Source organism: Streptomyces sp. NPDC043726, assembly GCF_056436565.1.
This window is the reverse complement of sequence record NZ_JBWKCI010000020.1, coordinates 1-56226: the sequence shown is the minus strand read 5'-3', so window position 1 is coordinate 56226 and position 56226 is coordinate 1. Positions and strand designations below refer to the sequence as shown.

At 73.1% G+C, this 56226-nt stretch carries 50 protein-coding genes and 3 pseudogenes (1 of these 53 only partly in view); 33 read left to right on the top strand and 20 right to left on the bottom strand.

The window, feature by feature from the left end:
* Positions 1-1210: the 3' end of a BREX system ATP-binding domain-containing protein gene (locus tag AC068Z_RS38875; protein ID WP_478567277.1), read on the top strand. Its footprint begins 1502 nt before the window's first position; only the last 1210 of its 2712 coding nucleotides appear in the window; the start codon falls outside the window, past its left edge; its stop codon occupies positions 1208-1210.
* Here the strand turns inward: AC068Z_RS38875 and AC068Z_RS38870 are convergent.
* Positions 1128-3806: an AAA family ATPase gene (locus AC068Z_RS38870; RefSeq protein ID WP_478567274.1), complete on the bottom strand. Its 2679-nt coding sequence runs from the start codon at positions 3804-3806 to the stop codon at positions 1128-1130. The genes AC068Z_RS38875 and AC068Z_RS38870 overlap by 83 nt on opposite strands.
* Before the next feature lie 241 nt (positions 3807-4047).
* Between AC068Z_RS38870 and AC068Z_RS38865 the strand changes: the two genes are divergently transcribed.
* Together AC068Z_RS38865 and AC068Z_RS38860 are read left to right on the top strand one after the other, a co-directional pair.
* Positions 4048-5019, top strand: a complete 972-nt coding sequence (locus AC068Z_RS38865) for an alpha/beta hydrolase (protein WP_478567271.1) — start codon at positions 4048-4050, stop codon at positions 5017-5019.
* Between the two features lie 31 nt (positions 5020-5050).
* Positions 5051-5773 carry an alpha/beta fold hydrolase gene (locus AC068Z_RS38860; protein WP_478567268.1) on the top strand — a complete coding sequence of 241 codons (723 nt, stop codon included), beginning with the start codon at positions 5051-5053 and terminating at the stop codon, positions 5771-5773.
* Between the two features lie 117 nt (positions 5774-5890).
* Here AC068Z_RS38860 and argG read toward each other — a convergent pair whose 3' ends face one another.
* The gene (gene argG / locus AC068Z_RS38855; protein ID WP_478567265.1) at positions 5891-7330 is read right to left on the bottom strand and encodes an argininosuccinate synthase; all 1440 of its coding nucleotides are present in this window, start codon (positions 7328-7330) and stop codon (positions 5891-5893) included.
* Between the two features lie 153 nt (positions 7331-7483).
* On the opposite strand from argG, the gene AC068Z_RS38850 reads away from it, so the two are divergent.
* From AC068Z_RS38850 to AC068Z_RS38840, 3 genes are all read left to right on the top strand, one after another.
* Positions 7484-8311 carry an MHYT domain-containing protein gene (locus AC068Z_RS38850; protein WP_478567262.1) on the top strand — a complete coding sequence of 276 codons (828 nt, stop codon included), beginning with the start codon at positions 7484-7486 and terminating at the stop codon, positions 8309-8311.
* 20 nt (positions 8312-8331) lie between these two features.
* The gene (locus AC068Z_RS38845; protein ID WP_478567259.1) at positions 8332-9834 is read left to right on the top strand and encodes a metallophosphoesterase family protein; all 1503 of its coding nucleotides are present in this window, start codon (positions 8332-8334) and stop codon (positions 9832-9834) included.
* Positions 9835-9917: 83 nt separating this feature from the next.
* Positions 9918-10946, top strand: coding sequence for an LLM class flavin-dependent oxidoreductase (locus tag AC068Z_RS38840; RefSeq protein WP_478567256.1), 1029 nt, complete (start codon positions 9918-9920; stop codon positions 10944-10946).
* A 13-nt stretch (positions 10947-10959) separates the two neighbouring features.
* Here AC068Z_RS38840 and AC068Z_RS38835 read toward each other — a convergent pair whose 3' ends face one another.
* Complete coding sequence (locus AC068Z_RS38835; RefSeq protein WP_478567511.1) at positions 10960-12882, bottom strand: glycoside hydrolase family 15 protein; 1923 nt, start codon at positions 12880-12882, stop codon at positions 10960-10962.
* On the bottom strand, positions 12854-12988 hold the full coding sequence (locus tag AC068Z_RS38830; protein WP_478567253.1) for a hypothetical protein: 135 nt from the start codon (positions 12986-12988) through the stop codon (positions 12854-12856). The genes AC068Z_RS38835 and AC068Z_RS38830 overlap by 29 nt, the downstream gene beginning before the upstream one ends.
* A gap of 292 nt (positions 12989-13280) precedes the next feature.
* Between AC068Z_RS38830 and AC068Z_RS38825 the strand changes: the two genes are divergently transcribed.
* Positions 13281-14117 (top strand): YhjD/YihY/BrkB family envelope integrity protein, encoded by an 837-nt coding sequence (locus AC068Z_RS38825; protein ID WP_478567250.1) that lies wholly within the window; start codon positions 13281-13283, stop codon positions 14115-14117.
* Here AC068Z_RS38825 and AC068Z_RS38820 read toward each other — a convergent pair.
* Complete coding sequence (locus AC068Z_RS38820; RefSeq protein ID WP_478567247.1) at positions 14035-15237, bottom strand: hypothetical protein; 1203 nt, start codon at positions 15235-15237, stop codon at positions 14035-14037. The two genes, AC068Z_RS38825 and AC068Z_RS38820, sit on opposite strands and share 83 nt — an antisense overlap.
* A 133-nt stretch (positions 15238-15370) precedes the next feature.
* Between AC068Z_RS38820 and AC068Z_RS38815 the strand changes: the two genes are divergently transcribed.
* Entirely contained in the window at positions 15371-15775 is a 405-nt protein-coding gene (locus AC068Z_RS38815) for an AMP-binding enzyme (protein ID WP_478567244.1), read from the top strand.
* A gap of 7 nt (positions 15776-15782) precedes the next feature.
* Here the strand turns inward: AC068Z_RS38815 and AC068Z_RS38810 are convergent, their stop codons facing one another.
* Positions 15783-16757 carry a TauD/TfdA dioxygenase family protein gene (locus AC068Z_RS38810; protein WP_478567241.1) on the bottom strand — a complete coding sequence of 325 codons (975 nt, stop codon included), beginning with the start codon at positions 16755-16757 and terminating at the stop codon, positions 15783-15785.
* 131 nt (positions 16758-16888) lie between these two features.
* Here AC068Z_RS38810 and AC068Z_RS38805 point away from each other — a divergent pair, with 131 nt between their 5' ends.
* Positions 16889-17818 (top strand): phosphotransferase family protein, encoded by a 930-nt coding sequence (locus AC068Z_RS38805; protein WP_478567239.1) that lies wholly within the window; start codon positions 16889-16891, stop codon positions 17816-17818.
* Here the strand turns inward: AC068Z_RS38805 and AC068Z_RS38800 are convergent.
* Both AC068Z_RS38800 and AC068Z_RS38795 read right to left on the bottom strand, forming a co-directional pair.
* Positions 17808-18092 (bottom strand): annotated as a pseudogene (locus AC068Z_RS38800) (glycoside hydrolase family 32 protein); the annotation flags it as partial. The gene AC068Z_RS38805 and the pseudogene AC068Z_RS38800 sit on opposite strands and share 11 nt — an antisense overlap.
* Positions 18093-18244, bottom strand: a pseudogene (locus AC068Z_RS38795) (LacI family DNA-binding transcriptional regulator); the annotation flags it as partial. It abuts the pseudogene before it with no gap.
* A gap of 94 nt (positions 18245-18338) precedes the next feature.
* Between AC068Z_RS38795 and AC068Z_RS38790 the strand changes: the two are divergent.
* Together AC068Z_RS38790 and AC068Z_RS38785 are read left to right on the top strand one after the other, a co-directional pair.
* Entirely contained in the window at positions 18339-18950 is a 612-nt protein-coding gene (locus AC068Z_RS38790; RefSeq protein ID WP_478567236.1) for a DNA polymerase ligase N-terminal domain-containing protein, read from the top strand.
* 137 nt (positions 18951-19087) lie between these two features.
* A complete protein-coding gene (locus AC068Z_RS38785; protein WP_478567233.1) occupies positions 19088-19528 on the top strand; it encodes a cupin domain-containing protein in 441 nt (146 codons plus the stop codon).
* Here the strand turns inward: AC068Z_RS38785 and AC068Z_RS38780 are convergent, their stop codons facing one another.
* From AC068Z_RS38780 to AC068Z_RS38760, 5 genes are all read right to left on the bottom strand, one after another.
* Positions 19529-21871 carry a SpoIIE family protein phosphatase gene (locus AC068Z_RS38780; protein WP_478567230.1) on the bottom strand — a complete coding sequence of 781 codons (2343 nt, stop codon included), beginning with the start codon at positions 21869-21871 and terminating at the stop codon, positions 19529-19531. It lies immediately after the preceding gene.
* Positions 21872-21938: 67 nt separating this feature from the next.
* Entirely contained in the window at positions 21939-22340 is a 402-nt protein-coding gene (locus AC068Z_RS38775; RefSeq protein WP_478567508.1) for a peroxiredoxin, read from the bottom strand.
* 184 nt (positions 22341-22524) lie between these two features.
* Complete coding sequence (locus AC068Z_RS38770; RefSeq protein WP_478567227.1) at positions 22525-23031, bottom strand: MarR family winged helix-turn-helix transcriptional regulator; 507 nt, start codon at positions 23029-23031, stop codon at positions 22525-22527.
* Positions 23032-23108: 77 nt separating this feature from the next.
* Positions 23109-24164, bottom strand: a complete 1056-nt coding sequence (locus AC068Z_RS38765; RefSeq protein WP_478567224.1) for a FecCD family ABC transporter permease — start codon at positions 24162-24164, stop codon at positions 23109-23111.
* On the bottom strand, positions 24161-25168 hold the full coding sequence (locus AC068Z_RS38760) for a FecCD family ABC transporter permease (protein WP_478567221.1): 1008 nt from the start codon (positions 25166-25168) through the stop codon (positions 24161-24163). The genes AC068Z_RS38765 and AC068Z_RS38760 overlap by 4 nt, the downstream gene beginning before the upstream one ends.
* Positions 25169-25290: 122 nt before the next feature.
* Here AC068Z_RS38760 and fes (AC068Z_RS38755) point away from each other — a divergent pair, with 122 nt between their 5' ends.
* The 10 genes and pseudogenes from fes (AC068Z_RS38755) (at position 25291) to AC068Z_RS38710 (ending at position 36886) form a co-directional block, all read left to right on the top strand.
* Positions 25291-26598: an enterochelin esterase gene (gene fes / locus AC068Z_RS38755; RefSeq protein ID WP_478567218.1), complete on the top strand. Its 1308-nt coding sequence runs from the start codon at positions 25291-25293 to the stop codon at positions 26596-26598.
* A gap of 32 nt (positions 26599-26630) precedes the next feature.
* Positions 26631-27596, top strand: coding sequence for an ABC transporter substrate-binding protein (locus AC068Z_RS38750; protein ID WP_478567215.1), 966 nt, complete (start codon positions 26631-26633; stop codon positions 27594-27596).
* On the top strand, positions 27593-28375 hold the full coding sequence (locus tag AC068Z_RS38745) for a 2,3-dihydro-2,3-dihydroxybenzoate dehydrogenase (protein ID WP_478567212.1): 783 nt from the start codon (positions 27593-27595) through the stop codon (positions 28373-28375). Before AC068Z_RS38750 ends, AC068Z_RS38745 begins: the two co-directional genes overlap by 4 nt.
* Before the next feature lie 46 nt (positions 28376-28421).
* Entirely contained in the window at positions 28422-29615 is a 1194-nt protein-coding gene (locus AC068Z_RS38740; protein ID WP_478567209.1) for an isochorismate synthase, read from the top strand.
* Positions 29612-31240 (top strand): (2,3-dihydroxybenzoyl)adenylate synthase, encoded by a 1629-nt coding sequence (locus tag AC068Z_RS38735; protein ID WP_478567207.1) that lies wholly within the window; start codon positions 29612-29614, stop codon positions 31238-31240. The genes AC068Z_RS38740 and AC068Z_RS38735 overlap by 4 nt, the downstream gene beginning before the upstream one ends.
* A 15-nt stretch (positions 31241-31255) precedes the next feature.
* Positions 31256-31879: pseudogene (locus tag AC068Z_RS38730) on the top strand (isochorismatase family protein); the annotation flags it as partial.
* Positions 31853-32104: a phosphopantetheine-binding protein gene (locus AC068Z_RS38725; RefSeq protein WP_478567505.1), complete on the top strand. Its 252-nt coding sequence runs from the start codon at positions 31853-31855 to the stop codon at positions 32102-32104. The pseudogene AC068Z_RS38730 and the gene AC068Z_RS38725, both read left to right, overlap by 27 nt.
* Positions 32101-35952, top strand: a complete 3852-nt coding sequence (locus tag AC068Z_RS38720; protein ID WP_478567204.1) for an amino acid adenylation domain-containing protein — start codon at positions 32101-32103, stop codon at positions 35950-35952. Before AC068Z_RS38725 ends, AC068Z_RS38720 begins: the two co-directional genes overlap by 4 nt.
* The gene (locus AC068Z_RS38715) at positions 35949-36128 is read left to right on the top strand and encodes an MbtH family NRPS accessory protein (protein WP_478567201.1); all 180 of its coding nucleotides are present in this window, start codon (positions 35949-35951) and stop codon (positions 36126-36128) included. Before AC068Z_RS38720 ends, AC068Z_RS38715 begins: the two co-directional genes overlap by 4 nt.
* On the top strand, positions 36125-36886 hold the full coding sequence (locus tag AC068Z_RS38710) for a 4'-phosphopantetheinyl transferase family protein (RefSeq protein ID WP_478567198.1): 762 nt from the start codon (positions 36125-36127) through the stop codon (positions 36884-36886). The genes AC068Z_RS38715 and AC068Z_RS38710 overlap by 4 nt, the downstream gene beginning before the upstream one ends.
* Here AC068Z_RS38710 and fes (AC068Z_RS38705) read toward each other — a convergent pair.
* Positions 36813-38090, bottom strand: a complete 1278-nt coding sequence (gene fes / locus AC068Z_RS38705) for an enterochelin esterase (RefSeq protein ID WP_478567195.1) — start codon at positions 38088-38090, stop codon at positions 36813-36815. The genes AC068Z_RS38710 and fes (AC068Z_RS38705) overlap by 74 nt on opposite strands.
* A gap of 94 nt (positions 38091-38184) precedes the next feature.
* Between fes (AC068Z_RS38705) and AC068Z_RS38700 the strand changes: the two genes are divergently transcribed.
* On the top strand, positions 38185-39888 hold the full coding sequence (locus AC068Z_RS38700; RefSeq protein ID WP_478567192.1) for a hypothetical protein: 1704 nt from the start codon (positions 38185-38187) through the stop codon (positions 39886-39888).
* Positions 39889-39937: 49 nt separating this feature from the next.
* Positions 39938-40981 carry a YncE family protein gene (locus AC068Z_RS38695; protein WP_478567189.1) on the top strand — a complete coding sequence of 348 codons (1044 nt, stop codon included), beginning with the start codon at positions 39938-39940 and terminating at the stop codon, positions 40979-40981.
* 55 nt (positions 40982-41036) lie between these two features.
* Here the strand turns inward: AC068Z_RS38695 and AC068Z_RS38690 are convergent, their stop codons facing one another.
* Positions 41037-41687, bottom strand: a complete 651-nt coding sequence (locus AC068Z_RS38690; protein WP_478567186.1) for a TetR/AcrR family transcriptional regulator — start codon at positions 41685-41687, stop codon at positions 41037-41039.
* A 171-nt stretch (positions 41688-41858) separates the two neighbouring features.
* Between AC068Z_RS38690 and AC068Z_RS38685 the strand changes: the two genes are divergently transcribed.
* From AC068Z_RS38685 to AC068Z_RS38675, 3 genes are all read left to right on the top strand, one after another.
* Positions 41859-42839 (top strand): ATP-dependent DNA ligase, encoded by a 981-nt coding sequence (locus tag AC068Z_RS38685; RefSeq protein WP_478567183.1) that lies wholly within the window; start codon positions 41859-41861, stop codon positions 42837-42839.
* Between the two features lie 151 nt (positions 42840-42990).
* Positions 42991-43767, top strand: coding sequence for an NPP1 family protein (locus AC068Z_RS38680; RefSeq protein WP_478567180.1), 777 nt, complete (start codon positions 42991-42993; stop codon positions 43765-43767).
* 103 nt (positions 43768-43870) lie between these two features.
* Positions 43871-44890 carry a questin oxidase family protein gene (locus AC068Z_RS38675; protein WP_478567177.1) on the top strand — a complete coding sequence of 340 codons (1020 nt, stop codon included), beginning with the start codon at positions 43871-43873 and terminating at the stop codon, positions 44888-44890.
* On the opposite strand, the gene AC068Z_RS38670 is transcribed toward AC068Z_RS38675, so the two are convergent.
* Positions 44868-45866: an ArsR/SmtB family transcription factor gene (locus tag AC068Z_RS38670; RefSeq protein WP_478567174.1), complete on the bottom strand. Its 999-nt coding sequence runs from the start codon at positions 45864-45866 to the stop codon at positions 44868-44870. The two genes, AC068Z_RS38675 and AC068Z_RS38670, sit on opposite strands and share 23 nt — an antisense overlap.
* A gap of 156 nt (positions 45867-46022) precedes the next feature.
* Here AC068Z_RS38670 and AC068Z_RS38665 point away from each other — a divergent pair, with 156 nt between their 5' ends.
* The 3 genes from AC068Z_RS38665 to hemC are packed head-to-tail and all read left to right on the top strand — an operon-like array spanning position 46023 to position 49011.
* Positions 46023-47129, top strand: a complete 1107-nt coding sequence (locus AC068Z_RS38665) for an MFS transporter (protein ID WP_478567502.1) — start codon at positions 46023-46025, stop codon at positions 47127-47129.
* 41 nt (positions 47130-47170) lie between these two features.
* On the top strand, positions 47171-48016 hold the full coding sequence (locus tag AC068Z_RS38660; RefSeq protein ID WP_478567171.1) for a hypothetical protein: 846 nt from the start codon (positions 47171-47173) through the stop codon (positions 48014-48016).
* 59 nt (positions 48017-48075) lie between these two features.
* Positions 48076-49011: a hydroxymethylbilane synthase gene (gene hemC / locus AC068Z_RS38655; RefSeq protein WP_478567168.1), complete on the top strand. Its 936-nt coding sequence runs from the start codon at positions 48076-48078 to the stop codon at positions 49009-49011.
* 99 nt (positions 49012-49110) lie between these two features.
* On the opposite strand, the gene AC068Z_RS38650 is transcribed toward hemC, so the two are convergent.
* Complete coding sequence (locus AC068Z_RS38650) at positions 49111-49626, bottom strand: hypothetical protein (protein WP_478567165.1); 516 nt, start codon at positions 49624-49626, stop codon at positions 49111-49113.
* 428 nt (positions 49627-50054) lie between these two features.
* Between AC068Z_RS38650 and AC068Z_RS38645 the strand changes: the two genes are divergently transcribed.
* The gene (locus AC068Z_RS38645; RefSeq protein WP_478567162.1) at positions 50055-50846 is read left to right on the top strand and encodes a SigB/SigF/SigG family RNA polymerase sigma factor; all 792 of its coding nucleotides are present in this window, start codon (positions 50055-50057) and stop codon (positions 50844-50846) included.
* Here AC068Z_RS38645 and AC068Z_RS38640 read toward each other — a convergent pair.
* Positions 50843-51178 (bottom strand): ANTAR domain-containing protein, encoded by a 336-nt coding sequence (locus AC068Z_RS38640; RefSeq protein ID WP_478567159.1) that lies wholly within the window; start codon positions 51176-51178, stop codon positions 50843-50845. The two genes, AC068Z_RS38645 and AC068Z_RS38640, sit on opposite strands and share 4 nt — an antisense overlap.
* Positions 51179-51348: 170 nt before the next feature.
* On the opposite strand from AC068Z_RS38640, the gene AC068Z_RS38635 reads away from it, so the two are divergent.
* Positions 51349-52152, top strand: a complete 804-nt coding sequence (locus tag AC068Z_RS38635) for a VOC family protein (protein ID WP_478567156.1) — start codon at positions 51349-51351, stop codon at positions 52150-52152.
* Between the two features lie 68 nt (positions 52153-52220).
* On the opposite strand, the gene glgX is transcribed toward AC068Z_RS38635, so the two are convergent.
* Together glgX and AC068Z_RS38625 are read right to left on the bottom strand one after the other, a co-directional pair.
* Positions 52221-54365: a glycogen debranching protein GlgX gene (gene glgX / locus AC068Z_RS38630; RefSeq protein WP_478567153.1), complete on the bottom strand. Its 2145-nt coding sequence runs from the start codon at positions 54363-54365 to the stop codon at positions 52221-52223.
* The gene (locus AC068Z_RS38625) at positions 54362-54874 is read right to left on the bottom strand and encodes a pep a2 (protein WP_478567150.1); all 513 of its coding nucleotides are present in this window, start codon (positions 54872-54874) and stop codon (positions 54362-54364) included. The genes glgX and AC068Z_RS38625 overlap by 4 nt, the downstream gene beginning before the upstream one ends.
* 294 nt (positions 54875-55168) lie before the next feature.
* Between AC068Z_RS38625 and AC068Z_RS38620 the strand changes: the two genes are divergently transcribed.
* Together AC068Z_RS38620 and AC068Z_RS38615 are read left to right on the top strand one after the other, a co-directional pair.
* On the top strand, positions 55169-55468 hold the full coding sequence (locus AC068Z_RS38620) for a DUF5133 domain-containing protein (RefSeq protein ID WP_451732287.1): 300 nt from the start codon (positions 55169-55171) through the stop codon (positions 55466-55468).
* A gap of 75 nt (positions 55469-55543) precedes the next feature.
* Positions 55544-56226 (top strand): maltotransferase domain-containing protein (locus AC068Z_RS38615; RefSeq protein WP_478567147.1); only part of this gene is annotated, 683 nt, incomplete at its 3' end.

Sequence of the window (56226 nt, the reverse complement as noted above, 5' to 3'; positions counted from 1 at the left end):
CGGCCGGCGGGCCCTCGAACGGCACCGGGAGAGCCTGTCCCCCGCCGCCCGGCTGTGCCACCGGGCCTGGGCGGACCCGCCGCGCACGGCCCACGGCGCGGAGGCGGAACTACGGGCACTGGCGGCCCGTACGGCCGCCGGGGGCGAGGCCGGGAAGGCGTGGCTGCTGCTGTGGACGGCGACCGCGGTGGACGCGGCCGACGCGGACCTGCGCCGCCCCTTCGCCCAGGACCACGCCTACGCCACCCAGGGTTCGGTGGCGAAGGCCCGCTGCTACCAGGCGTTCCTGCGCGGCGACTGGAACACCGCCGAGGAGTGTCTGCGCGAGGCGGACACCGCCGACGAGCTCGGGTACCACTGCAACGCCCTGCTGTTCCGGCACTACCACGCCCACTTCCTGGCCGGACGCGGTGACGAGCGGGGGCTGCGCGCGGCACGGGCGCGGATCGAGCCCTTGGCGGCGCGGGCCCGGATGCGGTTCGTCACGGACCATCTCCAGCGGCTCGACGCCCTCGCCGCGCTGGCGCACGGACGGTACGAGGAGGCGTACGACCGGCTGCGCGGCCTGCTGGAACCGGGCGCGCTGCCCGACGGAGTCGCCTGGTTCCATCTGCCGTTCTTCGACTTCGTCGTGGCGAGCCTCGGCTGCGGCCGGCCGGCGGAGGCACGGGCACAGGTCGCGGCCGGGCGGGCGGCCCGGATGGACGAGATCAGCGCGCACCACGCCTTCCTGTTGGCCGCGGCGGCCGCACTGACGGCTGCCGACGAGGAGGCGGACGCGGCCTATGCGGCGGCCTACGCGGTGCCTGGTTCCGGTCAGTGGGTCTTCGACCTGGCGCGGCTGCGCCTGGGGCACGGCGCCTGGCTGAGCCGGCAGGGGCGCCGGGCCGAGGCGGACGACGTGCTGCGCGCCGCGGCCCGCACCTTCCAGGAGCTGGGGGCCGTTCCCTGGGTCGAGCGGTGCGAGGACGAACTGCGCGCGGAGGACGGCGTGCTGACGGCTCAGGAACTGCGGATCGCCCGGCTGGTCGCGACCGGGCTCACGAACAAGGAGGTCGGCGCCGAGTTGCGGCTCTCCCCGCGCACGATCTCGGCGCATCTGTACCGGATCTTCCCCAAGCTCGGTATCACCTCGCGGGCGGCTCTGGCGCGGGCGCTGCCGAGCGGCGGCTCTCCTGAAGCGCGCGAGCGACTCCGGCCCGGGTGGTGACGCCCAGCTTGGGAAAGATCCGGTAGAGATGGGCGCCGATGGTGCGCGGGGACAGGCCCAGCCGCTCCCCTATTTGACGGTTCGTCAGCCCCTCAGCGGCGAGTTCGGCGATCCGCGACTCCTGGGCGGTCAGCCGGGCGTCGCTTCCGGCCGCCGCCAGCTCCAGGTCCCGACGGGCCTGTCGGGCCCAGGGCGTGGCGCCGAGGCGGGTGAAGATGCGCTGGGCTTCCCTGCTGTGCGCGGCCGCCTGTTCGGGGTGGCCGCGGCGGCGGAGCAGACGGGCGTGCGCGAGGTGGGCGCGGGCGAGCGGGAAGGGCCAACTCCCGGCGCCTGGAAGGGCGTACACGGCGGCGAAGTGTTCCTCGTCCTGTGCCGCCAGCGCCTCGGCCACGGCCACCAGAAAGGCGTGATGCGGCGAGGCGGCGGCGAGCCCCGCCTCCCGGACGGCGCGCAGTCGCTCCCGCGCCTCGTCCTGCCGCCCGCTGTCCACGGCCGCCTGCACCCAGTCCACGAGCGCCAGGTGGGACCAAGGCGTGTCGGCCGCCGGAAGCGCCCGCGCGTGGTGCCAGGCCTCCTGCGTCCGCCCGTGGCCGAGGGCGCCCAGCACCTTGAGCGCCTGGAAACGCTCGGCGACGAGGCGCAGCTGACGCTCCCGGGCCGCCGTGCCGAGGACGGGCTCCAGCTCGGCCAGGCCGGTGAGGTCTCCGCGAGCGGCGAGGATCTGCGCGGTGTTCAGCAGGAACATGGTCTCGTTGAGGGCGTGCCGGTAGGCGGCGGAGGTCCCGGCGCCCTGGCGGGAGACGGCGAGGGACTCCTCCCAACGGCCGTGCAGGAAGTCGTCGTGGGCGCGGAGTCCGGCGACGAAGGCCTGGGGCGCGTAGGCGCGGCTGCGGGCGAGACAGCCGCGCAGGGCGTCGTGCTCACCGACGGCGTCGACGGCGGCGGCCGACCACAGCAGGATCCAGGCGGCGGCGGTCTCCCGCTCCCGGGGCAACTCCCGGACGGCCCGGCCCAGTTCGCCGTACGGACCGGGATGCGGGCCGGTCCACGTCCGCAGGCACAGCGCGGCCGGCCCGCCGGTGTCCGCGGTGTGCCGTTCGACGGCGGCCCGGGCCCGTGTGTCGCCGGTGTGGACGGCGGCGAGAAGAAGCAACAGCAGCATGGCGTCGCGCAGTTCGGCCGTCTCGTCCAGCAGCCCGGGCAGCAGCTCGACCGTGGGCATGGGGTCGCCGTCGAGCTGGAAGCGGGTGCAGGCGAGGGCGTAGGCGTACGCGGCGCGGGGCTCGGGTCGTCCGGGGCGGGCCTCGGTCTCCGCCTCGGTGAGGAGTTCCGCCGCGAGGCGCATCCGGCCGCCTCGGGTGGCCATGACCGCGGCGGCGACCAGGCGTGCGGCCCGGGTCGCCGGGTCCGGGCTGAGCCCGGCCGCTCTGCCCATCAGGCGTGCCGCCGCCGCGTCCTCGCCTTCGGCGGCGGTTCGGTCGGCCTCCTGGTGGACCAGGTCGGCCAGTTCGGCGTCGGTGCCGACGGCGGCGGCCGCCCGGTGCACGATCCGGTGCGGGCTCGTCGCGGGCAGGGAGTCCGCGAGGAGCCGGTGGGCGGCCCGGCGTTCGGCGGGGGTGGCCAGGTGGATCAGGCCCGCGCGGACCAAGGGGTGGCGGAATGCGAGGTGTTCCCCGTCGAGGTGGGCGAGCCCGGAGGCCTCGACGCTCTGCCGGGTGCGTGAGTCCATGTTCCGCACCGGGGCGGCGTGCTGGGCGGGCGGGCCGCCGAGGGCCACCGCCAGCAGCAGGTGCCGGGCCGTCGCCGGGAGGGCGCCCAGGCTGTCCTCGTAGAGCCGTCCGAGTCGTTCACCGAGGGGCAGTTCGTCGAAGAGGTCGGGAATTCCCGCCGCTCGGGGGCCCGCGAGGTAGGCGGGGTGGTCGGTGGCCGCCTTGCGGAGGCGTGCCGGGAGCTCGTGCAGGGCGAGGGGGTTGCCGTCGGCCGCCCGCAGCACGCGCTCGCGCGCTCCCTCGGGGAGCCAGGGATGCAGGGCGCGCAGCAGCCGTTCGGACTCCTGCTCGGTCAGCGGAGGCAGGTCGATCGCGCCCTCGGCCGCCGGATCCCGGGTCGCGCCGACGAGCACCAGGGGCAGTGACGCCGTACGGCCGCGCAGTCGTCGGAAGACGCCGAGGCTCGCCGGGTCGGCCCACTGGAGGTCGTCCTGGAGGACGACGACGGGCCGGTCAGCGGCGGCGCGGGCGAGCAGGGCACGGGCGGCGTCGGCCACGGCCTCGGGGTGGGGAGCGGCGCCGTCGTGGATGCCCAACGCGCTCTCCAGGGCGGCGCGTTGTCCTGCCGGGAGGGCCGGTACGTGCTCCAGCAGCGGCCAGAGCACCTGGTGGAGGGCGGCGTAGGCGAGCGAGGACTCCGCCGCCGCGCCGGTCATCCGCAGGACGCGCAGTCCGGCGCCGAGGGCGGCCGTCCCGGCCTCCTCCAGCAGCGCGGTCTTGCCCATGCCGGGGTCGCCGCGCAGCAGCAGGGACGTTCCCGCTCTCCTGATGCCCGCGAGAGCCGCGCGGATCACGGTGAGCTGCGCGTCGCGTCCGGCCGGCGTCATGCGGTGCCCCTACCCCCTACCCCTCCCGCTGACCTGCCGACGAGCGGGAGAGACCACGATACCCAGCGGTGGCGGACCGGTACGGCTCCCCGCACTGTGGGGAGGGCGTCACCGCGCACGTCCATGCACTGTCGGGAGGGTGGCGGTGCACTCAGGGACAATTCCCGCGGCCCTCCCGTCCTTAGCGTGGTGACGCCCCGCCGGAGAGACCGGCGGAGCCTGCACAACCCGGGAGAGTCACATGTCCGACGCCGTCGAGCCGGTCCAGCCGGTGCTGGAGCCCGCGGCCACCGCTTTCGCCGAGGCCACCGCGAACCCGCCGTACCTCTTCGAGCTGCCGCCCGCCGACGGCCGCAAGGCGGTCGACGAGGTGCAGTCCGGTCAGATCGACAAGCCCGCGATCGACGAGGAGTGGGTCACCGTCTCCGGTGGTCCGACGGGCAGCGTCCGGGCCCGGATCGTCCGGCCCGCCGGGGCCGAGGGCACCCTGCCGGTGATCCTCTACATCCATGGCGCGGGCTGGGTGTTCGGCAACGCCCACACCCACGACCGGCTGGTGCGGGAGCTGGCTGTCGGGGCGAACGCGGCCGTGGTCTTCCCCGAGTACGACCTGTCCCCCGAGGTCCGCTACCCGGTGGCGATCGAGCAGAACTACGCGGTGGCGCGGTGGGTCGTGGCCGAGGGCGCGGCCCAGGGTCTCGACGCGTCCCGGATGGCCGTGGCCGGTGACTCGGTCGGCGGCAACATGACCGCGGCGCTGACGCTGATGGCCAAGCAGCGCGGGGACGTTCCGCTGGTGCAGCAGGTGCTGTTCTACCCGGTGACCGACGCGAACTTCGACACGCCGTCCTACCGGCAGTTCGCCACCGGGTACTTCCTGCGCCGGGACGGCATGCAGTGGTTCTGGGACCAGTACACGACCGACGAGGCCGAGCGCGCCCAGATCACCGCCTCCCCGCTGCGCGCCACCACCGAACAGCTCACCGGGCTGCCCCCGGCCCTGGTGATCACCGGTGAGGCCGATGTCCTGCGCGACGAGGGCGAGGCGTACGCCAACAAGCTGCGGGAGGCCGGGGTCGCCGTCACCGCCGTGCGCTTCCAGGGCATCATCCACGACTTCGTGATGCTCAACGCCCTGCGCGAGACCCACGCCGCCGAGGCCGCGATCACCCTCGCGGTCGGCACGCTGCGCACCGCCCTGCATGCCGGCTGACCGACCCCGACCTACGGAAGTGAGCACCACCATGACCGCACGCCCCGCCCCGACCGTCGTCCTCGTGCACGGCGCCTTCGCCGACGCCGCCTCCTGGTCCGGCGTCGTCGCGGAGCTGCAGAGCCACGGCATCCCCGTAATCGCCCCGCCCAACCCGCTGCGCGGCCTGGCCTCCGATGCCGCGTACGTGGCCTCCGTGGCCGCCCGGATCGACGGCCCCGTGGTGCTCGTCGGGCACTCCTACGGCGGTGCGCTGATCTCCGTGGCGGGCGCCGCCGACAACGTCGTCGGGCTGGTCTACGTCGCGGCCTATGTGACCGACGAGGGCGAGAGCCTCGGTGAGCTTCAGGGGCGTTTCCCGCTCTCGCCGCTGGTCAGCAATCTGCGGGAGGCCACGTATCCGGTGCCGGGCGGTGAGCCGGCGGTCGAGGTCACCATCGCGGCCGAGGCGTTCCCGGAGATCTTCGCCGCCGACGTCCCGTCCTCGGTCACCGAGGTGCTGGCGGTGTCGCAGCGTCCGCTGGCCGCCGGGGCCTTCACGGAGACCGCGTCGGTCGCGGCCTGGCGGACCAAGCCGTCCTGGGCCCTGATCGCCGCCGCCGACCAGGCCATCAACCCCGAGGTCCAGCGGTTCGGCGCCAAGCGCGCCGGGGCGACGGTCGTGGAGCTGGAGGGCGCCTCGCACGCGGTGGCGGTGTCGCGGCCCACGGAGGTCGCGGACCTGATCCGCGAGGCGGTACGCGCCACGCGCTGAGGGCGCGGCTCGTACGGAGGTGACACCACGTGCCCCAGGCAGCGCGCAGCGGGCATGACGCGTGGGCGGGTCCCGTACCGATTCCGGTACGGGACCCGCCCACGCGTGTTCGCGCCGTCAGTCGGTGCCGAACTCCATCGCCGCGTTGTCGAGCAGCTCGTCGCTGTCGGGGCCCTTGCCGCCGGAGGCGATGGCCTCGGCGCCACCCTCGGTCAGGGCGCCGATCAGGCTGGTCGCGCCGGCCTCGACGGCCGCCGACTGCGGGGCGCCGACCATGCCGAGCCCGGCGTACAGCTCCAGCTTGGTGCGGGAGTCGGCGATGTCGAGGTTGCGCATGGTGAGCTGGCCGATCCGGTCCACCGGGCCGAAGGCCGCGTCCTCGGTGCGCTCCATGGACAGTTTGTCCGGGTGGTAGCTGAAGGTCGGGCCCGTGGTGTCGAGGATCGAGTAGTCCTCGCCGCGCCGCAGCCGCAGCGTCACCTCGCCGGTGACGGCCTGGCCGACCCAGCGCTGCAGCGACTCGCGGATCATCAGCGCCTGCGGGTCAAGCCAGCGGCCCTCGTACATCAGCCGGCCGAGGCGACGGCCCTCGTTGTGGTACTGGGCGAGGGTGTCCTCGTTGTGGATCGCGTTGACGAGCCGCTCGTAGGCCGCGTGCAGCAGGGCCATGCCGGGCGCCTCGTAGATGCCGCGGCTCTTGGCCTCGATGATCCGGTTCTCGATCTGGTCGGACATGCCGAGGCCGTGCCGGCCGCCGATGGCGTTGGCCTCCATCACCAGGTCGACGGCGGAGTGGAACTCCTTGCCGTTGATGGTGGTCGGGCGGCCCTGCTCGAAGCCGATGGTCACGTCCTCGGCGGCGATCTCGACCTCGGGGTCCCAGAACCGCACGCCCATGATCGGCTGCACGGTCTCCAGGCTGGTGTCCAGGTGCTCCAGGGTCTTGGCCTCGTGCGTGGCGCCCCAGATGTTGGCGTCGGTGGAGTACGCCTTCTCGGTCGAGTCCCGGTAGGGCAGGTCGTGGGCGACCAGCCACTCCGACATCTCCTTGCGGCCGCCCAGCTCGGTGACGAAGTCCGCGTCGAGCCAGGGCTTGTAGATCCGCAGGTGCGGGTTGGCGAGCAGGCCGTAGCGGTAGAACCGCTCGATGTCGTTGCCCTTGAAGGTCGAGCCGTCGCCCCAGATCTGGACGTCGTCCTCCATCATCGCGCGGACCAGCATGGTGCCGGTGACCGCGCGGCCGAGGGGGGTGGTGTTGAAGTACGCCCGCCCGCCCGAGCGGATGTGGAACGCACCGCAGGTCAGCGCCGCCAGCCCCTCCTCGACCAGCGCCGCGCGGCAGTCGACCAGGCGCGCGATCTCGGCGCCGTAGGTCTTCGCGCGGCCGGGCACCGACGCGATGTCGGGCTCGTCGTACTGGCCGATGTCGGCGGTGTACGTGCAGGGCACGGCACCCTTGTCGCGCATCCAGGCGACCGCCACGGAGGTGTCGAGGCCACCGGAGAAGGCGATCCCGACGCGCGAGCCGACGGGGAGGGAGGTAAGCACTTTGGACATAGCAGAAGTATGCACGACGTCGCATGAACATGCAACGCCCACCCGGGTGGGCCGCCCAGAAGGCACCGCAGGATCGCGAAGGCTTGCTTCACAGGGCTCCCACCCCGTAAACCTTGCACCACAAGCAGCCATGGCTCTGGGGGGAGTTGGCGCATGGAAGGCACGGTCGACGGGTTCCGCTACGGAGCGGTGACCCCGGTGGCGGCCTACTTGATGGCCTGCCTGGGAGGGGCGCTGGGACTGCGCTGCATCGTCCGGTCCCTGATCAACGAACAGTCCTGGAAGCCGGGCTGGCTGGCACTGGGCGCCACCTCGATCGGCTGCGGCATCTGGACCATGCACTTCATCGCGATGATCGGCTTCCAGGTCGAGGAGACCCGGATCCGCTACGACACGGCACTCACGGTGCTCAGCCTGATAGTGGCGATCCTGGTGACCGGCGTCGGCGTCTTCCTCGTGGGCTACCGGGGCGCCGGGGCAGCCTCACTCACCCTGGCCGGCATCGTCACCGGTCTCGGTGTCGCGGTCATGCACTACCTCGGAATGGCGGCGCTGCGGCTCAACGGGGACATCGGCTACGACGCGCCCACCGTCGGCCTCTCGGTGCTGATCGCCATCGGCGCCGCCACCGCCGCGCTGTGGGCGGCGGTGTCCGTGCGTGGCTTCCTCATGAGCCTCGCGGCCAGCCTGGTGATGGGGGTGGCCGTCTCGGGCATGCACTACACCGGCATGGCGGCCGTGCACGTCCATCTCGACAGCTCGGCCGGCGCCTGGGCGGGCGACTCGCCCACCTCGCTGCTGCTGCCCATGCTGCTCGGGCCGATCGTGTTCCTGCTGCTGGCGGGTGTCGTGGTGATGTTCGATCCGCTGCTGGTCCTCGGCGAGGGCGACTGGAACCGGCGCGCGGAACAGGCGACCGCACGCCGGGAGAGCACGACCTGGGGAACCGTCAAAGGCGGTCCCCCGCAGGCCCGTTCGTAGATCGTTGTTACGGTTCACCGGTGTCTGACTCTTCACGCGATACCGCCGAAGGCGCCGGCTGGGGAACCGCGGAACGCGGTACGTACCAGCGGCTGATGCCCACCGAGGTCCAGAAGATCTCCTGGCTCGACCCGAGAATGCTGTGGGCGGCCCGCAACGGCGTGCTGGCCTCCTGGTTCGGGGACCCGAGCGGGCGGACCCGCGGCCGCTGGGTCGCTCAGCGCGCCGCGGCCGGGGCCCCCGCCGACAAGGTGATCCGGCGCACGGACCCCGACCGCTTCTCGTTCCTCGTGATCGGGGACACCGGCGAGGGCGACGATCCCCAGTACGCCGTGGTGCCGGGGCTGCTGAAGGCCGGCGCGGACACCGCCTTCGCGGTGCTCGCCAGTGACGTGATCTACCCGGTGGGCAGCGCCGACGACTACGACGGCAAGTTCTTCCGCCCGTACCAGGACTACCGGGCGCCGATCTACGCGATACCCGGCAACCACGACTGGTACGAGGACCTCGGCGCCTTCATGCGCGTCTTCTGCGGCGACGCCCCCGCCCTGCCGCCCGAGCCGAGGCCGCGTCCGCTCAGCCGGGCCTGGCTGCGCTCGCTGCTGTGGCACCGGCCGCGCGCGCGGGACGGCGCCCGCCTCGACGAGGCACGCAAGCTGCGCTCGGACCCGGCCCAGGAGGCGGTCCAGCCCGGCCCGTACTGGGCGATCGACGCCGGGCCGGTACGCATCATCGGCATCGACACGGGCCTGCTCGGCACCCTCGACGCCGAACAGGGCGCCTGGCTGCGCGAGGTCTCCCGCGACCCGCGCCCCAAGATCCTGGTCACGGGCTCGCCGCTGTACGTGGACGGCGAGCACCATCCCTGCGCCATAGAGGGCGGCGGCACGGTCGACGACATCGTCCGCGACCCGGCGCACCGCTATGTGGCGGCGATCGGCGGCGACATCCACAACTACCAGCGCTACCCGGTCAAGGTGGGCGACCGCACCATCCAGTACGTGGTCTCGGGCGGCGGCGGCGCGTTCATGCACGCCACGCACACCATCCCGCGCGTCGACGTGGGCCAGGTGACCGAGGCGGACTTCCGCTGCTACCCCCTGCGCGGCGACTCCCTCGCCTTCTACAGCAGGCTCTACGGCCGTCGGCTGCGCCTGCGCCGCTTCTTCACGCTCACCGAGGCAGAGGCGGCGGCGGTGGTCGCCGAGCGACTCGGCATCCCGCTGACCCGGTCCCAGCAGGCGACGGTACGGATCACCCGGCGCACCCGGCTGGTGGCGAGCCTGCTCGGCGCGGGCCGCCGCCCGGACCGCAGCGCGCGCTTCCGCCTCCCGGTGCGCAAGATCTACACCTCCCTGTTCTCGCCCAGCTCGGCCACCTACAGCCCGCCGTTCTTCAAGTGCTTCCTGCGCGTGGACGTCACACCCGAGGCGATCCGGCTGCGCTGCTACGCGGCGACGGGCAACCGGGCCCAGGAGATCGAGCCACCGATCGAGGACGAGGTCACGATCCCCCTCGTCTAGAGAGGGCTCTCTCGCGGCCGAGGGAACACGGTCGGCGGGCACGCGGTTGACACCGAGGAACTTGTTGAACTTTGGAGGATTCCATGGCGTCCGCCTCACGACCGCTGCGCAAGCTGGGCTTCCTGACCATCGGGCTGTTCGACGAGCGGGACCCCCGCACGGGCCACGAGTCCACGCTCGACCTCATCGCACTGGGCGAGCGGCTCGGCTTCGACAGCGCCTGGGTCCGCCACCGGCACCTCCAGTACGGCGTCTCCTCCCCCGTGGCCCTGCTGGCGGCGGCGACCCAGCGCACCCGGCGCATCGAACTGGGCACCGCGGTCATCCCCCTGGGCTGGGAGAACCCGCTGCGCCTGGCCGAGGACCTGGCGACCGTCGACGTCCTGTCCGGCGGCCGCCTCAACCCGGGCGTCAGCGTGGGCCCGCCGATGCACTACGACCGGGTCAGGGAGGCGCTCTACCCGGACACCGCCGACCACGAGGACTTCAGCTACGAACGGGTGCGCCGGCTGCTGGACCTCGTACGCGGCGAACCGGCCACGGGGTTCAAGGGCACCGAGGGCTTCGAGGTCTTCTCCGACCGGGTGCAGCCGCACTCCCCCGGCCTCGGCGGGCGCCTGTGGTACGGCGGCGGCAGCCTCGGCTCGGCCCGGTGGGCGGGCGAGCACGGCATGAACCTGCTGACCAGCAGCGTGGTGAAGGCGGAGGAGTCGGAGGAGCCGCAGGACTTCGCGCGGATCCAGCTTTCCCACATCCGCGCCTTCCGGGACGCCCACCCGGACGGCGACCGGGCCCGCGTCTCGCAGGGCCTGGTGGTCGTCCCCACCGACTCCGCGACGCCTGCGCAGCGCGCCAGGTACGAGGAGTACGCGGCCCGGCGCACCCCGCGCACCACCTCACCGCAGGGCCCGGCCCGGCTGATGTTCGCCCCCGACATCGTCGGCACGAGCGCGGAGATCGCCGAACGCCTCGACGCGCACGCGGCGTTCCGCGAGGTGGACGAGGTCGCGTTCGCGCTCCCCTTCACCTTCGAGCACGAGGACTACGTCCAGATCCTCACGGACATGGCCACCAAGCTGGGTCCGGAGCTGGGGTGGCGATCCGCCGCCTGAGCATCGGCCGGGGTCAGTACCGTCTCCGGTCGAGACCCTCGTCCAGGCTCAGGGCCGCCGTGATGAGGGCGAGGTGGGTGAACGCCTGCGGGAAGTTGCCCAGTTGCTCACCGGTCGGGCCGATCTCCTCGCCGAACAGGCCGACATGGTTGGCGTACGTGAGCATCTTGTCGAAGGCGTAGCGGGCCTGGTCGATCCGGCCGGAGCGGGCGAGGGCGTCGACGTAGAGGAAGCTGCACAGCGAGAACGTGCCCTCGCTGCCGCGCAGGCCGTCCGGCGAGGCGGCGGGGTCGTAGCGGTAGACCAGACTGTCGGAGACCAGTTCGCCGTCCATGGCGTCGAGCGTGGACAGCCAGCGCGGGTCCCGGGACGTGATGAAGCCGACCGACGGCATGAGCAGCAGGGAGGCGTCGAGCACCTCGCTGCCGTAGTGCTGGACGAACGCCTGCCGGCGCGGGCTCCAGCCCCGCTCCATGATCTGCGCGAGTACGGCGTCCCGGGCGGTGGTCCAGCCGACCAGGTCCGCGGGGCGGGCCAGCGCCCGGGCGACGCGGATACCGCGGTCGAAGGCGGTCCAGCACATCAGACGGCTGTAGGTGAAGTCCTTCCGGCCCCCGCGCGTCTCCCAGATGCCCTCGTCCGGGCGGTCCCAGTTGTCCACCAGCCAGTCGAGCAGCCGGGCCACACCACGCCAGCCGTCGTAGTGCAGGTGGTTCGCGAGGTCATGGCTGGCGGTGAGGGCATAGATCGCCTCGCCGTAGATGTCGAGCTGGAGTTGGTCGGCGGCGCCGTTGCCGATCCGGACCGGCGCGGAGCCGCGGTAGCCCTCCAGGTGGTCGAGGGTCTCCTCGCCGAGGTGCGGGTCGCCGTCGATGCGGTACATGATCTGCAACGGCTCACCGGTCACCGTACGGCGCTCGCGTAGCCGGTCGGCGATCCAGAGGCGGAACGCGTGGGCCTCCTCCTCGAAGCCGAGACCGATCAGGGCACGCAGCGACAGCGAGGCGTCCCGCACCCAGGTGTAGCGGTAGTCCCAGTTGCGCTCCCCGCCGACCTGCTCGGGCAGACCCGCGGTCGCGGCCGCGACGGGGGCGCCGGTGGGGGCGTAGGTGAGCAGCTTGAGCGTGATCGCCGACCGGTTGACCGTCTCCGTCCAGCGGCCGCGGTACTGGCTGCGCGCCACCCAGCGGTACCAGAAGCGGCACGTCTCCTCGAACTCCGCGCGCAGACTGTCGTACGCCGGTGCCGGCGGCCGCTCGCCGCCGGTGGCGCACACCGTCAGCACCACGCCCGCCATCCGCCCCTGCTCCAGGTCCACGGTGGCCACGACGTCCTCGCCGTCCCGTTCCAGGACCACGGCCCCCGCGGGCTGGAGGTGGAGGTCGGTGCCCGGCCCGCTGAAGTGAGCGGTGCCGTCGAGGAGTTCGAGGTGATGGCCGGCGCGGGCGTAGTCGAAGCGGGGGCGGCAGGAGAGGGAGAAGCGGATCCGGCCGCGGGTGACCCGCATCGCCCGCACCAGGCGATGCCGGTCCGTGGCCGTCTCCGGGCGGTTCACGGGCATGAAGTCGACCACCTCACCGACCCCGTCGGGGGTGAGGAAGCGGGTGATGAGCACGGCGGTGTCGGCCAGATACAACTGCCGTGTGGTCACGTCCGCGCCCTCCACGGTGATCGCGAAATGGCCGCCGCGATCGTGGTCGAGCAGCGCCGCGAACAGGCTGGGCGAGTCGAACCGCGGCGCGCAGAACCAGTTGATCACGCCGTCGGACGAGACGAGCGCCGCGGTCTGGAGGTCGCCGACCATTCCGTGGTCCTCGATGGGCGGGTAGCGCCGCATGACGATCGATTCCTTCCGGTCACGGCCGCCTGTGGGGATTCCGGGAAACGGATGCGATGAGCGGCCGCGCTCACGGAGTGACGACGGCGAAGTCCGGATCCCATGCGTCCAAGTGGCCGAGCGGCTCGGGAAGTTCACCGGCGTCGCCGGTGGCCTTCTGGGCGACGTCCGGCCGCGCCCCCTTGGCCTCGTTGTTCTCGGGCATGCCGCTCTCCCTTGCTGACCACGCCGGCGCCCGTCGACCCGGCGGACCCGGTCAGTGCCACCCTGACCCGGACCGGCCGGCGCCACGACCGGTGTCGGCCGTACGAGGGAACGGCGGCCGGCGGGCCGGCCCACGACCGCCCCCGCCCCCACCCCGGCCGCGGCGGACACGACGTTCCTGTACCCACCCGCCCGTCCTCGATCGGCCCAGCACCGCTCGCCCCGGCGGTCCTGGAGAGCCTTGACTGGCAGATGGGTGTCGTGGGCGGCATGGCGTTCGAGCGGGAGGCGGCATGGCGTGGACGACGCGGCTGGCACGCTGGCGCGCCGGTGCGGAACGGCGCTTCCCCGTCCTGACCGAGCTGACCGGCCGGTTGCTCTCGGTGAACCTGCTGGACTCCGCGACCAGGCTCGCGGCGCAGGCGTTCCTGGCCGCGGTGCCGCTGCTGTTCACCCTCGCCGCCTTCGCCCCGCTCAGCGTCCGCGACCAGCTCCGGGACTCCCTGCGCGCCATGTTCGGCCTGACCGGCCGGGCGAACGCGGAGCTGGATCAGGTGCTGAACCAGTCCGACGACGAGTTCGTGCGGGAGACCAGCGGCGTCGTCGGCCTGTTGGTGGCCCTGATCTCCGCCACCAGCTTCAGCCGCGTCATGACCCGGATCTGCGAGCGTGCCTGGCGGCTGCCGAGGGCGGGCACCAGGATCGCCGCCTGGCGCTGGCTGGTGTGGCTCGTCGTCATGGTGCTGGTCGTCCTCCTTCAGGGCCCGGTCCGCACCGGCTTCGGCGTCGGCCTGTGGCTCGGCACCGTCCTGTTCTTCCTGGTCAGCACCGGCGTATGGCTCTGGACACAGCACCTGCTGCTGGCCGGGCGCGTCTCCTGGCCGGCCCTGCTGCCCGGCGCGCTCCTGGCGGCGGGGGCCACCAGTGCGCTCGCCCTGACCGCCCGGCTCTACATCCCCAACGCCCTCAACCGCGCCCTGTCCGAGTACGGCTCCCTCGGCCTGGTCCTGACGCTGTTCTCCTGGCTGATCGTCGTCTGCGCCGCCGTCACCCTGGCGGTGACGATCGGCGCGGTGCTGGTGCAGGAGGGCTCGGTCGACCTGTCCCGGAGACCTCCTGACCGTCCATGAGCCACTCGATCGCGGACAGGATCCCCTCCAGGGCGCCCGGCTCGGCGGCGAGGGCGGCGAGCGAGACAGAGGGCCAGGCGTTGTAGCCCTTAGCGGGCAGCGCGTCCAGGCGTTCGGCGAGGCCCGGGACCCTCGGCAGGACGGCCGCGAACGCCGCCGCCCGGTCCTGGCCGAGGTGATGGGTGATCGACCCGAAGGCGAAGGAGAGGTCGTCGCGCACCGGGCCGTCCTGCAGCGACAGGTTCCAGACGGGAACCGCCCGTCCGGAGACGGGATAGTAGACGGACGTACTCCGGTACTTGGCCGTTCCGCCCTCGGATCGGCCCTTCGCCGTGGCGTGGTCGAGCAGGGCGGTCGCGATCCGCCGTACCTCCGGATCGGGGCGGGACCGGATCGTGTCGTCCATGTCGGCCCGCGTGGTCCGTTGCGCGGTACGGCGGCCGGAGGGGGACTTCGCGGCCCTGGCGACCTCGCCGTGGATACGCGGGACGAGCACCTTCAGGTCTCCGCCGCCGCGGTACTGGGTCAGCTCGACGGCGTACACATCGGTCTGCCGCAGCTGCCGGTTCAGGAACTCCACGATCGCCCGCAGCTCCAGCGGGATCCGGTCGGCGACGAACAGCAGCCGCATCTGCCCGGCGGCCAGCCGCTCCTCGACCGACGCCCAGAACTCCTCAGCCGACCGGTCGCCGAGGAGTTCGCCGTACGCCTCCTCCAGCGGACGCCCGTCCTTGGCGCAGGTGTCCTCGAAGGACCGTCGCAGCAGCGGGGCGGGCCAGTAGCGGGCGGCGTTCGCCGCGTAGTCCAGCATCTGCCCGACCACCTCGCGTCGGATCCGGGTGTCCGTGGCCCGCTTGACCTCCACCAGGGTCGGCACGCCGTCGGCGTCGACGAAGAGATGGTCCAGCCAGTACGCCGCCCCGCCCTCGGTGTCCGTCGGCACACCCATCTCCCGGGCCACCAGCACCAGCCGCAACGGCCGGCCGTCGGCGAGGGAGCCGAAGTCCAGCACCCGAGGGTGGCGGGCGAGCAGTTCCTGGAACTCCGTCTCGGTCGCGAACCCGGAGAGCTCCAGCGCCCGCAGCTCCTCCCCCAGAACGAACACCGGCTGATCCGTCATGCGCTCCCGGCCCCCTTGATCCGGCGCCGAAGAGCGTACTCAGGCGCCCCGTGGCGTGTCCGGCTGACGCTGCGTATTCACACCACGGTGTCCTGGAGGAGGCCGATGTCCGGCAGGTCGAGGGAGCAGATGCGTGCGGCCTCGTCGTCGGGAGCCCGACCGGCGCGCGGACGAGGTGCCGGTCGCGTACGTGACCGTCACCGATCCCGCGCTGGACGAGGACGAGCTGCCGGCCTGGGCCGCCGAGCACGTCAGTGAGACGCCGGCCGCACCCGAGGCCGTCCACGTCCTCGACGCGCTGCCCCTCACCGTGGTCGGCAGGCCGTACAAGCTCCCGCTGCGCGCCGACGCCACCCGGCGGGTGCTGACCGAGGTTCTCGGCGACCTCGCACGGGTCGAGGCCGACGCCGACTCGGGCACCGTGACCGTCACGATCACCGTCCGCCCCGGCGCCGACCCCGCCGAAGTGGGGCGCGGGGTCGGCGACTTCACGGTGCCCTGCCGGATCGTCGCCGCCGGGGCCGGACAAGAGCCGTGAGTCGGCCTCACCAGCGGCCCGGCTCGCTCCCCACGATCGGTTCCGAGGGCTTGCCGTCCACGCCCACGGGCACGTCCCCGGCCAGCATCACCCGGTGCATGGTCCGGGGGTGGTCCAGGTGGGCGTTGTCGCTCGGGGCGAGGTGGATGGTGGCGCGGTTGTCCCAGAAGGCCACGCTGCCCGGCTCCCAGCGGAAGCGGACCGTGTACTCGGGGCGGACCGCCTGGTCCAGGAGGAGGTCCAGGAAGGCCTGGCTCTCGGCTCGGGAGAGATCGGCGATCTGCTCGACGTAGTAGCCGTTGACGTACAGGATCCGCTCGCCGGTCTCGGGATGGACCCGTACCAGCGGGTGGAGCGTGGCCACCTGGTGGTCCAGCAGGTGGCGGACGTACGCGTCGTCCCCGGGGCGGGGCTGGTAGCCGACGCCCAGGCGGTGTTCGGCGCGCAGGGCGGACACGAACTCCCGCACCGGGGCGGACAGTCCGGCGTAGGCGGCCGCCAGGTTCGACCAGGTCGTGTCACCGCCGTACGGCGGAGTCGTCTCGGCGCGCAGGATCGTCGCCGCGGGCGGGTCGACACGGGCGCCGTGGTCGCAGTGCCAGCCGCGCAGCAGGGTGTGCCGGCGGCGCCGCAGCCACTCGTCGTGGTCCATGCCGAACCGGCCGCCCAGTTCCAGCCGGTCCGCCGTGGTCTCCACCTCCGGAAAGTCCGGCGGGGAGGCCTTGCCGCGGCGGGGCAGGACGACCGGATCGCCGAACCGGCGGGCGAACGCCACGTGTTCGGCGTGGCCGAGGTGCTGGTCGCGGAAGAACACCACCTTCCAGCGCAGCACCGCGGCCCTGATCGCGGCGACCACGGCGTCGTCGAGGTCGGCCGCCAGGTCCACGCCCCTGATCTCCGCGCCGATGTGCCCGGCGGCCGGTCTCACCTCGATCCCCGCGATCCGCTCCGTCCCCTGCGCGGTCGCCCTGTCCGTCGTCATGCGCACTCCGTCGACTCGTCGGCACCGACTCCACGCCGGTTCCCCCAAGATCGTGACAGCAATCGACGAGTGTGGCGAGACCGGCATTAATGCGTTGTGCGTCCCGCCTCCGGCCGCCTACGGTCCCGATCATGCTGCCTCTGGTGGAGACCGACGAGGAATGGGACGCGGTCGTCCCCGACGAGAGCGTGATGCGCCCCGGAGCGGAGGACCTGTGCGCGCGCCTGGGTCTGACCGGGGCACCGCTGACGCGCTTCCCGGACGGATCGCAGCCGGTCTACGCCGTGGGCGACGACCTCGTCCTCAAGCTGTTCCCCGCCGCGGCCGCCGAGGACGGCGTCGCGGAGGGCCGGGTGCTGTCGTACGTCCAGGGCAAGCTGCCCGTGCAGACGCCCCGGGTGCGGGACTTCGGGGCGTACGAGAACGGCTGGCGGTACGTCCTGATGTCCCGCCTGCGGGGCGAGAACCTGGCCACGATCTGGGCCGGCGTGCCGAGGGCCGACCGGGAACGGCTCGTCGCCGAGGTCGGTGAGGCCCTCGCGGTGCTGCACGCGCTCGCTCCTGAACCGCTGGAGGACGTCCTCGGCCCCGGCGACTGGGGCGCCTTCGTGGACCGGCAGAGCGCGCGGGCGGTGGAACAACAGCGGTCCCACGCGCTCCCCGAGAACTGGCTGGAGCAGATCCCGGACTTCCTCGCCTCGGTCCCGCTGCCCCGCGCACCGCGCCGGTCCCTCCTGCACACCGAGGTCATGCGACAGCACTTCCTCGTCGATCCCGGGGGATGGCGGCTGACCGGGTTCTTCGACTTCGAGCCGGCGATGATCGGCGATCCCGCCTACGACTTCGTGGGCGTCGGCCTGTTCGTCACGGGCGGCGATCCGGACCTGCTGGCCCTGCTCTCCAGAGCCTACGGACGGGCCTTCGAGCCGACTCTGCTGCTCGCGTACACGCTCTTGCACGTGTACAGCAACCTCCCTTGGTACCTGCGGGAGTTGGGCGCACCCGACCGGCGGACCCTGCCCGCGCTCGCCGAGGCGTGGTTCGGTCTCACACCGACGTAAGGTCCACCGGAATCCGCAGCCTGACCCGGCGCGCGGACGGGTCGAAAGGGCTCTTGCTCTCCTGCCGGCGCCCGGAGACGTCGGGGTTGCCGGTGGAACGGCGGTTGAGGAAGGCGTAGTCGCCGTGGACGCCGGCGTCGATGCGCCGGGAGCCGTCGCCGGAGCGGCGCAACTTCACTCCCGCGCGGGTGAGTTGGCCCCGGGTGATATCGCAGGACGGTTCGTGGGCGGTGCCCCGGTAGTCGAGCACACGGGTGCCGTAGACCTCCAGGTCGGCCGTACGACGGCGGCGCAGGCCGCGGGCGACGGGGTCGGGCCGTTGAACACGAAGGACACCGCGGTGTGCGAGACCCCGGCGAGCCGCGCGACATCCCGCGAGGTGCGCCGCGCGGATCCCACCGCCTGCCTCTCCTGACCTGCGCCCATGCCGTCCGCCGCCCTTGTCCCGCCCACCGGTTGATCACTCTCACCCCATCCGTGAGCCGCGTTGAGCACCGTGCCCACGGGGTACCCGGGGCCCGTGAGTGAGCGACTCGACAAGTACCGGGGCAAACGGGACTTCGCACGGACCCGGGAGCCGGCGGGCGAGGACGGCGCCCCCGCGGACGACGGGCACCGCTTCGTCGTGCAGATCCATGACGCGAGCACCCTGCACTTCGACTTCCGCCTGGAGGTCGACGACGTACTGAAGTCCTGGTCAATCCCCAAGGGCCCGTCGGACGACCCGCGGGACAAGCGGCTGGCGGTGCCGACCGAGGACCACCCGCTGGAGTACGCGGAGTTCGAGGGCGTGATCGCGCGGGGCGAGTACGGCGGTGGCACCGTGATCGTCTGGGACCACGGCACGTACGAGCCCCTCAGCCATGACCGCGAGGGCCGTCCCGTAGATTTCGGGGAGTCCGTCGACCATGGCCACGCGACCTTCCGGCTCCGGGGCGCGAAGCTGCGCGGAGAGTACGCGCTGACCCGCTTCCGGGACGCGGAGTCCGACGGCGGCGAGGCCTGGCTGCTGGTGAGGGCCAAGGGCGGGCGGGGCCGGCGGCAGGGCACTCCGGATCCGCGGCGGGCGAGGTCGGCGCGGTCCGGCCGTACCCTCGCGCAGGTCGCCGCCGAGGACGGCGGGGAGGAGTGACCGGGCAGAAGTCGGGGGCGGGCGGCTGAAGCGGCGACGGGCTGAGCGGATCTCGCCGTTCCGGCCCCAACCGGGCCCGTGTGCCTCTATGTTCACGGCGAAGTCGACGCTGTCCGCACTCGGCCGGGAGGCCTCGTATGCGCTTCGCGCTCCGCTCCGCCGTCACCTCCGCCGTGGCCGCCGCCGCCCTGTTCGTCAGCGGTGCCGGCACCGCTCAGGCGACTCCTCCGGGACCCGGCGTCTCCGGGCGGGTGATCAGCCAGACCACCGTCGGCGGCACCGACTACATCCTGCGGGAGATCACCATCCCGGCCGGTCAGGCCACCGGGTGGCACTACCACGACGGCCCGCTGTACGGGGTCGTGAAGAAGGGCACCCTCAGTCACTTCGACTCCACCTGCGCCTCCGACGGCGTCTACGCGAAGGGGAGTTTCATAGAGGAGCCCGCCGGCTCGGGCAATGTGCACATCGGCCGCAACCTCGGTGACACGCCCCTCGTCCTGGAGGTGTTGTACGTCCTGCCGCACAGGGCGCCGTTCTCCCAGGACGCGGCGAACCCGGGCTGCCCCTTCCAGTGATCAGCCCGGCGGGAGGAGCTGTTCCGCCCAGATCGTCTTGCCCCGGCTGGTCTGCCGGCTGCCCCAGCGCTGGGTGAGCTGGGCGACGAGCAGGAGTCCGCGCCCGCCCTCGTCGAAGGCGTGGGCCCGGCGCAGATGCGGTGAGGTGGAACTGCCGTCGGAGACCTCGCAGATGAGGCTGTGGTCGCGGATCAGCCGGAGCTGGATGGGCGGTTCGCCGTAGCGGATCGCGTTGGTGACCAGTTCGCTGACGACGAGTTCGGTGACGAAGGCGGCCTCCTCCATTCCCCAGGCGGCCAGTTGCTCGGTGGCGGCCTGCCGGGCGGGGGCCACCTCGGCCGGGTCCCGGGGGATGTCCCAGGTGGCGACCCGGTCCGCGCCCAGGGCGCGGGTGCGGGCCAGCAGCAACGCCACGTCGTCGCTGGGCTCCTCCGGCATGACGGCCTTGAGCACGGAGTCGCACAGGGCGTCGAGCGAGTCGGCGGGGGTGGCCAGCGCACGGCACAGTTCGTCCTCGGCGTGGTCGAGGTCGCGGTCGCGTTCCTCGATCAGGCCGTCCGTGTAGAGGGCGACGACCGCTCCCTCGGGCAGCTCCAGTTCGAAGGCCTCGAAGGGCAGCCCGCCGACGCCGAGCGGGGGCCCGGCGGACAGCGGGACGAGCCGGGCGGTGCCGTCGGGGAACAGGACGGCCGGGGGCGGATGGCCGGCGGCGGCCATCGTCAGGCGGCGCGAGACGGGGTCGTAGACGGAGTAGAGGCAGGTGGCGCCGAGTTCGGCGACCTCGTCGTCGTGGCCGTCCGAGGCGAGGTGGGTGACCAGGTCGTCGAGATGGGTGAGCAGTTCGTCGGGCGGCAGGTCCACGTCCGCGAGGGTGCGTACGGCCGTGCAGAGCCGGCCCATGGTCGCGGAGGACGGGATGCCGTGCCCGACCACGTCGCCGACGACCAGGCCGACCCGGCTGCCGGAGAGCGGGATGACGTCGAACCAGTCGCCGCCGATCCCGGCCGGCGATCCAGAGGGCAGATACCGGTGGGCGACGTCCACCACCTGCTGTCCGGGCAGCCCGCGCGGCAGCAGGCTGTGCTGGAGGGCGAGCGCGGTGCTGCGCTCGCGGGCGAAGCGCCGGGCGTTGTCGACGCAGACGGCGGCCCGGCTGGCCAGTTCCTCGGCGAGGACGGTGTCGTCGACGCCGTAGTCCTCCGAATGGGCGATCCGCACCGCCACCATGACGCCCAGCGTGGTGCCGCGGGCCCGCAACGGTACGGCGATCAGCGAGTGCACGCCCTGGCGGTACGGCCGCCCGGCGGGGGCACGGGCGTTGCGCTCGGCGATCCAGTCGACGAAGTCGGGCTCACCAGCCTGGCTGAGCACCGCCCGCCCGGTGTGCAGCGCCCGGGCCGGCGGGGAGAACTCGGGATAGACGTCGGTGCCGCCGAGGCGCACCGCGGCTTCGGGGGTGCCCTCGTGGGCGGAGCCGTGGGCGACGCGACGCAGCACGACGTCGCCCGCCGGCACGATCGGCATCTCCTCGGCGCCGAGCACCCATTCCAGCAGGTCGACACTGACGAAGTCGGCGTGGCGGGGGACGAGGAGTTCCACGAGTTCCTCGGCCGTGCGGACCACGTCCAGGGTGGTGCCGATGGAGGCGGCGGCCTCGTTGAGCAGAGCGAGCCGCCGCCGGGCCCAGTACTGGTCGCTGCTGTCCAGGGCCGCGAGCGCGACGGCCGCGATCTCGCCGTCGTCGTCCCGGACCGGCCACATCTCGATGCTCCAGGCGTGGTCCCGGTTGAGGGCGGGCGCGCCCGTGAAGCTCTCGTAGTGGACGGGTCGGCCGGTCCGGGCGACCTGGCGCAGGTTGTCGTGGAAGCCGCGGCTGTGCTCGGCGTCCTCGACGGTCTCCGGGTAGGGACGGCCGACCAGGGCCTCCTCGGGGACTCCCATCACCCGGCAGGCGACCTCGTTGAGCCGGAGATAGCGCTGCTGGGTGTCGAAGACGGACATCGACATGGACGCCTGTTCGAAGGCGCGCGCGGCGAGGGTGGCCTCCGGGCCCTCCAGGGGCCGTTCGGTGGTGACCACGAAGCCCGCGGCGGAGCCGTCGGGGCCGAGCAGCGGACAGGCCGAGACGGTGACGGCGACCGTGCCCCCGGCGCGGTGCCGCAGGACGATCCGCCCGGCCCGCGCGACCAGGGCCGCGGACGGCACCTCCTCGGCGAGCAACTCGGCCGCCGGCCGCCCGACGACCTCCTGGGCCGGGTACCCCGTCAGCGTCCGGGCGCCTTCGCTCCACCCCGTCACCGTGCCGTGGGCGTCCAAGGTCGCCGCCGCGGCGACATGCTCCATAGTGTCCAGAATGGTCCGGTTGGCGCGGCGCATCAACCGCGAGGCCGGACGGTCCTGGGAACCCCGTTCAGCCCTGGAGAGCGCGCAATGCCGCCAGTGCGCGGTCGGCGTGGGTGTTCATGCGCAGTTCGCTGCGCACGACCTCCAGCACCGTGCGGTCCTGCCCGATGACGAAGGTGGACCGCTTGGTCGGGGCCAGCGAGAGGCCGCGCTTCACCCCGAACCGCTCACGCACGGTGCCGTCGGTGTCGGACAGCAGCGGCATGCCGAGCGTGTGCCGGCCGGCGAACTCCTGCTGGCGCTCGACGGTGTCCCCGCTGACGCCGACGGGCCGGGCGCCGACGGCGGCGAACTCGCCGGCGAGGTCGCGGAAGTGGCAGGCCTGTGCGGTGCAGCCGGCGGTCAGGGCGGCGGGGTAGAAGAAGAGCACCACCGGCCCCTCGGCGAGCAGCTCCGACAGCTTGCGGATGGTGCCGGTCTCGTCGGGGAGGGCGAAGTCCTCGACCGTGTCCCCGATCTCCACACGTGTGCTCAACTCTGTCCCCTCCGTGGTCCGGACCGTCTGCCGCCGGATGTTACCGGAGGGTATAGCGCGGGCGGAGGCCGCCTGGGGGTCGGTTCGGGGTCAGGCGGAGGTCATTCGCCGGTCGGGCTCAGGCCGTGGCCGCCTGCTGTTGCGGCTCCTCGTCGGCGGCGTACGCGAGGAAGTCGTCGACCATACGGTGGAACAGGGCGGCGAGCTGCCGCAGCTCCTCGGGCTTCCAGTCGGCCAGCGCCAGTTGCATACCGCGGGCGCCCGCCTCGCGGACGCGGGCGACGGCGGAGCGGCCGGGCTCGGTCAGCTCGATGCGCTGGGCCCTGCGGTCGGAGGGGTCGGGGACGCGGGAGAGGTACCCGGTCCGCTCCAGCTGCTGCACGGTCCGGGTGACGTGCGAGGCCTCCACTCCGAGGCGGGCCGCCAGCTCCCCCGGCCGCAGCGGCTCACTGTCGGCGACCTGCCGCAGCAGCGCCACGGCGGCCCGGTCCAGCGGCACGCCCGCCATGCCCATCAGGCGTTCATGGTGGCGGGCGCGCGTGCTCAGGTAGGTGATCCGGGTCAGCGCACGCTCGATCTCGGTCACTTCCGCGGACGGGACGTCGGGGCGCGGTGGGGTGGGCATACGGGCCAGTTTACCATCTCGTTGCCTAACTCAATTAACTTACGGCTGCCCGCACGCCCTTGATCGGGGGCTCCCGCTCAGACCCGTCCGCGCCGCCGCTCCCCGCGCAACAGCCAGGCCAGATAGGCGCCGCCGGCCACGCCCGTGGTCACGCCGACCGGCAGCAGAGCGGAACCGGTGACGCGCTGGGTGACCAGGTCGGCGGCGCAGACCAGGAGCGCGCCGGTCCAGGCGGCGGGCAGGATGTTCGGGCCCGGGGCGCGGGTGAGGCGGCGGGCGAGTTGCGGTGCGGCCATCGCCACGAACGGGATCGGGCCCGCCGCCGCCACCGCCATCGCCGTCAGACCCGTGCCCGCGCACAGCAGGACCAGCCGGCTGCGCTCGGGCGGCACCCCGAGGGCGGCGGCGGTGTCGTCGCCCATCTCCAGCAGGGTCAGCCTGCGGGCGTGCGCGAGCACGACCGGGACGAGCAGCACCAGGCCGAGTCCGGCGATGCGGACGTCGCCCGCGTCGCGGGCGTTGAGCGAGCCGATCATCCAGCTCGCGGCCTGCGCCGCCTTGCCGATGTCGGCGCGGACGTAGAGGAAGCTGGTCGCCGAGCCGAGCACCGCGGAGGCGCCGATGCCGACGAGGACCAGCCGGTAGCCGTGCACGCCCCGCTTCCAGGCGAGCAGATAGACGGCGGCGGCGGTGGCGAGTCCGCCGCACACCGCGCCGATCGCGGTCTGGGACGGCCCCGCGTCGAAGAGGATGATCGCGACCAGGGCGCCCGCCGAGGCGCCGTTGCCGAAGCCGATGACGTCCGGGCTGCCGAGCGGATTGCGGGTGAGCGACTGGAACACCGCACCCGCCATGCCCATCCCGAACCCGGTCAGCACGGCCACGAGGGCGCGCGGGAGCCGCAGGTCGAGCACGATGAACTCGGCTCCGGGCGGGCCGTTCCCGGCGAAGGTGCGCAGTACCTCCGCCGGGGAGAGCGCATAGCTGCCGGTGCCGAGGCAGAGCACCGCCGCGGCCGCCGCGAGCAGGGCCAGTACGGCGCACACCAGCAGGGCGCGCGGGTCGTAGCGCAGGGACCAGCGGCGGGTGCGCAGGACTCCCGGGCGCGGACCGGTCTCCCGGAGGAGGGTCACAGGTGGGCCGCCTTCCGCTGTCGGGCGAGATGGATGAAGACGAGGCCGCCGAGGAAGGCGGTGACGGTGCCCACCTCGATCTCCGAGGGGGCGACGACCAGGCGCCCGAGAACGTCGGAGACGAGCAGCAGGACCGGCGCGTACAGCGCGCAGTACGGCAGCAGCCGACGCGGGTCGGGGCCGCAGAAGGCGCGGACCGCGTGCGGGATCATCAGGCCGAGGAAGCCGATCGGCCCGCACAGCGCGGTCGCCCCGCCGCACAGCAGGGTGATGGCGAGGACGGACAGCAGCCGGGTGCGCCGGACCCGGGTGCCGAGGGCCCTGGCCTGGTCCTCGCCGAGGGCGATGGCGCCGAGCGGACGGGCCAGGGCGAGTGCGAGCACGGTCCCGGCCAGCAGCAGCGGCAGGACTGTCAGCAGCAGTGAGGCGTCGCGCTTGGCGAGGGTGCCGACCGACCAGACGCGCATGGTGTCGAGGGTGTTCAGGTTCCACAGCTGCAGCCCGTTGACGTAGCCGAACAGGGCCGCGTTGATCGCGGTGCCGGCCAGGGCGAGACGGACCGGCGTCGCCTGCCGTCCGCCGCCCAGGGCGCCGACGGCCAGGGCCGCCAGGGCCGCTCCGGCGAGCGCGAACCACAGATAGCCGCTGAACGAGGTGATGCCGAGGACCCCGATCGCGGTGACGACGGCGGCCGAGGCGCCCGCGTGCACGCCGAGCAGGCCCGGATCCGCGAGGGGGTTGCGGGTCAGGGTCTGCATGACTCCGCCGCCCAGGCCGAGGGCGACTCCGACGGCGACGCCGATGAGCGTGCGGGGCAGTCGCAGTTCCCGCACGATCGCGTCGTTCTCGGTGCCCGAGGGGGACACCAGCGCCGACCACACCTGGTCGAGCGGGATCCGTTGCGTGCCCACCGCCAGGGAGAGGGCGATGGCCGCGGCCAGGAGGGCCAGACCGAGGGGCAGACCCGCGGAGCGGAGCCGGCCCGGGACACGTTCCATGTACATGTGCTTAGCTTAGGCTAACCTAACCTCAGGTGTTGACGATTTCGTTGACGTTCTTTCCGGCATGCCCAACTTCCCGTTGCGTGGGTTCCGTTGGCCTGCCGTCGGCGACGAAAGGAGGAGAGATGACCGTCGTTCCCGCTCCGGCCGTACCGGCCGACACCCGGCCCGTCCGGATCACCGGACCCTGTGTGGCACGGCTGATGGACCGGCTCGCGCCGGCCGACGAGGCCGGTCGCGCGGCGCTGACCGCCGAGTTCTGGGACGAGGTGGAGCGCCGCGGCACCCCGCTCGTCGAGGAGCTGGACGGCGACCCCGCCCACCGGGCGGTGACCTTCCTGTGGCGCGGTCATCGCGCCACCCGGCAGGTGCTGCTGTACGCCAACCGCATCGTCGACCGGGAGCGGCTCGCGGGTTCCCTGCTCCAGCGGGTGCCCGGCACCGACGTATGGCATCTGGGGCTGCGGCTGCGCGCCGACCACCGCGGCTCGTACCGGCTGGCGGCGGACATCTCCCCCAAGGCGCCGCCGGCGGACCCCGACGCCCTCCAGGAGCGGCTGCGCGCCCTGTCCGGGCATGCCGCGCCCGACCCGCTCAACCGCCGTACGGTACCCGCCCGTTGGCAGGCGGCGGCCAGCTCGGTCTTCGCGCTGCCGGACGCTCCGGCCGAGCCGTGGGCCGCCGGACGGCGGAGCGCGGTCGCGGCGGGCCGGGTGGAGCGGCACCGGGTGGCCTCCGCAGTGCTCGGCGGCGAGCGGGACACCTGGGTGTACCTGCCCTCCGGGGGCGACGGGGCCCCGTTGCCCGTCGTGGTGCTCCCCGACGGCGACATGTGGTTCGGGCGGCTCGGCTTCGGCGACACCCTGGACGCGCTGATCGCCGACGGGGCGCTGCCCCCGCTCGCCGTACTGGCGCCGGACGCGGTGGACCGGCACACCCGGTGGCGTGAACTGGGCGCCCGCGACGACTTCGTGGCCTTCCTCGCCGACGAACTGCTGCCCTGGGCGGCGGGACGCCGGCCGCTCACCACCGACCCGGGCCGTACCGTCGTCGCCGGGCAGAGCCTCGGCGCGCTGACCGCGCTGCACGCCGGATACCTGCGGCCCGACCGGTTCGGCAAGGTCCTCGCCCAGTCCCCCTCCCTGTGGTGGCGGCCCGGACTGGCCCCGCGCGGTGGGCCCAAACCCCATGTCTTCGGCCCGCCCTGGCTGGTGAGCCGCTTCGCCTCCGCCCCACCACGGCCCCTGACGGTCCATCTGGACGTCGGGCTGCACGAGGGCGCGATGGTCGAGCACACCCGCGCCCTGTACGAGGCGCTGCGCAAAGCCGGTTACCGCGTCACCCGGCACGAGTTCAACGGCGGCCACGACTACGCCTGCTGGCACGGTGCCCTGGCCGACGGCCTGGTCCGTCTGCTGGGCGCCACCACCTGAAATTCCCCACCCCTGTAAGGAGCCCTCTCTTCATGTCATCGAGCCGAATCTCCCGCCGGGCGGTCCTGACCGCCACCGCCGTGACCGGAGCACTGCTCCTGGCCGGCTGCGGAGACGACGACGGCGACAGCACCGCCGCCGCCCAGGACACCCGGCAGATCACCGACGCGACCGGCCGGAAGATCGACGTCCCGGCCGCGCCCCAGAAGGTCGTCGCCCTCAGCGAGCCCACGCTGGACGCCGCGCTCGCCCTCGGCGTCGAGCCGGTCGGCACCACCGCCGGACGCGGTCAGAACGGCGTGTCGAGCTACCTGGCCGGCAAGGCGGCGAAGGCCCAGGTCGTCGCCACCGTCGCGGAGGCCGACATGGAGAAAGTGGCCGCGCTCCAGCCGGACCTGATCCTGCTCGACGAGACGACCGCGGTGAAGGGCGAAGTGAGCAAGCTCCAGGCCATCGCCCCGACCGTGGTGACCGCCAAGCTCAACGAGGACTGGAAGAAGGCCTTCACCGCCACCGCCGACGCGCTCAACAAGAAGGACCGGGCCACCGCACTCCTCGACGGCTTCGCGTCCGACGTCGCCGCGACGAAGAAAAAGCTCGGCGCCAACGCGGGCGCGGTGGTCAGCGTGATCCGCTGGCAGAACGGCGCCCCCTCGGTCGTCGGCCGGGGCGTGGGCCACGTGGGCTCCACCCTCACCGCACTCGGCCTGGACCGCCCGAAGAACCAGCAGGGCACGGGCACCGGGCACAGCGAGCCGGTGAGCCTGGAGAAGCTGTCCACCATCGACGGGGACTGGCTGTTCTTCGGCGCCCTCGGCGACACCGCGACCGGCGAGACGGCCTACGCGGAGGCGCGGAAGGTACCCAACTTCTCCCGGCTGACCGCGCAGCAGGAGGGCCAGGTCGTCGTGATCGACGGCTCCGCCTGGAACAGCGCCGGCGGCCCCCTGGCCGCGCGTGTCGTCCTCGACGACGTGACCAAGGCGCTCGCCTCATGAGCGCCGCGCTCGACGGACGGCTCGCCCTCGTCACCGGGGCGGGCCGGGGCATCGGCGCCGCCGTCGTCACCGCCCTCGTCGAGGAGGGCGCCCGCGTCATCGCCACCGACGTGAGCGCCGACGGCGTCCAGGCGCTCGCCGCCGAGTACGGCGACCGGGTCGCCGCCCGCACCCTCGACGTCACCGACGCCACGGCCGTGGAGAAGCTCGTCGAGGAGGTCGAGCACACCCTCGGACCGCTCGACATCGCGGTCAACGTCGCCGGAATCCTGCGCGGTTCCCACGTCGTCGACCTCACCGACGAGGACTGGGCCGCCACCTTCGCCGTGAACGCGACCGGCGTGTTCCACGTCTCGCGCGCCGCCGCCCGCCGGATGGCCGAACGCGGACACGGCAGCATCGTCACCGTCGCCTCCAACGCGGCCGGCATCCCCCGTACGGGCATGGCCGCCTATGCCGCCTCCAAGGCCGCGGCCGTCATGTTCAGCAAATGCCTGGGCCTGGAGGTCGCCGCCAGCGGGGTCCGCTGCAACACGGTCTCCCCCGGCTCCACCCGCACCGACATGCAACGCGCCCTGTGGGCCTCCACCGACGAGACCGCCGCCGCGCGCACCGTGATCGAGGGCGACCTCGCCGCCTACCGCACCGGCATCCCGCTCGGCCGTATCGCCGACCCGGCCGACATCGCCGACGCCGTCGTCTTCCTGGCCTCCGACCGCGCCCGCCACATCACCCTGCACGACCTCTACGTCGACGGCGGCGCCACCCTGCGAGCCTGACGCCCCCCCTTCGTGCCGTCCCCCCACCCCAGCACCGGAGACACCCATGTCCCTCACCGTGCACGCACCCGACGCCCCGCCGGTCACCCCCGGCGCGGCCACCTCCCTCCTCGACGCCTACCGGCCCGCCACCGACCGCTTCCTCGCCACACCCCACCGCACCTTGCTCGGCCGCGGCACCAGCGCCGAGATACCCGATACCGGCGGTCCGTTGACGGACCGGGTGCGTGACGTCCTCGGCGCGCTGCGGCGACCCGGCGCACCGGCGCCGGTCGTCGTCGGGTCGCTGCCGTTCGCCCCCGACGCCGAGCCCGCCCTGGCCGTGCCGGACGTGGTGCACTGGGCGCCGCCGCTGCGCCAGGACCCGCTCGTCGCGCTGCCCCTGCCCCGGGCCGAGCGACGCCCCGACTGGCGCGTGCGGGAGGTGCCCTCGCCCGAGGCGTACGGCGAGGCCGTCGCCGCCGCCGTCGCCCGGATGCGGACCGGGGAGTTCGACAAGGTCGTCCTCGCCCGCACCCTGGAACTGACCTCCGACCACGCGCCCGACCTGGCCGCGATGCTCCGCGCGCTGGCCCACCGCGACCCGGACGGCTACACCTTCGCCGTGCCGAGCGGTCCCGGCCGCACCCTCATCGGCGCCAGCCCCGAACTCCTCGTCGCCCGGCAGGGCGGCCGGCTCACCGCCAACCCGCTGGCCGGGTCCGCGCCCCGCAGCAGTGACCTCGCCGAGGACGTGCGCCGGGCGGTGGCGCTGCTGGAGTCGGCGAAGGACCTGCACGAGCACGCCGTCGTCGTGACCGCCGTACGCGAGGCCCTGGCGCCGTACTGCACGCGCCTGGACGTGCCCGAGCGGCCCACCCTGGTGCGCACCGCGACGATGTGGCACCTGTCCACCACCGTCACCGGTGAGCCGGCCGACCCGGGCACGACCGCGCTGGACCTGGCGTCCGCGCTGCATCCCACGCCGGCCGTGTGCGGCACCCCGACCGACGTGGCCCGTGCCGTCATCGCCGAGTCGGAGCCCTTCGACCGGGGCCCGTACACGGGCATGGTCGGCTGGCAGGACGCGGACGGCGACGGCGAGTGGGTGGTGACGATCCGCTGCGCCGAGGCCGAGGGCCGCGCCCTGCGGCTCTTCGCCGGCGCCGGTGTGGTCGCCGCGTCCTCACCGGCGGCCGAGACGGCGGAGACCGCCGCCAAGTTCCGTACCTTCCTGCACGCGGTGGGGGCCGCGCTGTGACGATCACCCCTGGCGTGGACGCGCCCACCTGGCCCCCGGAGTTCGCCGAACGCTACCGGGCGGCGGGCTACTGGCGGGGCGAGACCTTCGGCGGCATGCTGCGCGAGCGCGCCACCACGCACCCCGACCGCATCGCCCTGATCGACCCCGCGCCCGAGCGCCGCACGTGGACGTACGGCGAACTCGACGCCCGCGCCGACCGGCTGGCCGCCGGATTCGCCGCGTGCGGGATCGCCAAGGGCGACCGGGTCGTCGTCCAGCTCCCCAACATCGGCGAGTTCGTCGAGGTCGTCTTCGCCCTGTTCCGCATCGGCGCGCTGCCCGTCTACGCGCTGCCGGCGCACCGCGACACGGAGATCGGGCACTTCTGCTCGTTCACCGAGGCCGTCGCCTACGTCGTCCCCGATGTGCACGCCGGCTACGACCACCGGGAACTCGCCACGCGGGTGCGGGAGAAGGCGCCGAGCCTGCGGCACGTGTTCGTGGCCGGCGAGCCGGGCGAGCACACCCCGCTGTCCGAGGTGCCGTGCGACCCGGCCGGGCCGTTCGCCGGACCCGCGCCGCACGAGCTGGCGTTCCTGCAGCTGTCGGGCGGCACGACCGGTGTGTCCAAGCTGATCCCGCGCACCCACGACGACTACCTCTACTCGCTGTGGGGCTCCAACGAGATCTGCGGGGTGGACGCGGACACCCGGTATCTCGTCACGCTGCCCGCAGCCCACAACTTCCCGATGAGCTCTCCCGGCTGGCTGGGCGTGCTGTACGCGGGCGGCACCGTCGTGCTGGCGCCGAAGCCCGACCCGGCCACCGTCTTCCCGCTGATCGAGCGGGAGCGGATCACCATGACGGGCCTGGTGCCCCCGCTCGCCCTGGTGTGGACCGAGGCCGCCACGGGGACCGAACACGACCTGTCCTCGCTGGAGTTGGCGCTCGTCGGCGGCGCCAAGTACAGCGAGGAGGCCGCACGCCGGCTGGAGCCCGCCCTGGGCTGCCGGCTGATGCAGGTCTTCGGCATGGCGGAGGGTCTGGTCAACTACACCCGCCTGGACGACGACTTCGAGACCGTCGTCACGACGCAGGGCCGCCCGATCTCCGCGGACGACGAGATCCGGATCGTGGACGACACCGGGCAGGACGTGCCCGAGGGTGAGACGGGCCAGCTGCTCACCCGCGGCCCGTACACCATCCGCGGCTACTGGCGGGCGCCCGAGCACAACCGGAAGGCCTTCACCGAGGACGGCTTCTACCGCACCGGCGATCTGGTGCGCCGCACCCCGTCGGGACACCTCGTCGTCGTGGGGCGGGCCAAGGACCAGATCAACCGGGGCGGCGAGAAGATCGCGCCGGAGGAGGTCGAGAACATCATCCTCGCCCACCCCGCCGTCCATGACGTGTCCGTGGTCGCCGTGCCGGACGCGTACCTGGGAGAACGCTCCCTCGCCTACGTGATCCTGCGCGAGGGCGCCGAACCGCTGAAGCCGGTCGCCGTCAAACGGTTCGTGCGCGAACGCGGTGTCGCCGCCTACAAGGTCCCCGACCTCGTCGAGTTCGTCTCGGCCTTCCCCCACACCGGGGTCGGCAAGGTCAGCAAGAAGCAGCTGCGGTCCGCCGCCGAGCAGCACTGAAAGGCCCTCTCCCTCATGGCACTCCCCGCCATCACCCCCTATCCGCTCCCGACCCCGGACGAGCTGCCCGCGGGCCGCGTGTCCTGGACCGTCGATCCGGCTCGCGCCGTGCTGCTCGTGCACGACCTGCAACAGCACTTCCTGTCCGCGTTCCCGGCCGACGCGCAGCCCCTGACCGGCCTGCTCGACAACACCGCCCGGCTGCTGGCACGGGCCCGCCGGCTCGGGGTGCCGGTCGTCTACTCGGCCCAGCGCGGCGGCCAGACGCCCGAGGAGCGCGGACTCCAGCTCGACTTCTGGGGGCCCGGCGTCGCCGACGACCCCGAAGCCCTCGCCATGCCAGCGCCCGTCGCCCCCGCACCCGGGGACACGGTGCTGACCAAATGGAAGTACAGCGCGTTCGTCCGCACCGGACTCGAGGCGCTGCTGCGGGAGTCGGGCCGCGATCAGCTCGTCGTCGTCGGCGTGTACGCGCACATCGGCGTACTGATGACCGCCGCCGACGCGTGGAGCCGGGACGTCCAGGCCTTCGTCGTCGCCGACGCCGTGGCCGACTTCTCCCGCGCCGACCACGACATGGCCCTGCGCTGGGCGGCAGGGCGCTGCGCGGTCGTGACCACCACCGACGCGGTGTTCAGGACCCTGACCGTCGAGCGGATCCGCGCCGACGTCGCCGACTGTCTCGGCGAGGACCCCGAGGACATCCCCGTCGACGAGAACCTGGTCGACCACGGCCTCGACTCCGTGCGCGTCATGGCGCTGCTGGAACGCTGGCGCCACGAGCACGGCGTCAAGGCGGACTTCGCCGACCTGGCCGAACAGCCGGCCGTGGACGCGTGGGCCCGGCTGCTGGGGGCGGTATGACCGTCCATCCGCTCACCGCCGCCCAGTCCGGCATGTGGTTCGCGCAGGCCCTCGATCCGCGCAGCCCCGCGCAGAACACCGCCGAGTGCCTCACGATCGACGGTCCGCTCGACCCGGACCTCTTCGCCGCCGCGCTCCGCCGGGTCACCGAGGAGGCGGAGGCGCTGCGCGTCGTCGTCGAGGACGGCCCCGACGGACCTCGCCAACACCTGTGCGCCACCGTGGAGTTGCCGCTCACCGTGCACGACCCGTGCACCGAGGAGCAGGCCGAGGCCTGGATGCGCGCCGACCTCGCCGAACCCTGCGACCTGGCGGCCGGGCCGCTTTTCCGCCACGCCCTCTTCCCCGTCGGCGAGCGGCGCTGGCTCTGGTACCAGCGCATCCACCACCTCGTGATGGACGGCTACGGCTACTCCCTGCTGGTCCGCCGCACCGCCGAGGTCTACTCCGCGCTCGCCCGGGGCCACGAACCCGGCCCGCGGACCTTCGGCGCCCTCGCCGACCTCGTGGCCGACGACGCCGCCTACCGCGACTCAGCCGCCTTCGCGGCCGACCGCGCCCACTGGGCCGAGGCGTTCGCCGACCGCCCCGAGGCACCCCGGCTCGCGGGCCGCGGCGCGCTGCCCTCCCGCACCTTCCGACGCCGTACGACGCATCTGGCGCCCGAGGCCACCGAACGCCTGCGTGACCTGGCCACCCGGCTCCGCGCCACCTGGCCGGACGTCCTGATCGCGGCCCAGGCCCTGTACACCTCGCGCGCCACCGACCGGTCGGACGTGGTGCTCGGCCTGCCCATGATGAGCCGGATGGGCACGGCGGCCCTGCGGGTGCCCGGCATGGTCATGAACGTGCTGCCGCTCCGGCTCACCGTCTCCCCCGAGGCGAGCTTCGCCGAGCTGGTCCGGCAGGTGGTGCTCGGCATCCGCGAGGCGCGCCGCCACCAGCGCTACCGCTACGAGGACATCCGCCGCGACCTGGGGCTGCTCGGCGAGTCACGGGGCCTGGTGGGCCCGCTGGTCAACGTCATGCCGTTCGACTACGGCGTGGACTTCGCCGGTGCCCCGGCCACCGCCCGGAACCTGTCCGCGGGACCGGTCGACGACCTCACCGTCAACGTCTACGACCGCGCCGACGGCCGGGGCCTGCGCATCGACCACGACGGCAACCCCGCGCTCTACGGCGAAGCCGAACTGGCCGCGCACCAGGCCCGGTTCACGCACCTGCTGGAGCGGCTCACACAGGCCGACCCGCAGCTGCCGCTCGCCGCCCACGGCATCGCCGTACCGGACGAACAGGCCCTGGTCCTGGACGAGTTCAACCGCACCGCGATCGAACTCCCGCCCACCACCCTCATCGGCCCGATCGAGTCACAGGCGGCACGGACCCCGCACGCCCCTGCGCTGAGCTACGGCGACACCACGCTCACGTACGCGGAACTCAACGCCCGCGCCAACCGGCTGGCCCATCACCTGCGCTCGATGGGCGCGGTCCCGGGATCCGTCGTGGCCGTGTCGGTACCGCGCTCGACGGAGCTGATCGTCGCGCTGCTGGCGGTGCTCAAGGCGGGGGCGGCCTATCTGCCGCTGGACCCGGACTATCCGGCGCAGCGGCTGACGTACATGCTCCAGGACGCGGCGCCGGTGTGCGCGATCACCGATCGGCCCGGCCGGCTGCCGGCGGACGCCGGGACCCCGGCCGTCGTCCTGGAGGGCCTCGACGTCTCGGCGTACCCGTGGGTGGAACCGGCGCGCGCGCTGACGCCCGCGCATCCCGCCTACGTCATCTACACCTCCGGCTCCACCGGCCGCCCCAAGGGCGTGGTGGTGTCCCACGGGGCGATCGACAACCGGCTGCGCTGGATGCAGCACGAGTACCGGCTCGGCGCCGGGGACCGGGTGCTGCAGAAGACGCCGTCGTCCTTCGACGTGTCCGTCTGGGAGTTCTTCTGGGCGCTGCGCGAGGGCGCCACGCTGGTGGTCGCGGAGCCCGGCGGCCACAAGGACCCGGTGTACCTGGCCCGGCTGATCCGCGAACAGGCCGTCACCACATGCCACTTCGTGCCGTCGATGCTGCAGGTGTTCCTGTCCGAGCCCGCCGCGGCCGGGTGCGGCGGACTGCGCCGGGTGTTCTGCTCGGGTGAGGCACTGCCCCGGGAGACCGTGCACGCCTTCGGGCGGCTGCTGCCGGGTGTGGAGCTGCACAACCTGTACGGCCCGACCGAGGCCGCGGTGGACGTGACGTACCACGCCTGTGCCCCCGGGGCGTCCGGGCCGGTGCCGATCGGGCGGCCGGTGTGGAACACCCGCCTGTACGTCCTGGACGCCGGGCTCCAGCCCTGTCCGCCCGGAGTGCCGGGCGAACTGTACCTGGCGGGGCGGCAGTTGGCGGACGGCTATCTGAACCGGGCCGAACTGACGGCGTCCCGTTTCGTGGCCGATCCCTTCGGTCCCGCGGGGACCCGTATGTACCGCACGGGCGACCTGGCGCGCTGGACCGACGCGGGCGAGATCGAGTACCTGGGCCGGACCGACCACCAGGTGAAGCTGCGCGGCCAGCGCATCGAACTCGGCGAGATCGAGGCCACGCTGGCGGCGCACCCGGGCGTGGACGGTGCCTGCGCGCTGGTCCGCGAGGACCGGCTCGTCGGGTACGTGACCGGCACGGCGGACCCCGTCGCCGTACGGGCGGCCCTCGCGCGGGAACTGCCGGAGCACATGGTGCCCGCCGCGGTCGTCGCGCTCGACGCGTTCCCGCTCAGCCCGAACGGCAAGCTGGACCGCCGCGAGCTGCCCGCGCCGGTGTTCGCGGGCGGCGCGTCGGCACGGCGCCCGGCGACCGCCCGCGAGGAGGCGCTCACCCTCCTGTTCGCCCGGGTGCTGGGGGTGGAACGGGTCGGCCCCGACGACGCCTTCTTCGATCTGGGCGGCACCTCCCTGCTCGCGGTACGGCTGGTGGCCAGGATCCGGGAGGAGTTCGGCACCGCGCTGACCATCGGCTCGCTGTTCGAGGCACCCACCCCGGCCGCACTGGCCGCCCGCCTCCAGGACGCGGGGCCGGCCGCCGCGGACGCCCTGGACGTCGTACTGCCGCTGCGCGCCACGGGAGACCGGCCGCCGCTGTTCGCGATCCATCCGGCCGGCGGACTCGCCTGGTGCTACGCGGGACTTGCCGCACGGCTGGGTCCGGAGCAGCCGGTGTACGGCATCCAGGCGCGTGGCCTGACCGGGGACGAGCCGCTGCCGCACAGCCTCCAGGAGGAGGCCGAGGACTATGTGCGGCGCGTCCGCGAGGTCCGGCCGCGCGGGCCGTACCGGCTGCTGGGGTGGTCGGTCGGCGGGGTGCTCGCGCACACCGTGGCCGTGCTGCTCCAGGAGGCCGGCGAGCGGGTCGAACTCCTCGCGCTGCTGGACGCGTTCCCCGCCGAGCAGTGGCGGGAACGGCCCGCCCCGGAGGAGGGCGACGCCCTGACCGCGGTGCTGCGCATGGCCGGATTCGACCGCCGGGGCGAGCGCACCCGGGACGACGTCCTGGCCACACTGCGCCGGGCGGGCAGCCCGCTGGCGGGCCTGTCCGAGCACACCCTGTCCCGGATCGTCGACATCGTGCCGAACCACGCCCGGATGATGCGCGCGCACCACCATCGCCGCTACGAGGGCGACGTGCTGTTCTTCACGGCCGCCGCCCCGCGCCCGGAGGACTGGCTGACCGTCGAGGCCTGGCGCCCGCACGTGAGCGGGGCCGTCGACAACCACGACCTGGACTGCACCCATCCGCAGCTCCTGCGCGACCGCCACCTCGACGCCGTCGCCCAGCACCTCACCAACCGCCTCAAGGAGCTCGACGCATGACCGGACCCTTCGACCCGGAGGCCGAGGACCGGGCGAGCCACCTGGTCCTGGAGAACCCCGCCGGGCTGCTGTCCCTGTGGCCGGTCTGGCGCGCCGTGCCGGACGGCTGGACGGCACGCCTCGGGCCGGCCCCGCACGCGGCCTGCGCGGCCCGTCTCGAGGCGGACACGCGATGACCGCACTGCTCACCCCCCGCGTACTGGTCAGGGGCCCGGGACTGCGGCCCCCGCGGCTCGCGCACGGCCCGCTGCTGTGGGTCGTACGGGCGCCGGAGCCGGGCGCGCCCCTGGACGAGTCCGTGCTGGACGCGGGCGAGCGGCGCCGTGCGGCGGCGCTGCGCCGACCGGCCGAACGAGCCCTGTACGTCGCCGCGCACAGCGCGCTGCGCCGGGTGCTCAGCGCCTACACGGGCCTCGCCGCTCCCGCGCTGCGGCTGATCCGGCAGCCCTGTCCGCACTGCGGCGACCCGCACGGCCGGCCCGCGGTGGCCGGCCCGGCGGGAACGGGCCTGCACTTCTCGCTCTCGCACTCGGGCGGACTCGCCCTGCTGGGCCTTGCCCCGACACCGGTGGGCGTCGACGTCCAGCGGGTCCCCGAGCCGCGGCTGGCCGAGGAGGCGGCCAGGTCGCTGCACCCGTCCGAGCGGGCGCAGTTGCGGACCCTGCCTCCGGGGGTGCGGGTCGGCGCCTTCGCTCGCTGCTGGACCCGCAAGGAGGCGTTCCTCAAGGCGACGGGCGAGGGCCTGTCCCTGCGGGCGCTGCGGGAGGTGTACGTCGGGACCGGGCCGGCTCCGGCCGGGCCGCGGGGCTGGGCCTTCGCCGACGTCGACGTGCCGGTGGGCTGGGCCGCGGCCTGCGTGGTCAGCGGTCCAGCAACTCCGCCAGTCCGTCGCCCAGTTCCGTGCGCCAGCACAGGTAGTCATGTCCGCCGTTGAACTCCCGGTAGGAGGAGTCGTGATAGCCGAGGGTCCGGAGCGTGTCGCGCAGCCTGCGGGCCGCGGGCAGCGCCACCCACTCCTGCTCGCCGAAGGAGAGCCGGAAGCGCACCGGCAGCCGGGGCAGCCCGGCGACGACCCCGGTCAGCCACTCCGCGTCCGGGCCGACGGGCCACCAGAACGAGCCCGACTGCACCAGGGCGTTGCCGAACCGGTGCGGCGCGAGGACGGCGGCGTACGCCGCGGTGAGCCCGCCGAGGCTCTGCCCGGCGATCACGGTGCGAGCCGGATCGTCGGTCAGCGGCAGCCTGGCCGCCGCCCAGGGCAGCAACTCCTCGGCGAGGAAGGCCACGTACTCGGGGCGGCAGGACAGTTCCGCCCAGCGGGTGGGCTCGTCCACGGCGTCCGGCAGGACGGCGGCGACGGGCGGGATCCTGCCCTCCGCGATCAGGGTGTCGAGCAGGTGGGCCAGGCCGAGCCGCGGCTGCCAGTGGTCGCCGTCGAGCAGCACGAGGACGGGCAGCTTCCCGGAGGTGCGTGTCCCCCCTGCTGTGTGCGCCTTCCCGGCCGTGCCCGTCGGCGGCTCGTACAGCCAGACGCGGCGCCGGGCGCCGAGCTGCGCGCTGTCGACCTCGTGCTCGGTGACGGTGCCGCGTGCGACGTCCGTCCGCTCCACCACCCGGGGAGCGGCCGGGAGTTCGGCGTACGACACCGGGCCGCCGTCCCAGCGGTGGGGCAGCGTGCGGGAGTTGAACGGATCGACGCGGCGTCGGGTGCGCAGCCACTGCCAGTACCCGGGGGTGCCGGGGTCGGGGCCGTCGCCCTCGTCGACGTACACGTCGTACGTGCCGCGCCAGTCGTGGCGCAGACGGAGGGTCCAGTGCCATACGTCAGTGCCGGGGACGCGTCCCATGAGGTTGCCCTCGGGGGCGCGGGGGTCGCCGAGCTTGTTCGGCAGGACCTGGACGGCACGGGTCGTGGGGCCGCCGCGCCACAGGAACGTCACGGCCCGGTGGCCGGGGTCGCCCAGCGGGTCGGGGCCGGTCCAGGGCGTGCCCCGGAGCCGGACCTCTGCCCAGAACTGCGCCTCACCGTCCGGCGTCGGCAGCGGGCGGGCCGGTTCGTCCAGCCGGGGGACCGGGTGCGGCCGCGCCAGGCGGGGCGGGTGGTTCGGGGTGTCCTTCGGTGGCGCGGGCACGGGCATGTGGGCGGACTCCGGATGGCGCGACGGTTCTTTCGATTAGGCAAGCCTAACTTCACTCGATTCCCTCTCTCATCTCCCAGGAGTGACCTCTGTCATGACCTCTCACAGACCCGCCCTCAACCGGGTGCTCGTCGCCACCGCCGGCGCGGCCCTCGGCCTGGGCGCCCTGTCCGTCCCCCTCGTGGGCTCGACGGGCACGGATCTCACCGGCAAGGTGACCCTCGCGGCCGACACGGCCGCGCCCGCCGTCGCGTTGGGTACGACGTCCGTGGCGCCCGGAGGCGAGGTGTCGTTCACGGCCACCGGTTTCCCCGCCGCGGCCACGCTGAGCGTCAAGTTCGACGACACCACGCTGCTGAAGCAGTTCGCGATCGGTGACGACGGCAGCGTGTCGGGGACGGTGACGATCCCGGCCGACGCGAGCGTCGGCGGTGGTCACTGGCTGCGGTTCCTGGCGCCGCAGACGAGCGTGAAGAGCGAGGCTCTGACGGTGACGGCCGCCGGCCCCACGCCGACACCCACGCCCACTCCCACGCCCACGCCCACTCCCACGCCCACGCCGTCCACCCCGGCCGCCGACCCTCAGGTGAAGCTGACCAGCGGCGCGAAGGTGGCCGCGGGCGGCAAGGTCTCCTTCAAGCTGTCCGGTTTCGTCGAGGGCCAGAACGTCACCGTCAAGCTGGACGACAGCGAGATCCTCGCCCAGTGGACGGGCGCGGTGAAGGCGGACGGCACCTTCTCGGGCACGGTCACGGTCCCGGCGGCCACCTCCGCCGGCGCGCACTGGCTGCGCTTCCTCGCCCCGGACCCGGCGACCAGCCTCAAGGCCGACATCACCGTCACCTCTTCGTCGAGCGGAGGGGATTTTGGGGACGGCGGAAGCGACTCGGGGTCCGGGAGCGGGTCGGGCAGCGGGTCCGGCTCCGGATCAGGGTCCGGAAGCGGCACGGGCGGCGGCACCGGCACCTCGGCCACGTCCGCCACCATCACCGCGGGCTCGCAGGTCGCGGCGGGTGGCAAGGTCTCCTTCCGCGTCGGCGGCTTCCCGGCCGGCGAACAGCTCACCGTGAAGCTCGACGACGCGACCCTCCTCGGCCAGTGGACGATCGGCTCGGACGGCTCGTACTCCGGCAGCGTGACGGTCCCCGAGGACACCGCGAAGGGCGCCCACTGGCTGCGCTTCCTCGCCCCCAACCCGCCGACGAGCCTGAAGGCCGGATTCACCGTCACCTCGGGAACCGCCGCCACGGCCACGAGCGGCAGCTCCTCGTCACCGGCACCGGCCGCCTCCGGCGCCCCGGCCAGCGCCACCAACTCGGCGGGCGCCAAGGCCGAGATCACCGCCAGCCAGGTGCAGCCCGGCGGCAAGCTCCACTTCAAGGTGACGAAGTTCCCCGCCTCCGAACAGCTCACGATCAAGCTCGACGACGAGGCGATCCTCGGCCAGTGGAAGACCGACGCGGGCGGCTCCTACGAGGGCGACGTCACCGTCCCCGCGGACACCACGACCGGCGCGCACTGGCTGCGCTTCCTCGCTCCCAACCCGCCGACCTCGCTGAAGGTCGAGTTCACCGTGACCGGCGCGGACACCGGCGGCGCGCAGGCGTCCGCCACCACCGCACCCGGCACCACCGCACCCGATACGGCGGCGCAGACCCTCGCCGCCGCCACCGTCGAGGCACCCACGTCCTACGCGACGATCGCCTGGTCCGCGGCTGCCGCCGCGGCGGGCGGAGCCGCCGGAGCCGCGGCCACGACCCTCTTCGTCGTCCGCCGCCGCACCTCCGCGGCCAACTGACCACTCTCCCCCTTTCTCAACCACTCTCTCAACAAGGAGTTCCTTCACCATGTCCGCATCCAAGCGCACCGCCCTCGCGGCAGCCGTCGCCGTCGCCCTCACCGCCGGCACCACCGTGGCGCTGGCCGGCACCGCCTCCGCCGGGACCAGTGGCTCGACCGTGACGACGGCCCCGCTCGTGAAGGGCCTGTACCAGTCGGCGTACTCCGAGCGGAACGACGCCCTCTGGGTCACCGTCTCCGTGGGCCGTCCGCCGGTCACCACCACCAGCCTGCTGAAGGTCGACCCCGACACCCTGGCGGTCGAGGAGACCATCACCCCGCCGGTGACCGACACCGCGACGGGCGCCCGGGAGGCCGTGTACGGCGTCGCGGTCGACGACGAGCACAACACGGTCTGGGTGACCAACACGCGCAACAACTCGGTCGCCGTCTACAGCCAGCGGACCGGCGCGCACCTGGCCACCCTGCCGAACGTGGCGCACGCCCGCGAGATCGTCGTGGACGACGAGCACAACACCGTCTGGGCGAGCGGTTTCGGCGACGGCACCCTGGTCGCCTTCGACTCCAAGACCTTCGAGGAGAAGCGGCGGGTCACCGTCGAGGGCTCCGGTCCGGCCGGGCTCGCCGTGAACGAGGACACCGGCACGGTGTACGCCTCGGACCTGAACGGCGACCGGATCATCGAGGTCTCCGCGAAGTCGGACACGCCGAGGTTCGTGCCGGCCGGTGACGGCCCGATCTCGGTCGCGCTGTCCGCGAACGGCCGTACGGCGTACACGGCCGACCAGACCGGCGGCACGGTCTCGGTCGTCGACCTCAGGTCGGGGGCCGTGACGAAGACGGTGGCCACGGGCGCGGGGGCGCTGTCCGTCGCCGCCGACAAGCGCACGGGCGACGTCCTGGTGGTCAACCGCACCGCCGCGAACGTCACCGTCGTCGACCCGAGGGCCGGCGAGGTCGTGGAGACGATCGCCACCGGCGCCAACCCCAACCACGTCGAGGTCGAGGGCCGTACCGCCTACGTGGTGGACAAGTCCGGTGCCGGGGCGGGCGGTGAGGACCAGATCACCCGGATCCGTATCGCCCGCTGACGCGTGAGCGGGGCCCGGTGCCGTGCGCACGGCACCGGGCCCCGGCCACCTACGGTCAGCCCCTCGGAGTGACCGGGGCCTGCCACATGCCGACCAGGGCGTCGACGAGCCCGGTCGCGGCGTCCTGCCAGTCGGTGCGGGGTGTGGTCGCGCTCTCGGCGAGCGCGCGTTCCCGCTCGGCGGTCATGTGGACGATGAGATGGCGTGCCATGTCGCCGCGTTCGGCCCGGATGTCATCGGGCAGGTCGGGCAGACTGCCGCGCAGGCCGCTGACGATCTCCCGCAGCGCCGGTGAGGCGAGGGCCTCCTCCGACATCATCCGGTGCAGCGCCGGGTCGGTCATGACCTGGGCGCAGAAGCGGGCGTACCAGGTGGGGCTGCCGAGCGCGCCCAGGTGCTCGCAGACGGGCCGGACCAGGCAGTCCGCCCAGTCGCGCAGCTCCGTGGAGCCGGTGACCCGCGCGACCTGAGCGGTCCTGAGCTCCTCGATGGGCACCGCGTGCTTGCGCACGATGGCGCGGACCAGGTCGGTCTTGGTGCCGAAGTGGTAGCCGACGACGGTGTTGTTGCCCTGCCCGGCGGCCTCGCCGACCTGCCGGTTGGAGACCGCGAACACCCCGCGCTCGGCGTACAGCCGCTCGGCCGCGGTCAGGATCAGCTCCCGGGTCGCGCTGACCTGCTCCGCCCGGACCGCCCTGCCTGCCATGCTCATCACCAGACCGGGACCCTCGCGTCAGCCCGCGCCGGCGGGCCCCTCGGACCGGCGCGGGTCCGCCGTGCGGCGGTTGCTCAGGGGCAGCAGCCTACGCGGCGGCCGTTCAGGCGAAACCCGAGGCCACGGGGCGTGGCGGACGGCCCGCCCGTCGAAAACTCACCCGTGAGCCTGCCGCTGATCCCTCCGATGCTCGCCACCCCCGGCGCCCTGCCGCCCGTCGCGCAGGACGCGCGCTGGGCGTACGAGACCAAGCAGGACGGCCAGCGAGTGGTGGCCTACCTCGACGGGAAGGGGGGCCTGGTCCTGCGGGCCCGCTCCGGGGAGGAGGTCACCGCCGCCTACCCCGAACTGCGGCCGCTGGGCGGCGCGCTGGGCGGTACCCCGGCGGTGCTGGACGGGGAGGTGCTGGCCCTCGACGAGCACGGGCGCGCCGACTTCCAGTTGCTGCAGTCCCGGATGGGGCTGGCCCACGCACCGGGCCGGGCGGCGCGCCGGGCCGCGCAGGTGCCGGCGCATCTGGTGTTCTTCGACGTCATGCATCTCGCCGGACGATCCCTGATCCGGTTCCCCTATCTGCGGCGCCGCGAGCGGTTGGAGGGGCTCGGCCTGGACGGGCCGCACTGGTCGACGCCCGGGGCGCTCGTGGGCCACGGGGAGCAGGCGCTACAGGCCACGCGCGAGCACGGTCTGGAGGGGCTGGTCTGCAAGCGGCTGGACTCCGTGTACGAGCCCGGGGTGCGCTCCCGGAACTGGATCAAGATCCGCAACATGCGCAGCGAGGACGTGATCGTCGGCGGCTGGCTGCCGGGGAAGGGACGGATCACCGGCCTGCCGGGCGCGGTGCTGGTGGGTCAGCGGGCCGAGGGGCGGCTGCGGTACGCCGGCGGGGTGGGCACCGGCTGGAGCGAGAAGGAGCGCCGGGAGCTGGCCGGGCTGCTCCGGGCCGCCGAGACGGACGTGTGCCCCTTCGATCCCGTGCCCGCGGTTCCGGGCGCGCGCTGGGTGGTGCCCCGGCTCGTCGGGGAGGTGCGATTCAGCACCCGCACCCGGGCCGGGCTGCTGCGGCAGCCGTCCTGGTTGCGGCTGCGGCCCGATCTCACGCCGGAGGAGTCCTCGGCGGACATGCCCGGCTCACAGCCATGATCCAAGTATTGGGGTGTCCGTAACCACTCGGACGCCTGCCCCCTCTTGGCGCGGACATGAAAACTCGGGAAGCTGAGCGTCGCCGTCGGGAAGTCGAACTTCCCTTTCCCCCACAGCCGTTGGGCCGCGCCCGCGCCCCGAGGAGGACGCAGTGTCGTCATCGTCGTCGAAGAAGCACGCCAGGAGATGGCTCACCGGTCTCGCCGGTGCCGCCGCGTTCGTCATCGCCTTCCCCTCCGTCGCCTTCGCGGCCCCGCCGCCGGCCCTGCCCGCCAACGCCGAGGCCGCCGAGTTCACGTACCAGCCGGCCTTCGACTACGACACGGACGGCTGCTACGCCACGCCCGCGATCAGTGCCGACGGGACCGTCAACGGCGGCCTGAACCCGACCGGCGCCCTCAACGGCAACTGCCGTGACGCCTCGGACCTGGACAACACCAACAGCTACTCGCGCTACAAGTGCAACAACGGCTGGTGCGCCTACCTGTACGGCCTGTACTTCGAGAAGGACCAGGCCCTCGCGGGCACCAGCATCGGCGGGCACCGGCACGACTGGGAGCACGTCGTGATCTGGGTGCAGAGCGGCTCCGTCAAGTACGTCTCGACGTCCAACCACGGCTCGTTCACGGTGAGCGCGGCGTCCTCGGTCCGCTTCGAGGGCACGCACGCCAAGATCGTGTACCACAAGGACGGCATCAGCACACACTGCTTCCGGCTGGCCAACTCCAACGACGAGCCGCCGGAGAACCACAAGGGCACCTGGCAGTACCCGCCGCTGGTCGGCTGGAACGGCTACCCCTCCGGGATCCGCGACAAGCTCGTGGCGTACAACTTCGGCAGCGCCAACTTCGGCCTGAAGGACGCCAGTTTCGGCAACCACCTCTCCTCCGCCAAGCCGTCGGGCATCACCTTCGACCCGTACGCGTGAGGCCCTCGGGCCCGGGGTCAGGCAGGACCTAGGACCAGCGCCGCGCGGCGCCTCCGCCCCGGGCCCGATCCGGTGCCGTCGGGCGGTGTCTAGCGTGCTCGTCATGGACACCGTCGACACGAGCGGACAGCTCGAAGAAGCCCTGGAACGCCTGCATGCCGCCGGCCCCGAACGGGAGGGCTGGCTGACGAACCACGCGCCCATGGTCGTCGAGGCGCTCGCCGCGCACGGGCGGGCGGGGGACGTGCACCGCTGGGTGGACCTGTACCGGGACAGGCTGGAGGACTTCCCCGGCCGCACGGCCCCCGTCACCGACGACAACTGGCAAGCCGCGCTGGGCGATCCGCGCCGGATCGCGGACTGGACGGACCACTTCTCCCGCACCCTCGCCGACCGCCCCTGGCGGGACGTCCTCGCCGAGTGGTGGCCGCGCCTGCTGCCCGGGATGTACGGCGGAGCGACACACGTCGTCATCCGGGCCGGCCACGCCGTACGCGCCCTCGAAGCCGGTGAGTCGGCGCCCCGGCGCACCGAACTCGCGCACGCCCTGGGCTACTGGGCGGCCCGCCACCAGCCGGTGACCGGTGTCGCCGTACTGCCGGGCGCGCCGACCGCCCTGGCGTCCCTGGACGCCGTGCCCACCATCCCGAAGGGCCATGTGGGCTTCCTCAACCGCCTCGCCGCCGTGCACGGGTTGCCCCGCTGGGCGGACGACGTCACCGACCCCGACACCGCACGGGCCCGGCTCACCGAACTGGTCCGCGCCACGACCCACCGCTACGCCACCCACGGCCACGGCGAGCCGACGATGCTCGTGCACGCGGCGACCGCGCCCAACGCCGTGCTGCGCACACTGGATTCGCTGCCCCGCGAGCTGTGGGCACCGAGCCTGCGCGCGGCCTGGACCGCGTCCGCCGCCGTCACGGCGATGTACGGCCCCGACGCGCCGGTCGCCTACGAACCGTCCGCCCGGCTCACCGCCGAGGAGGTCATGGAACGGGCCCTCGCGCACGGTGACGAGCACGTCATCAAGCTCACCGACACGGCCCTGGACGTCGGCGACGACATGGCGCTCGCCGCGGCGCAGCGGGCGATCGAGCTCAGCGAGCCGCTGGTCCCCTGACCAGACTGTCGCCCAAGTCGGTCCGCCCGTACAGGACATAGTGGCCCTCGCGCCGGGAGGTCAGCAGGCCGGCCTCGCGCAGCGCCGACAGATGGGCCGAGACGGTCGACGCGGCGAGGCCGTGCCGGGCGGCGAGTTCGGTGGTCGATGCGGGGGCCGTCAACCCACCGAGGATCGCGGCGCGTTGGTGGCCGAGCAGCCGGGCCAGGGCCTCGGGCGGGCCCGGCGGCGCCGGGTCGTGCAGGCGGCCCATGCCGAGCGCCGGGTAGATGACGGTGGGCTGCCAGGGGCGGGCGAAGCCGCTGACCACGTCCGGCCACACGAACACGCTCGGCATCAGCACCACACCACGCCCGTCGGCGTGCTGGGCGTCGACGAGGTCGCCGTACATGCCCAGTGTGAGGGTGTGCCCCGACCAGCCGATGCCGGGATGCAGGCCGGTGAGGAGCGCGTCGAGCCCACCGCCGGCGGCCTGCCGGGAGCGGTGGGCGATGTCGGCCTCCAGCACGGCCCGGTGGCGCGGCCAGTCCGGGGCGAGCAGGGCGTGCCAGGCCCGCTCGGTGAGATCGGCGAGCCGCCGCACGGTGGCGGTGGGGTCGTCGAGCGCCGCGCGCCCCTGGGGCGAGGCCGCCAGTCCGGGCGTACAGGCCAGTGAGCGGGCCATCTCGGCGTGCGCGAGGGCCGGGTCGGTGGCGCGCATCCGCGCGAGCTCGTCCTCGATCCGGGGGTACGGCTCGACCGGCGGCGGTCCCAGGAAGTCGGGTGTGTAGCCGCCGGGGCGCGGGATGAACAGCCACAGCGGAGCCAGATCGAGTCCGGCGACGGTACGGCGGACGCGGCGCAGCCAGCTCCGGTGGTAGCCGTGGCGGGCCGGGCGGCGCAGCAGTCGTAGCGCCTCGTGGGTCTGGCACAGCGGCGAGATCGCGAACCGGCAGCGCGTCAGGTCGGCGGTGCCCAGGTCCAGGGTCAGGGGCAAGACGGCCTCCCTCGTGTCGCCGACCTCGATTCGGCCTGGGACGAAAGAGTAGAGGCGCCGTCACGGGCCCCGCAGGGTGGCCCGGTGACCGACCACCGATCAACAGCCGTGGAAAGCACCGCGGCTTGGCGCAGAGGCGCCGTCGTCGCGGCGCTGATGCTGGCCGCGTTCACCTTCAACACGACCGAGAACCTGCCCGTCGGGCTGCTGCCCCGGATGTCCGAGGACCTCGGCGTCTCGCTGCCGAGGGCCGGGCTGCTGGTCACCGGCTACGCCCTCACCGTCGTGGTGGTGTCGCTCCCTCTCGCCCACGCCACCCGCGCGGTGCCCCGCCGCCATCTGCTCGTCGTCCTGCTCGGCCTCCTCGCCGCGGCCAGCTGGGCCTCGGCCCTGGACGTCGTCTCCTACGGCCCGCTGGCCGGGGCCCGTGCCACGACCGCGCTCGCGCAGGCGCTGTACTGGTCGGTGATGGGGCCGGTCGCGGTCGGCCTGTACCCGCCCGAGCGGCGCGGCCGGATCATCGGCCTGCTGTCGGTCGGGGGTTCGCTGGCCACGGTGCTCGGTGTGCCGGCCGGGACCTGGCTCGGCGGGCAGGCCGGCTGGCGGACCCCGTTCGCGGTGCTCGGCGCGCTCGCACTGGTGTCGCTCGTCGCGGTCGCCGTGTTCCTGCCGACCTCCCGCCCGCAGGAGAGCCACTCGGCCTACGGGCTCGCCCCGGACCGGCGCCGCTTCCTGGTCGTCGTGACCACCACCGCCCTGTCGGTGACGGGAGTGTTCACCGCCTTCACCTACATCGCGGCCTTCCTGGACGAGGTGAGCGGATTCGACGAGGACGCGGTGGGCGCCGTACTGCTGGCCTTCGGAGCGGCGGGCCTTGCGGGGGTGACCGTGGCCGGGCCGCTCCTGGACCGGTTCCCGCGCGCCACGCTCGCCGTACCGGTCACCACCCAGCTGATCTCCCTGCTCGGCCTGTACACGGCGGGCCACAGCCAGGTGGCGACGGTCGCGCTGCTGATGCTGCTGGGGGCGTCCGTGGGCCCCGCCTTCATGGCCTCGCAGAGCCAGGTGCTGCACGTGGCCCCGGGCCGCACCGAATCCGCCCTGGCCGCCAACTCGGTCGCCTTCAACGCGGGCGTGGCCGTCGGCGCCCTCCTCGGCGGCGCCCTGCTCGGCCCGCTCGGGGTGCGCGGCACCTTCCTCGTCGCGGGCCTCCTCACGGCCGGGGCCCTCGCGGTGCTCGCGCGGGGCCGCGGAGCGCCGTAAACACATGGATCTTGCGGCCCCGCCGCCTCTACCGTGCGCGCATGGAGACGGAAGACACCTGGGTCGACGCGCGGGAGCTGTTCCACGCGCTGGAGGACCACACCGGGCCCGACGCGTTCCCGGAGGTGGTGGAGCCGTGGCTCCGGCGCGCCGGGACGCCGTACGTCAGTGCCCTCGCCGAGAACGTCGCGCTGCTGCCCCGGACACCGGGCGGCGAACTCGACCCCGAGCGGGGCCAGGAGCTGCTGTGGGAGCTGTACGCGTTGAGCCGGGTCAGCGACGTGCTGCTGCTGTCGTTCCAGCAAGGGCCCGCGGTCCGTTGGCCGCCGGTCACGGCGGACCGGTACCGGGAGCTGTTCTCCCGGCTGGGCATGACGCCGTTCGAGGACGCGGCCGTCTTCGATCCGTTCCTGCACGAGATCGTCGAGGTGGAGCAGGCCGACGACCCCGATGAGCCGATCAGCGTCACCGAGGTCGTCTGGCCGGGGCTGTGGCACGGGCATCTGCTGTTCGGCCGGGCCGGGGTACGCATCCGCGCGGGCGCCCGGCACGCCGAACGCGGGGTGGCCGACCGGGCGCCGCTGTACTGGACGTACCTGCGCCGGCACCGGCCGACCGAGGACCTCTCGCACGGCTGGGGACACAACTCGCAGTGGCGCACCGACTTCCGGGTCGATGTGCGCACGCCCGAGGGTGACTTCGTCAACGTGTGCGAGAAGGGTGACGTCGACTCCGTGCCCGACAACGGCGTCGACGCGCTGCTGACCCCTGCCGAACGGCGTGAACTGGTGCGCCACCGCAGCCTGGTGCGCACCCCGGACAACATCGCCGCCCTGCCCGAGCACTGGGAGACCAACCACTGGCCCTTCGAGTGGAGCCTGTCCTGAGCGACGGGAATCGAGCGGTACGGCAGGGCAGCCGTGATCGGAAGGTCTATCGTGGCGGCATGTCCGTCCCCGAACTGATCCGTATCGTCTCCCGCGACTCGCCCATGGCGCTCGCCCAAGTGGAGCGCGTCCGCGCCGAGTTGACGGCACTGCATCCCGGGGTGCGCACCAAGGTCGTGCCGGTGAAGACGACCGGCGACAAGTGGATGGGCGATCTGTCCAAGGTCGACGGGAAGGGGGCGTTCACCAAGGAGGTGGACGCCGCCCTGCTGGCCGGGGAGGCCGACCTCGCGGTGCACTGCGTCAAGGACGTGCCCGCCGACCGGCCGCTGCCGGCCGGCACCGTCTTCGCCGCGTTCCTGAAGCGGGACGACATCCGGGACGCCCTGATCCATCCGGACGGGCTCACCCTGGACGAACTGCCCGACGGCACCCGCGTCGGCACCTCCTCGGTGCGCCGCATCGCCCAACTGGCCGCGACCCACCCGCATCTGGAGTGCGTGCCCTTCCGTGGCAACGCCAACCGGCGGCTGGAGAAGCTGCGCGCGGGAGAGGCCGACGCGCTGCTGCTCGCGGTGTCCGGTCTGGAGCGCATCGGACGGCAGGACGTGATCAGCGAGATCCTCTCCCCCGAGACGATGATGCCGCCGATCGGCGCGGGCATCCTCGCCCTGCAGTGCCGGGAGGGCGACAGCGAGCTGATCGACACCGTCAGCGGACTCGGCGATCCGGACACCCACCGGGAGGCCACCGCCGAGCGGATGTTCCTGCATGTCCTCCAGGGGCACTGCAACAGCCCGATCGCCGGTTACGCGCGCGTGGACCACGGCGGGGAACTGGCTTTGCGGGCCTGTGTGTTCACCCCGGACGGCAAGACGCGACTGAACGCCCACGAGTGGGCGGGGCGACTGGATCCGGCCACGCTCGGCACCTCGGTCGCCGTGGCGCTGCTGCGTCAGGGTGCCCGCGAGATCATCGACGGCATCCCGCACTGAGGCGGGGGCAGCCCGCGCTGAGGCGGGGACAGCCCGCGCCGAGACGGGGGCAGCCCGCCTTGCGGCGGGGGCGTCCCGCAGCCGGGCGCGGCGCTCGCGTCAGGCGGTGCCCTCTTCGGCCTGGTCGCGCAGGAAATTGCTCACCTGGTGGGCCAGGCACTCCCGTCCCGCGCCGGCGTGGGACGGACCCTCGGACAGCCCGATGCCGCCCGCCCACAGCCTGCGCTCGGTCCACTCCTCGTCGACCCGCAGCTGGATCTGCACGTCGATCTGACTGAGGTTCTCGTCCGCTCCGGCCGCGTAGAGCACGGCGGTGGCCCGGCGCAGCGGATAGACGTCGAAGCCCTCGATGAACTGCGAATTGCGCCAGTCGATGAAGGCGCCCTCGCCGTCCGTGCCGATCCGCACGTCGAGCTGGCCGTCCTCGAGGTGGATGCCGTAGTGCCGCTCGCCGCGGTTCTCGACCGTCACGCGCAGGCAGAAGTAGGCCAGGCCCTCGGCGGCGTCGTCACGTCCGCGTGGAGGCTCGGCCTTCTCCAGACGGTGGACGCGGACGCGCAGACCGGCATGCTCGTCGTACTCCTGCCAGTCCCCGACCACGTTCGGCTCGCACACACTGCACCTCTTCGACCTCAGAGAGCTGCTTCCTATCTGTGCGCTCGGACCACTGTCAAATGAGCGGAATGCGCTGTGGCCAGCGCATTCACCCGCTTTGATCGCTGATCAAGCGCTGCCCAGGCACTATCGGTCGCACGGGCCCGAAAGGCGGGAACACGAGCGTGCCGCACATCACGTCCGCGACCCGGTTCCCGGGTGACTCTCACGCACCGGATTCGACCGACTTCGGATTGTGCACCATATTCGCTTAAATCGGGGCAATTGTTTTGACGCGGTCGTGGCCGGGAATCCTCTAGGAGTGCTTCGGACAGGAGGCACGTCCGTGGGAGCCCGGTCGAAGGGCCCCGGATGTCGCTTCGCGTGGTCCGAGCCGCGCCTCCCACGGTGACTGTCCTATCCAGCACCTGCTGAGGGAGGTGCGCTTCATGTCCGCCACCGGCAGAACGAAGCAGCACCCGCACGACGACGCCCCCGATACCGCCGCGGATTTCGCACGGCTCGCACGGATGCCCGAGGGGCCGGAGCGCAAGGCGCTCCGCGACCGGCTGGTCCAGGCCTGGCTGCCCATGGCGGAGCGCATCGCGGTCCGCTTCAAGGGACGCGGCGAGGCCCTCGAGGACCTGTACCAGGTGGCCGCGCTCGGGCTCGTGAAGGCCGTCGACCACTACGACCCCGCCCGTGGCTGCGCCTTCGAGGCGTACGCGGTGCCGACCGTCACCGGCGAGATCAAGCGGCACTTCCGGGACCACATGTGGACCCTGCACGTGCCGCGCCGGGTCCAGGATCTGCGCAACCGGGTGCGGCAGGCCACCAAGGAGCTGTCGCAGACCTCCCAGGGGCACGCCCCCACCGTCCAGGAGATCGCCGAGTTCACCGAGCTGACCGAGGACGAGGTGCGCACGGGGATGGAGGCCCTGGACTGCTTCTCCGCGCTGTCGCTGGAGGCGGAGATGCCCGGCACCGACGGCTACGCCCTCGGTGACTCCCTCGGCGGACCCGATCCCGCCTTCGACGTCGTCGTCGACCGGGTCGCTGTCCGGCCCTGCCTGGAGCGACTGCCCGAGCGCGAGCGCACCATCCTCTATCTGCGGTTCTTCCGCGGCATGACCCAGAGCTGCATCGCCGAGCAGCTGGGGATCTCCCAGATGCACGTCTCCCGGCTGCTCAGCGGCTGCTTCACCCAGTTGCGAGAGGAACTGCTCGTCAAGGCGCCCTAGAGGTCCTCGGCCATCCCCGGGATCTGCGTCGGGCCGTGACGTTCGAGCGCCTCCTCGAGCTCGACGCGGATCTGCGGGGGCATCTCCCCGTCGCGGCCCCAGACCAGGATGAGGTCCGCCACCCGGCGGAGCTTGATGTTGGTGTGCTGGGACACGTCCTTCAGAACCGCCCAGCCCTGTTCCGGGGCGACCCGGCCGAGGGCCACGATCATGCCGATCGCCTGGTCCACGACGGCGTGCGAGGCGACGGCGTGTTTCAGCTGGTCGACCTCCTGCTCCAACGCGGAGATCCGGTCGGTCTCGTCGGCGGGCTCGCGGGGTACACGGGTCACGCATCCATCCTCGTCACTCGTGCAGCGGTATGCCACTGCGTGGTGGGTGGAATCATCATTGTTTCGGCGTACCGGCCGGGGTACTCGGCAGGCGCCGCAAGGGGTGACGGCCGGACACTGGGAAGAGACGCCGGTGGCCGCCGGCCCGGCGAGACCAGGACGCGACAGCCATGAATCACGACACGAAGGTCCCCAGCGGCACGAAGGACGTGGTCTCCACGCACTCCGTGTTCGGCGCGCCCTGCTGGGTGAGCCTGACCAGCCGGGACCTGGAGACCACCCAGGACTTCTACAGCGCCGTCTTCGGCTGGCGCTGGCGCACCGGCAAGCTCGGCGAGCGCTTCCGGATCGCCCTGGCCGACGGCGTGCCCGTCGCCGGGATCGCCGCGGTCGCCACGATGTGGCAGATGGCCGTCGCGTGGACGCCGTATTTCGCCGTGCCGAGCGCGGACGACGCCGTGTCGCGGGTGCAGGAGCGCGGCGGCACGGCGGCCGTCGGACCGCTCTCCTTCCCGCCCGGCCGCGCGGCGCTGCTCGCCGACCGGGACGGCGCCACCTTCGGGATCTGGGAGGGCGAGCTGGTCGGCGACTGGGAGACCTGGCGCCGCTCCGCCCCGGCCTTCATCCGGCTGCACACCCGCGACGCCTTCGACTCCGCGATCTTCTACGGCGAGGTCCTGGACTGGGCCTCGCAGCGCCCCGGCTGCTGCGAGGTGCACTACGAGGACGGCGAGGTCGTGCTGCGCAGTCAGGGAGACATCGTGGCCCGGATCGAGTCCGGGGCTCTCGGCGCCGCCCCCGACCCCACCATCCGCCCGCACTGGCAGGTCCACTTCGCCGTCCGGGACGTCGCCGCGTGCGCCCGCACGGCCGAGCAGCACGGCGGCAGCGTCCTGTCGAAGACCGAGGACGAGGCGGTACTGCGGGATTCGGACGGCGCGCAGTTCACGGTCACGTCGCGACGAGAGCGGTGACCCACGCAGCGAGTGCCCCGCAGGACCGAATAGGCGCCTGCGGGGCACTCGCTGCGTGCCCCGCGCTCCTAGGGTGTTGACCGCGACGGACGGGAGAGCAGCACGAGGCTTCTGTCGGTGACCGTCATCGTGGTCGCCGCCTTGTGCTCCGTCTCGTCCGGGGCGCCCTCGGGGTTCGCCGTGTCGATCAGGGTCGTCCAGCGTTCGCCGTACGCCGGGTCCGGGAGCTGGAACTCCACCGGCTCCCAGTAGCTGTTGAGCAGGAGCAGGAAGGAGTCGTCCACGACCGGGCGGCCGCACGGGTCCGGTTCGGCGATGGCGTCTCCGTTGAGGAACACGCCGACGCAGTGGGCGTCGGAGCGCTGCCAGTCCTCCTCCGTCATCTCCCCGGCGTCCGGCAGCAGCCACACCAGGTCGGGCAGCGGCTGGCCGGCGTGCGTGACGGTCTCGCCGCGGAAGAAGCGGCGGCGGCGCAGCACGGGGTGAGCGGTGCGCAGCTCGATGACGTAGCGCGTGAAGTCGGCGAGCTCGCGCTGCTCCTCCGTGAGCCGCCAGTCGATCCAGGAGACCTCGTTGTCCTGGCAGTAGGCGTTGTTGTTGCCGCCCTGGGTGCGCCCGAGTTCGTCGCCGTGGCAGAGCATCGGGATGCCCTGCGACAGCAGCAGCGTGGCGAGGAAGTTGCGCTGCTGGCGGGCGCGCAGCTCCAGCACGGCCGGGTCGGCGCTCTCCCCCTCGGCCCCGCAGTTCCAGGACCGGTTGGTGCTCTCGCCGTCCCGGTTGCCCTCGCCGTTGGCCTCGTTGTGCTTGTCGTTGTACGACACGAGGTCACGCAGGGTGAATCCGTCGTGCGCGGTGACGAAGTTGACGCTGGCGCGCGGGCGGCGCCTGCTGTGCTGGTACAGGTCGGCGGAGCCGGTCAGCCGGGAGGCGAAGTCGCCGAGGGTGTGTTCGCCGCCGCGCCAGAAGTCGCGCACGGTGTCCCGGTACTTGCCGTTCCACTCCGACCACAGCGGCGGGAAGTTGCCCACCTGGTAGCCGCCCTCGCCGACGTCCCACGGCTCGGCGATCAGCTTCACCCGGCTGATCACCGGATCCTGCTGGATCAGGTCGAAGAACGCCGAGAGCCGGTCCACCTCGTGGAACTGCCGGGCCAGGGTGGCCGCGAGGTCGAAGCGGAAGCCGTCGACGTGCATCTCGGTGACCCAGTACCGCAGCGAGTCCATGATCAGCTGCAGCACGTAGGGGTGCCGCATCAGTAGGCTGTTCCCGGTGCCGGTGGTGTCGTAGTAGTGCGTCCAGTCGCCGTCCACCAGCCGGTAGTAGGAGGCGTTGTCGATGCCCCGGAAGGACAGGGTGGGGCCCTTCTCGTTGCCCTCGGCCGTGTGGTTGTAGACGACGTCCAGGATCACTTCGAGACCGGCCTCGTGCAGCGACTTCACCATCGACTTGAACTCGCTGACCTGCTGGCCCCGGGTGCCGTGCGCGGCGTAGGCGTTGTGCGGGGCGAAGAAGCCGATGGTGTTGTAGCCCCAGTAGTTCGCGAGGCCCCGGTCGGTCAGCACGCCGTCCTGGACGAACTGGTGCACCGGCATCAGCTCGACGGCCGTGACGCCCAGCGAGGTCAGGTGCCCGACGACCGCGGGGTGGGCGAGCCCGGCGTAGGTGCCGCGCAGTTCGGCCGGGACGTCCGGGTGGGTGCGGCTCAGGCCGCGCACATGGGCTTCGTAGATGACGGTGTCGGCGTACGGCCGCCTGGGCGGCCGGTCGTCACCCCAGTCGAAGTACGGGTCGGTCACCACGCCGAGCATGGTGTGCCCGGCACTGTCGCCCGGGGCGGGTCCCTCGGGGGCCCGCTCGAAGAGGGAGGCGTGGTTGTCCACCTGGCCGTCCACCGCACGGGCGTACGGGTCCAGCAGCAGCTTCGCCGGATTGCACCGGTGGCCGAGGGACGGGGCCCAGGGTCCGTGCACCCGGTAGCCGTAGCGCTGGCCGGGGCCGACGCCGGGCAGATAGCCGTGCCACACGAACCCGTCGACCTCGGTCAGTTCGACCGAGCTGTGCCGGCCGCGTTCGTCGACCAGGATCAGTTCGACGCGCTCGGCGACCTCGCTGAACAGGGCGAAGTTGGTGCCCTGTCCGTCGTAGGCGGCGCCCAGCGGGTAAGGGTGCCCGCTCCAGACGGGCACCCCTGCGCGGTTCTCGCGCGCCGTCACCGCGCCTCCTCCAGCAGCCGCTCGGGAGCGTCGGCCGGGGCCGCCAGCGAGGCGGTCCGGACCTCACGGGGTACCTGAAGCACCTCGCGCAGGCTCGGCGCCGGGGCGGTCGGGACCAGCGGCACGCGCTCGCCGGCGCGGGCCCGCTGCGAGAACCAGATGACCTTGCTTCCGGTGTCCGTGGCGCAGCAGCCCCAGCCGTCGCTGATCGCGGCGATCTGCTCCAGGCAGCCGCGCAGTTCCAGGTCCGGGCGCAGTTCGCGGTCGTTGTCCCCGATGGCCGTGATCAGGTGCTGGCCGTTCCACCACATCTCGATCGACGTGTTCTTGTCCGTGGCGTGCTCGTCGATGGCGGTCAGCAGCAGTTCGGCACCGCCACAGACGGGCTCCACCAGGTTCTCCAGATCCCAGAACCTGAGGTGAGCGGCCAGGATGCGCCTGACCTGTCCGACCCGTTCCGGGCTGACTTCCACGTCGAGGTGGTAGTAGCAGGGCACTGCGGTCTTCATCTCGTTCGCTCCTCACCGGCGAGGCTCGGCGCTTCCCCGTCCCCGCGGGACGGGCCCCGAACGCGAAGCGTGAGCATTGTTCGCTTCAGAGTCACCTCAAGAGTGAGAGTGCTACGCCATTCGTGCAACACGAGCACCAAGAGCAACCGCGACATAGTTGAAGCTCTAACAAGACGCTGGGTCGTCACACGTGCACCATGAGTGAAGACCCATGCCCATCCGTGTGTCTCCGCAACGCCACCCCCCGCGTCCGCGATGGTGGCCTGCCATGAATCCCGAGAGGTGAACGGCGTCATGTTGCTACCGGCCAAAGCCGAAGTCGCCCGCCAGCTTGGGCGCTACCGGGCCTGGGAACGCGTCATGCTCGCGTCCCCGAACGACAGCGCGGTACGGGCCACTTTCGAGGACTCGGGCTACACGCTGTGCGTGCTGATGGGCAAGCGCTGCGCGCGCGAGGCCGCGGACGCCGCCGAGCGCTATCTGCGCACCAGCCTCGGCACCTATCTGCGTGAGCAGAGCGAACGACCCCGTCCCGGCCGCGCCGCGCGACGGGGTCCACCGAGCACCAAGCGGCGTTCCCGGGCGGGAAGGTAGACCCCTTCCCGCACAGCTTGAATCCCCGGCCGGGCCCTTTGAGGGGGTCCGGCCACGACTACGGCGGAGGAGACCATGAAGGCAACCGCGGCCATCGGCCGCATCCCGGTACGGCATGTGGGGCCGGCCGTGGATTGCGGCAGGCGCCCGGCGAAGGCGGTCGTGGGTGAGACGTTCGAGGTCTCGGCGACCGTGTTCCGCGAGGGGCACGACGCCGTGGCCGCCAATGTCGTTCTGCGGGATCCCGAGGGCCGGCCGGGCCCCTGGACGCCGATGCGTGAACTGGCGCCGGGCACCGACCGCTGGGGCGCCGACGTCACGCCCACCGCCACCGGGCACTGGACGTTCCAGGTCGAGGCCTGGAGCGACCCGGTGACCACCTGGCGCCGCAAGGCCCGGATCAAGGTGCCGGCCGGGATCGACGTAGGAGTGGTCCTGGAGGAGGGCGCGGAACTCCTGGAGCGCGCGGCGGCCGGAGTGCCCGCCGACCAGCGTCAGGTCCTCATCCGTGCGGCGGGGTCCCTCCTGGACGACTCGCTCCCGGTCGTGTCCCGGCTGGCCGCCGCCTTCCGGCCCGACGTGCACGAGGTGTTGTCGCGGTATCCGCTGCGGGAGCTGGTCACCGCCTCCGACCCGCTGCCCCTGCTGGTCGAGCGGGAACGGGCCCTGTACGGCTCCTGGTACGAGTTCTTCCCCCGCTCCGAGGGCACCCCCCAGCAGCCCCACGGCACCTTCCGCACCGCCGCCCGCCGCCTCCC

What these genes read in the sequence shown, in the direction of transcription:
- AC068Z_RS38870 (WP_478567274.1), bottom strand. Translation starts at nt 3,806, where the DNA reads ATGACGCCGGCCGGACGCGACGCGCAGCTCACCGTGATCCGCGCGGCT.
- AC068Z_RS38865 (WP_478567271.1), top strand. Translation starts at nt 4,048, where the DNA reads ATGTCCGACGCCGTCGAGCCGGTCCAGCCGGTGCTGGAGCCCGCGGCC.
- AC068Z_RS38860 (WP_478567268.1), top strand. Translation starts at nt 5,051, where the DNA reads ATGACCGCACGCCCCGCCCCGACCGTCGTCCTCGTGCACGGCGCCTTC.
- argG (WP_478567265.1), bottom strand. Translation starts at nt 7,330, where the DNA reads ATGTCCAAAGTGCTTACCTCCCTCCCCGTCGGCTCGCGCGTCGGGATC.
- AC068Z_RS38850 (WP_478567262.1), top strand. Translation starts at nt 7,484, where the DNA reads ATGGAAGGCACGGTCGACGGGTTCCGCTACGGAGCGGTGACCCCGGTG.
- AC068Z_RS38840 (WP_478567256.1), top strand. Translation starts at nt 9,918, where the DNA reads ATGGCGTCCGCCTCACGACCGCTGCGCAAGCTGGGCTTCCTGACCATC.
- AC068Z_RS38830 (WP_478567253.1), bottom strand. Translation starts at nt 12,988, where the DNA reads ATGCCCGAGAACAACGAGGCCAAGGGGGCGCGGCCGGACGTCGCCCAG.
- AC068Z_RS38825 (WP_478567250.1), top strand. Translation starts at nt 13,281, where the DNA reads ATGGCGTGGACGACGCGGCTGGCACGCTGGCGCGCCGGTGCGGAACGG.
- AC068Z_RS38820 (WP_478567247.1), bottom strand. Translation starts at nt 15,237, where the DNA reads ATGACGGATCAGCCGGTGTTCGTTCTGGGGGAGGAGCTGCGGGCGCTG.
- AC068Z_RS38810 (WP_478567241.1), bottom strand. Translation starts at nt 16,757, where the DNA reads ATGACGACGGACAGGGCGACCGCGCAGGGGACGGAGCGGATCGCGGGG.
- AC068Z_RS38805 (WP_478567239.1), top strand. Translation starts at nt 16,889, where the DNA reads ATGCTGCCTCTGGTGGAGACCGACGAGGAATGGGACGCGGTCGTCCCC.
- AC068Z_RS38785 (WP_478567233.1), top strand. Translation starts at nt 19,088, where the DNA reads ATGCGCTTCGCGCTCCGCTCCGCCGTCACCTCCGCCGTGGCCGCCGCC.
- AC068Z_RS38780 (WP_478567230.1), bottom strand. Translation starts at nt 21,871, where the DNA reads ATGGAGCATGTCGCCGCGGCGGCGACCTTGGACGCCCACGGCACGGTG.
- AC068Z_RS38770 (WP_478567227.1), bottom strand. Translation starts at nt 23,031, where the DNA reads ATGCCCACCCCACCGCGCCCCGACGTCCCGTCCGCGGAAGTGACCGAG.
- AC068Z_RS38760 (WP_478567221.1), bottom strand. Translation starts at nt 25,168, where the DNA reads ATGTACATGGAACGTGTCCCGGGCCGGCTCCGCTCCGCGGGTCTGCCC.
- fes (WP_478567218.1), top strand. Translation starts at nt 25,291, where the DNA reads ATGACCGTCGTTCCCGCTCCGGCCGTACCGGCCGACACCCGGCCCGTC.
- AC068Z_RS38750 (WP_478567215.1), top strand. Translation starts at nt 26,631, where the DNA reads ATGTCATCGAGCCGAATCTCCCGCCGGGCGGTCCTGACCGCCACCGCC.
- AC068Z_RS38745 (WP_478567212.1), top strand. Translation starts at nt 27,593, where the DNA reads ATGAGCGCCGCGCTCGACGGACGGCTCGCCCTCGTCACCGGGGCGGGC.
- AC068Z_RS38740 (WP_478567209.1), top strand. Translation starts at nt 28,422, where the DNA reads ATGTCCCTCACCGTGCACGCACCCGACGCCCCGCCGGTCACCCCCGGC.
- AC068Z_RS38720 (WP_478567204.1), top strand. Translation starts at nt 32,101, where the DNA reads ATGACCGTCCATCCGCTCACCGCCGCCCAGTCCGGCATGTGGTTCGCG.
- AC068Z_RS38715 (WP_478567201.1), top strand. Translation starts at nt 35,949, where the DNA reads ATGACCGGACCCTTCGACCCGGAGGCCGAGGACCGGGCGAGCCACCTG.
- AC068Z_RS38710 (WP_478567198.1), top strand. Translation starts at nt 36,125, where the DNA reads ATGACCGCACTGCTCACCCCCCGCGTACTGGTCAGGGGCCCGGGACTG.
- fes (WP_478567195.1), bottom strand. Translation starts at nt 38,090, where the DNA reads ATGCCCGTGCCCGCGCCACCGAAGGACACCCCGAACCACCCGCCCCGC.
- AC068Z_RS38700 (WP_478567192.1), top strand. Translation starts at nt 38,185, where the DNA reads ATGACCTCTCACAGACCCGCCCTCAACCGGGTGCTCGTCGCCACCGCC.
- AC068Z_RS38695 (WP_478567189.1), top strand. Translation starts at nt 39,938, where the DNA reads ATGTCCGCATCCAAGCGCACCGCCCTCGCGGCAGCCGTCGCCGTCGCC.
- AC068Z_RS38690 (WP_478567186.1), bottom strand. Translation starts at nt 41,687, where the DNA reads ATGGCAGGCAGGGCGGTCCGGGCGGAGCAGGTCAGCGCGACCCGGGAG.
- AC068Z_RS38675 (WP_478567177.1), top strand. Translation starts at nt 43,871, where the DNA reads ATGGACACCGTCGACACGAGCGGACAGCTCGAAGAAGCCCTGGAACGC.
- AC068Z_RS38665 (WP_478567502.1), top strand. Translation starts at nt 46,023, where the DNA reads ATGCTGGCCGCGTTCACCTTCAACACGACCGAGAACCTGCCCGTCGGG.
- AC068Z_RS38660 (WP_478567171.1), top strand. Translation starts at nt 47,171, where the DNA reads ATGGAGACGGAAGACACCTGGGTCGACGCGCGGGAGCTGTTCCACGCG.
- hemC (WP_478567168.1), top strand. Translation starts at nt 48,076, where the DNA reads ATGTCCGTCCCCGAACTGATCCGTATCGTCTCCCGCGACTCGCCCATG.
- AC068Z_RS38645 (WP_478567162.1), top strand. Translation starts at nt 50,055, where the DNA reads ATGTCCGCCACCGGCAGAACGAAGCAGCACCCGCACGACGACGCCCCC.
- AC068Z_RS38635 (WP_478567156.1), top strand. Translation starts at nt 51,349, where the DNA reads ATGAATCACGACACGAAGGTCCCCAGCGGCACGAAGGACGTGGTCTCC.
- AC068Z_RS38625 (WP_478567150.1), bottom strand. Translation starts at nt 54,874, where the DNA reads ATGAAGACCGCAGTGCCCTGCTACTACCACCTCGACGTGGAAGTCAGC.
- AC068Z_RS38620 (WP_451732287.1), top strand. Translation starts at nt 55,169, where the DNA reads ATGTTGCTACCGGCCAAAGCCGAAGTCGCCCGCCAGCTTGGGCGCTAC.